Raw genomic sequence first — 57,671 nt, 5'->3', positions numbered from 1 at the left:
ATCACGCGGCGCGGGAAGTAGACGGACGTGCTGCGTTCGAGCGCATCGGCATCGAGCGCGTCGTTCGGCTTCACGTAATGGCTGACGTCGGCAATCGCCACGATCAGGCGGAAGCAGTTGGCGCGGCCGATCTTGACGGGCTCGCAATACACGGCATCGTCGAAATCGCGCGCGTCCTCGCCATCGATGGTAACGAGCGGCACGTCGCGCAGGTCGACACGGTCTTTCAGGTCGGCGGCGCGCACTTCGAAGGGCAGCTTTTCAGCCTGCTTGAGGGCGGCGGCGGAAAAGACGTGCGGCACGTTGAATTTTCGCACGGCAATTTCAATTTCCATGCCGGGATCATCGAGGGCGCCCAGCACTTCGACGATCTTGCCGACCGGCTGCTTGAAGCGCATCGGTTGCTCGGTCAGCTCGACGCTGACGATCTGGCCGGCCTTCGCCTTGCCCACCGAACCGGTCACCAGGATGTCCTGGCCGATGCGCTGGTCTTCCGGCGCCACGACCCAGGTACCGTTTTCCTGGATCAGGCGGCCGATGACGTGGGTATTGGCGCGGTAGGTGACTTCCACGATCGTGCCTTCCGGGCGGCCGCGGCGGTCCGTGCCGACGATGCGGGCCATGACCTTGTCGCCATGCAGTACTTTCTGCATTTCTTTCTCAGGCAGGAACAGGTCGGCGCTGGCGTCGTCGGGAATGACAAAGCCGAAGCCGTCACGGTGGCTGGTAACGCGACCGGCGACAAGCGCGCTCTGGTCGGCCAGGCTGAAAACACCGCTGGCGTCAGACTTGAGCTGGCCGTCGCGCTCCATCGCCTTCAGGCGACGGACCAGGACATCCATGGAATCGGCATGCACTTGCAGCGTTTTCCCGAGAGACTGCGGGTCGAGAGGCGCGTTGACGCTGCGGAATATGCCGAGAATGTCCTCCCGGCTGGGGATGGTGTGGGTATTTTGGCTCAAAAGTATTTCTATAGTTGTTATTGACAGTGATCAAACGGAAGACAAAGACCGATGACATCACCGTCAATATTGACACGGTGATGTCCGGTAGTGTACCGGAGGACGCCTTGGTTTGCCTAACGGACAGCGTAGCGGAAACCGAACAAGTGCCCCGCCGATGAAAAAAAGGAGAAAAGCTGCGCAATGCATTTGACTTCGGCAAATATTGCTCTATAATCTCGGTCTCTTGCAGCGACAAACCTTCACGGGAATGCAGTTGCAGGAAAGCGGTACAGGGTTGATGTGCAGTATGGAGCGAAAGCTCATCTGGCGCAAAACTCTTCAAGCCGTTATAATAGCAGAATTGTTGCGAAGTTATTTTGCGACAAGTAATAGAGCAGCATCAGTGCCCACGTGGCGGAATTGGTAGACGCGCATGGTTCAGGTCCATGTGCCTTCGGGTGTAGGGGTTCGAGTCCCTTCGTGGGCACCATTACCTAATTCGCAAAAAAGCCGCAAACTTTCACGAGTTTGCGGCTTTTTTCATTTCCGCAGCACGGCACCAACCCGCCCGGGCAATTGTCAAAAAAGAACATTTTTGCTCCATTCAATAGTATATTGACATCTCCCCATGTCACGCATCGCGCGTGACTGGCAACAGCATTACGGAGAGAAGTCATGACATGCAGGCCAGGCAAACACCAACGGATTCTTTTCAACAGCTTCATGGCATTAAGCCTCGGCGCTGGCGCCAGCCAGGCGGCGGACTGGGTAAGCACCCGCTCCAGCAGCCCTGAAATCGTCAAACCGGCACCGGAACAAGTGAAATTGCAGGTGCAAAATCCGCCGTCCTTTGCCTGGCCGCGCCATGCCAGCTATCCGGCGCAATATGTCGTGGAGATTTTGCCGGTTGGCGGCACCGCGAGCAGCCACACCGTCTCGCGCAATTTCCTGCTGCCATCGAGCGCACTGCCGCCCGGCGAGTATGAATGGCGCGTCAGCCCGCTTTCCACGTCCCGCGACTGGTCCGACAAGCGTCCGTTTACCATCGACAGCAATTCACGCAATTTTGTCGTTCCCGAATCGTCCGATATGGCGGCGACCGTGCGGGCCCACCCGCGCCCGCGCCAGTTGCCAGCCTCCTTCGCGCAAGCGAGCGCCTGGGATGCCGCCATGGAGAGCAAGCGGCGCCCCTTCCTGAACCGCCTCGTCAGCGAAGTCAATCTGAATACCACGGCCGTGGCCAGCGTCAACGATGGCATGTGGACCACGCCCAACGATGGCGGCCAGTACAACCGCATCGCCAATGCCGCCGGCGCCGTGATCCGGCAAATGGAAGCGGCCGCCTTGCTATTTCGCCTGACACAGGAACGCAGGTATCTGGATGAAGCCATACTGCGCGGCGACCAGCTGGCCGCGCTGAGCCCGGATGGACCCACCAGTTATAAAGCGCAGGACCAGGTGGCGCGCATGATTGCTCTGGTACTTGCCAAGGGGGCCGACTTCCTGTGGCTGGATCTGGATGCGCCCCGCCGCGCGCACTGGCTGTCGGTCGCCGCGCAGCGGCTGACGCCCATTTACGCGGACCTGTCCATCGCCGGCGGACGCCTGGACCAGTCCCCCATGGACTCGCACGGCGTCGAGGCACTGGGCTACCTTGCCGCCGCCTCAACCCTGCTGCTCGACGCCAGGCCGGAAGCGCAAGCCTGGTTCGACTTTGCCGTGCGCTCGTACATGCATATCGTCCACGTCTGGAGCGGCCCGGAAGGCGGCTTTGCCAACGGCTCGGCGTATGGCCAGTACACCACCGATATACAGTTGCAACTATGGCAGCCGCTGGCCGAAGCCACCGGCGTCAACCTGTTCAACAAACCGTGGGCAGCGGGATTTTCCAGCTATTTCATGCAGTTCATCCCACCGAACGCCCCACGCCACGTCTTCGGCGATGTCCACGAAAGCAAGCCGGACCCGGCCCCCCTGAAGGCGTATGTGGCACGGCAAGCCACGCCAGCGGCCGCCTGGTACAGCAGCCAGCCGGGCGCGCAGGAAAATCCCATCACCCTGCTACAGGCGCCCTACCCACTGCCTGCCGACACGGTCGCGCCCGAAGCACCGCCCAACGCCATGCTCTTTCCCAGCATTGGCTGGGCAGCCATGCACAGCGACATGAGCAACGCCGCCCGCACTTCCGTCTACTTCAAATCGAGTCCGTTCGGCGCCTTCAATCACAGCCACGGGGATCAAAACAGCCTGGTCATCAACAGCGGCGGCAAGCCACTGCTGATCGAAGCCGGCTACCAGGACTACTACGCATCGCCGCTGTCGCAAAGCTGGTACCGCCAGTCGCGCGCCCACAACGCCATCACCTTTGATGGCGGGAAAGGCCAATTCATCGCCGGCCACTACGAGATGCGCTACAAAAACGGCAAGATCACGGCATTCATGCACGGCACGGACCTCGACTACGTGGAAGGCGATGCCAGTGCCGCCTACAGCAACGACTTGAGCCTGGCCAAGCGCCAAATATGGTATTCGCGCTCGAACGACGTGGTGGTGGTGCTCGACAAGCTGAACTCCGCAACGGCCCGCACTTTCGAATGGAACATGCATGCGCTCAACACCCTGTACCTGTATCCGAATGGCCGGGCCAGCATAGAAAATGGCACGGCTTCGCTTTGCCTGCAATCATTACGGCCAGACGAGGAACAATTGTCCAGCTTTAGCGCCCCCAATCCTCCCAAGGAGGCAAGCCAGCAGCACGCCGCCTACGTCAAGACCACCCCGGCCATGGCGGCGGAGTTCCTGATCGTGCTCGATATCGGCTGCAAATCGGTGCCAACCTCCCTGCAGACAGTGCCTGGCGGACGCTTGCTGCAGATCGGCACGCAAACCATCACCCTGCCGCAATAAGCGCCAAATGCCTGTTTTTGCTGAAAAAACAGGCAGATTCATCTTGCCTTTCATAGGGAAATGGTTTTTTTCAGGGGAAAAGGGTGTTTCTTGAAGAAAAGTGCAAAATGTTGATTGACCGAATGCACGCCAGCCCTTATGATTTTGTCCTCGCTGCAGAACATGCAGCGACAAGCAGCAAGCAGTAACAATGCCCACGTGGCGGAATTGGTAGACGCGCATGGTTCAGGTCCATGTGCCTTTGGGTGTAGGGGTTCGAGTCCCTTCGTGGGCACCACCAGCAACAAGTTGTCGATTGTTGTGATCCGCAGTAAAGTAGCAGATAGTAGTAACAAGCAGCACAATGCCCACGTGGCGGAATTGGTAGACGCGCATGGTTCAGGTCCATGTGCCTTCGGGTGTAGGGGTTCGAGTCCCTTCGTGGGCACCACCAGCAACGAGTTGTTGTCGTTGTAGTCCGCAGTACAGTAGTAAGATATAGCAACAAGCAGCATCAGTGCCCACGTGGCGGAATTGGTAGACGCGCATGGTTCAGGTCCATGTGCCTTCGGGTGTAGGGGTTCGAGTCCCTTCGTGGGCACCATTACCTAATTCGCAAAAAAGCCGCAAACTTTCACGAGTTTGCGGCTTTTTTCATTTCAAGATGCCGCGCTGCCGCGCGGCCCTTTCCCTTATTTGGCCAGTGCCGCCTTCACGGCGTCAAACAGGCTCGTCGTCGGACGGCCAATCAGCGCGCTCAATTGCTTGCCATTGTCTTCCAGGCCGCCCTTGGCCGCGCCCGCATCGGAGTCGGCCAGCAGGTCGGCAAAGCCTTCCGGCACGCCCACGCCCACCAGCGCCGCCTTGAAGTCCGCCTGCGGCATATCCTTGTACGCAATCGCCTTGCCCGACTGCCGGGCCACTTCGGCAGCGTACTCGGCCAGGGTAAAGCCGTGGTCGCCAGCCAGTTCATAGATGGCTTGCGGCTGGGGCGCCGTCAGCACGGCGGCAGCGGCCGCCGCGTAGTCAAGGCGCGCGGCGGACGAGAAGCGGCCGTTTTGCGCCGCGCCCAGCACGACGCCATGCTCGAGCACGGGCGCCAGGTGTTCCGTATGGTTTTCCAGGTACCAGCCGTTGCGCAGGAAACTGTACGGCAGACCGGATGCGCGGATGGCCGCTTCCGTAATGACGTGCTCGGCGGCCAGGCCCAGCGGCGACGTGTCGGCGCGCAAGACGCTGGTGTAGGCCAGCAAGGCCACGCCGGCCCGCTTGGCTGCATCGATGACATTCTGGTGCTGCTGCGCGCGCTGGCCCACTTCGCTCGACGAAATCAGCAGGATCTTCGTTGCACCCTTGAATGCCGCATCGAGGCTGGCGCCATCGTTGTAATCGGCCTGGCGCACTTGCACGCCCTGGGCGACCAGGCCGGCGGCCTTGGCCGGGTTGCGCACGGCGGCGATGATATTGGCTGCCGGGACGGATGTGAGCAGGCTGGCGATGACGTGCTGGCCCAGATTGCCTGTGGCGCCGGTGATGACGATCATGATTTCTCCTTGGTACGTGGGTGGTAAAACCCTATAATAGGACTATTGCTTACTTATTGTAAGTACGTACCTTTTGGTAAGTATGAATGAAATCTACATTTACAGGTCCAACTATCATGTCCACAGACACTCCTGGCGCCAGCCTGCGCACCGCCCTCGCCCGCCAAAACCAGGGGGCGCACCTGCTGGCGGCGGCCTGCCCGTCGCGCGCCGTGCTCAGCCACCTGACCAGCCGCTGGGCCGTGCTGGTGCTGGTACTGCTGCTGAGCGGCACGCGGCGCTTCAGCGAACTGCGCCGCGAAGTGGGCGGCGTGAGCGAAAAAATGCTGGCGCAAACCCTGGAAGCGCTGGCGGGCGACGGTTTCGTGCTGCGCCAGGCGTATCTGGTGATACCGCCCAAGGTGGAATACAGCCTGACGCCGCTGGGACGCGAGGCGGCCGAGCGCCTGGCCGTGCTGGTCGACTGGATCGAGGATAATTACCCGCGCATCGAACAGGCGCGCGCGGCCCTGGAAGCGGCACCGGCAGCGCAAAAAGCGGCTTGAACAGATTGCTTTTGGTCATCAAGAATTATCGTTTACTCCTACTTGCCTTGATGTAATACTAGGCCCATGAACCGCGTAAGGGCGCGATACCATGAACCAGTTGATTTCCTCCATCACCGACCGGGCCAATGTGCTGCTGGTCAGCAATTCGCCGAATGATGTGCGCGAACTGCTGTATGTGCTGGACCGGCATAACCTGGGCACGGGACTGGCGGGCGATATCGACGAAGGCGTGGAACTGGCGGCCGGCGGCACGGACCTGATCCTGCTCGACGCGGCGCTGGCGGGCACAAATATCGGCGCCACCTGCATGCGCCTGCGCAATGCGGGCGGACGCCACGGCGTGCCCCTGCTGCTGATGTCGGCCACTCCCAGCGCCGAGGAACAGGGCCGCAGCGTGGGCGCCGGCGCCAGCGACTACATCAAGATGCCCTTCAATGCGCGCGACGTGGCGGAAAAAATCCTCATGGAACTGGCGCTGCACAAGGCCGAGGCGCCAGCCGCCCGCCCCTTCGCCGCTCCCGCCACGCCACCGCGCCCCCTGCATCCGCAAACGCTGGAAGTCAATTACCACTCCATCCTGGCCGGTTCGCCCGACGCCGTGCTGCTGTTCGATATCGACAACCGCCTGCTGATCGACGCCAACCACCTGGCCGAAGAACTGTTCGGCATGCCGCTGGCCGAGCTGCTGCAAGGCGGCATGGAGCCCCTGTTCCCCAGGCATCAGAGCGATGGCAGCGCCTCGCCGCAATTGCTGGAAGAAAAGATCCGCGATACCTTGCAAGGCAAGATCGTCGTCTTCCGCGCCAGCTGCTGCCACCGCGACAGCCACCCGATCGCCTGCGAAATCCGCTTGATGCGCCTGTCCGTGCCGGGCCGCCAGCTCGTGCATGCGCGCATCATCGACTTGACCGAACGCAACCTGGCCGAAGCCATGCGCGCGGGCCAGAGCACCCTGCTGGAAATGGTCGCCAAGGGTGCGCCCCTGATCCCCACCCTGAACCAGTTGCTGCTGCTGATCGAAGGCCAGTCGCGCGGCGTGCTCTGCTCCATCATGCTGCTCGACGATGACGGCATCCACATGCACAGCGCGGCCGGTCCCAGCCTGCCGCCCGAATACATGGCCCTGCTCGAAGGCGTGGCCATCGGCCCTGGCGTGGGCTCTTGCGGCACCGCCATGTTCCTGCGCGAACCGGTGGTGGTCACCGACATCATGCGCGATCCGCTGTGGGCGCCCTACCGCGAGCTGGCCGCGCCGTTCGGCCTGCGCGCCTGCTGGTCGCGCCCCATCTTCGGCCAGGATGGCGCCGTGCTCGGCTCGTTCGCCATGTACTACCGCGAAGTGCGCCAGCCCGACGCGCGCGACCTGGAACTGATCGACACGGCGACCGACCTGGCCGGTATCGCCATCGGCCGCATGCGCCACGAACGCGAGCTGCAGCGCCACCGCGCCCACCTGGAAGAGCTGGTGGCCGAACGCACGGCGGCCTTGACGCAGGCCAAGGAACACTCGGAGCAAACGAACCTCGAATTGGCCGCCGCGCTGGAAAACCTGTCCATCACGCAGGAAGAACTGGTGCGCCGCGACAAGCTGGCCGCGCTCGGCGCGCTGGTGGCCGGCATCGCGCATGAACTCAATACGCCGATCGGCAACGGCCTGGTGGTGGCCACCACCATGGCCGAACGCACGCGCGAAATCCAGGCCAGCTTCCTCGACGGCCTGCGCCGCTCCGAACTGGGCGCCTACCTGACCCAGGCCAGCGAGGCGGACGCCATCATGCTGCGCAACCTGCAGCGCGCCGCCGACCTGGTATCGAGCTTCAAGCAGATCGCCGTCGACCGCGCCAGTTCGCAACGCCGCCACTTCCTGCTGCGCCAGTTCGTCGCCGAACTGATGCTGCCCATGTCGACGCCGCTCAAGGCCGCCGGCCTGAGCCTGACGCAGGACGTGCCGGACGGCCTGGCCATGGACAGCTATCCGGGCCCGCTGGGCCAGGTGCTGAGCAACCTGCTGGAAAATTGCCTGCGCCATGCCTTCGAGGGCCGCAGCGGCGGCAACATCGCCATCACGGCGCGCGGCAGCGACGATGGGCAGACGATCACCCTGTCCATCGCCGACACGGGCGTGGGCATCGCCGCCGACGACCTGGCGCACGTCTACGACCCCTTCTTCACCACCAAGCTCGGTTCCGGCGGCTCTGGCCTGGGCCTGCATGTGGCGCACAACATCGTCACGGGCGTGCTGGGCGGCCATATCGACGCCACCAGCAACACCGGTGCCACCAGCGGCACCACCTTCACCCTGCAGCTGCCCGCCACGGCGCCGCAATCGCCCGCTCCCTGAACGGCAGGCGCGCTACAATGCCGGCAGGCTTTTCTTTCGGAGCAACTATGAAATACCTGATCGCCACGGCCCTGCTGGCCGCCTGCGCGTGGGCCTCGGCCGGCCCTGCCCCCTGGTACAAATGGCGCAGCAAGATCGACGGCACCCTGTCGTGCGCCCAGTCGACCCTGGGATTTGGCTGGGAACTGGCCTCGGGACCCTACAAAGATAGCCGTTGCGAAAAACCGGCGCTTGTTAAATAATGGGGTCATGACCACACGGGGCACCGGCTTGAGATCAAGCGATGGCATTGCGGCGTCGAAAGAGTATGGAACGATAAGAACGTATCTATTCAAACCGAGGAGACCACATGTTTACGAATCCCGAACAATTCGCATCGGCCACCAAGGCCCTGTTTGAATTCCAGCTGATGACCTTCAACACCCTCACCTCCAAGGCCGTGCAAGGCGTGGAACAGGTATTGGCGCTGAACATGGCCACCGCCAAGTCCGGCATCGAGGATGGCCTTGCAGCCAGCAAGGAAATCAGCCAGGCCAAGGATCCGAAGGCCGCCATGGCTGCCGCCGCCGCCCAGCTGCAACCGGGCGTGGCCGGCGCAAAAGCGTATAAACAGCAACTCGACGACATCATCAAGGAAATCCACACGGAATTCACCACGGCCGCCGAAGCCCACGTGGCTGAAGCGAAAAGCAATCTGAGCGCCCTGATCTACGACGTCACGAAAAACGTGCCGCCAGGCTCGGAAAACGCTGTCGCCATCGTCAAGGCCGCCATCGACAACGCCTTCCTCGGCTACGAGCAGGTGACCAAGGCCACAAAACAGGCCGTGAAAACCGTGGAAGAGCAGATCGCCAAGGCCAGCGCGCAAGTGGCGCAGGCAACGGAAAAGGCGACGAGCGGCGCCACCGCCGCTGCTGAAAAGGCAGCGCCTGCCGCCAAGCCGAAGGCTGCCAAGAAATAAGTGATGTAGGTCGGATTAGCGCGGCAAGGCCGCGCGTAATCCGACGCATTGTTGGCGCCAATGGGGATGTCGGGTTACGCGCGCAACGCTAACCCGACCTACAACTATCGGGGCCTGACTCCTCAGACCCCGATGGGTATGATCCGGTACACGCAGCGCCTCCCCCCCTCCAGCAGATATTCGCTGCGCTCCACCGTGCAATCGCCCCCCAGTACCCGTTGAAAGATGGCCAGCTCCGAGCGGCAGAAATTCTGGCATGCCGTGGCGGCCGCGCAAATCGGACAATGGTTTTCCACCAGCAAGACACTGCCATCGTCCTGCGGTTCCGCATGGGCCATGTACCCCTCGCCATCGCGCGCCCGCGCCAGGCTGTCCACTCGTTGCGCCAGCGCAAGCTGCGGGTCGACCAGCTTGCCGTAGGCGGCTTCGCTGCTGCGCTCGCGCGCGCCGATCAGTTTATCCAGGCCCTCGTCGCCGAACAGGGTTTTCACCTGCGCTATCAATTCCAGGGTCAGGTCGGCATGGCGATCAGGAAAGCGTGCATGGCCCTCCCGCGTCAGCGTCCAGCGCCGCGACGGGCGCCCCACCTTGTCGGCCACGTCCTCGAAAGCCACCAGGCCACGTTCCAGCGCCGCTTCCAGCTGGCGCCGCGCGCCCATGGACGTGATATCGAGCAAGGCCGCCAGTTGCTGCGCCGTCTGCGGCCCGCGCATCTTCAGCAGGAACAGGATCTGCTCCGACGTATTCATGCTCGCGCTCATGCCACGGCTTGCGTGTCGCCCACGCCGGCCAGCTGGCGGCGCCAGGCCGCCATGCGCCACGCGGCCCAGGCGGCGGACAAGGCGCCCGCGACGAGGATCAGCCGCGTGTCGATCAAGGTCAGCACGGAACCGCTGAGGGCCACGACGATGTTGGCGATGCAAAAGGTGGTGGCCAGCAAGCCCATCACGGCGCCCTGCCCGTGCGCGCTGAAGCGTTCGGCGCACCAGCCCTGGATCACCGTGTTGTACAAGGCATTCGGAATGCCGAACAGCACGATGGCAGCGATGCCCACCCAGATATTACCCAGTGCCAAGATTCCTACGGCCAACGCCACGCCGCACGCATACCAGCTGGCCCGCAGCAGCGGCGCATGGCGGCTGGGCCCGCCCGCCAGCAAGGACGTGACCGTCATCGTGCCGCACAGGCCCACATTCACCCAGGCAATCTCCTGTGCATGGTAATTCGCCGTCTCGACCAGCCACAGCGGATAAAACTCGTAGAAGCTGGCCACGCCGCACGTCAGCGCCAGCTGCACGATGAACAGGGTGCGCAGCTCCTCATGGCGCAGCAGGTTCAGCGAATGGCGGTCGCGCGCCACTTGCCACCACGACGTCGTCAGCAACGACGGCGTTTCGCGCGGCAAGCCCACGGCCACCAGCACGGCGACGAGCATCAGGGCGGCGGCGGCGATCCAGAACGGCACCGTCACGCCCCAATGCAGGGTCGCACCCGCCAGGATCGGGCCCACCAGCCAGCCCAGGTAAAACGCGCCGTTCAGCCATGACATGGCGCGCAGGCGCAGCGGCCCCGTCAACTGATCGGCCAGCATGGCGCGCGCCACGGCACCGTTACCTTCCAGCAAACCCGTGATGAAACGGGCAACGATGAACAGCGGGTAGGACTGGATCACCAGCGCCCAGGCCGTGATGGCGTGGCCGATGGCGGCGCCCACGGCGGTGCGCATCAGCAAGGGACGGCGGCCGTAGCGGTCAGACAGCGGTCCCAGCAAGGCCGAGCCGATCAGCAAGCCCAGCGGGTTGATGGTCAGCGCCAGGCCGAACAGCAATTTCGACGGCAAGCCGAGGAAATTGTTGAAGGCATTCGGCGCCTCGGCCGCAAACAAGGGCGGCAGGATCGGGTATGGCAGCGAGGCGCCGATGGTCGACAGCAGCGCCAGCAGGCAAGCGGCGGAAATTAATATGATGTTTTTCATGCGGGCTCGATGGATATAGTCTGGCAAGAGTACGTGGCCGTACCACATAAGTAAACTAAAATGTTTATTAATTATGTCCATCATGGCTACCATGGCGCCAACCGTGCGCGCCATCGCCTCGACTATCATTGGACCATCACTCACGTTTAACAGGACAAACATGACACTGTCAGAAATAGAACAACAACACGGCTTCACCTATCCTGCACTGTATCGGCAGCTGGAGCGCGACGGCATGCTGGCCGTGGGTGAATATGGCCCCGACTGGTACAAGCTGGTCTATCCCACATTGACGGACCGCCCCACCCTGCTATTGCATGCGGACGATTTCGAATTGCTCAATGTCAAGGCCGTTGCCGCGGAAGTGGAAGCGCTGCTGGATACGGAAGATTACCGGCAGATCGACCCCGCCTTCCAGTTCATCCCGTTCGCGCAAACGGGCGCAGGCGACCACTACTGCTTTTTCGCCTCAAGCGGGCAAGACGGCGAGATGGCCATCGTGCTGCTGTGGCATGATGATAATGAAGCCCAGTACCTGGCGAAAAACCTGCAAGATTTCATGGTTCACATGTTGTTGAACAGCATGGCCGACCAGGATACGTACAACGACGTCAGCGACGAGGCATTCATAGATCAACTGGCAAAAACCCTGGGCACGCATGCGCGCTACCTGACGGCGCGGCAAGCCGACGTGCTGCAGGCGCTGCTGGCCAGGGACATCATCGATTACGACGTAGCACTGCCGAAAGGACGCACGGAAGCGCACCGGGGCTTGCTGACCGATATCGAACTGGCCAGCCTGCGCGCCGAACTGATTCCCTACGAAAAGTTCGACTGCTGTTTTGCCTACAGCACGGCTGACTGAACATAATTCGCTGGGCAAGCGGCGGCTGAAGGTTTAAACTGTATATAAACACAGTAAAACTGATCACCTTGCATCTTGCCCTATGCCATCCCCATGTTGAGAGTCCTGGAAAATCCCCTGTACTATCTGGATAATTTCCAAGATGTGCTGAACTGGATCAGCGCGCGTTACGCCGATCTGCTGAGTCCTGAAGAAACGCAATTCATTGCCGCATTCGGCGCACTGCCGCAGCCGTCGCGCGCCCTGTTCGTGCGCCTCGTCATGCGCAAGGGCTGCCTGTTTCGCGCCAGCAAGCTCAATTACCCGGAAATCGGCGACACGCGCGCCGCCGCCTTGCCCTTGCTGGCCACGGGCTGGGTCGAGGCCGATCCTGCCATTTCTCTCGAAGAACTGTTCGACTTGCTGCTGAAAATGGAAATCGCCCAGGCCTTCGCCCTCGACGCGCCCCTGAAGGCGGCGCGCAAGGCGGAGCAATTGGACGCCTTGCGCGAGCAGCATGGGGAAAATAAACCGTTTTCCGCCTGGCATCCGGCTTCCAGTGACGTGCTGTACCGCATCGGCCTGCAAGCGCTGTGCGACCGCCTGCGCCTGATTTACTTTGGCAACTATCACCAGGACTGGTCGGAATTCGTGCTGTCCGACCTCGGCGTGTATCAATATGAAAAAGTGGAATTCTCGCCGCAGTCGCGGGGTTTTCGCACGCGCCAGGATATCGAGCACTATGAAGTGCTGCACCAGTGCCGCGAACGCTACAACGACAGCGCGCCGGCCGACGAGGTGCTGCAGGAACTGGCTGCGCTGCCATTACCAGAGGACAATACCTGGCTGGCCAGCCGGCGCGACAAGCTGCGCTTCCAGATCGCCCAGCACCTGGAGAAATGCCAGGACTGGCCGGCCGCCTACCGCGCCTACGCCGATTGCCGCTATCCGGGCGCGCGTGGCCGCGCCATCCGCGTGCTGGAGAAAGATGAGCAGCCGCAAGCTGCCTACGAGCGCCTGCAGATCGCCCTGGCCGCGCCGGAAAGCGAAGCGGAACAGCAATTGCTGCTGCGCATGGCCCCCCGTTTGCGGCGCAAGCTGGGCCATGCGAAGCAGGTGGCCAACGCAGCTGCCGCCGTGGAGCGCATCGACCTGCTGCTGCCCTGCCCGGAACAGGCGTGCTACGTGGAAGGAGTGGTGCAGCAACATCTGATGCGGGACGACGCCCCCGTGTATTACGTGGAAAACACCCTGATCAACTCGCTGTTCGGCCTGCTGTGCTGGCCCGCCATCTTCAAACCCATGCCGGGCGCGTTCTTCCACCCGTTTCACAGGGGGCCGGCCGACTTGCATAGCGCCGATTTTTACCAGCGCCGCAGCAACGATTTTGCCGCCTGCCTGGCGCAACTGGACGATGGCAGCTACCACGCCGCCATCCGCGCCACGCTTGCCGCCAAGCACGGCATCGTCTCGCCCTTCGTCAGCTGGAGCATACTGGAAGACGGCTTGCTGGACCTGGCGCTGGCCTGCATCCCGGCCGCACACCTGAAGAAGGCGTTCGAGCGCATCTTGCTCGACATCAAAAGCAACCGCAGCGGTTTTCCCGACCTGATCCAGTTCTGGCCGACCGAACAGCGCTACCGCATGATCGAAGTCAAGGGTCCGGGCGACCGCCTGCAAGACAACCAGCTGCGCTGGATCGCGTATTGCGCCGAGCACGCCATGCCCGTCAGCGTGTGCTACCTGCAATGGCAGGCGGCAGCATGAGCCGCAACACTTACACCATCGCCGTGCGCGCCCTGTGCGAATTCACGGCCAAGGTGGGCGACCTGGACTTGCGCTTCACCCCCTCGCCCACGGCGCAGGAAGGCATGGCGGGCCACGCCACCGTCACGAGCCGGCGCGATGACGATTACCAGCGTGAAATCAGCCTGTCCGGCGACTTCGGTCCCCTGCACGTGCGCGGCCGCGCCGATGGCTACGACCCGGCGCGGCGCCAGCTGGAAGAGATCAAGACCTACCGGGGCGAACTCGACGCGATGCCCGCCAACCACCGCCAGCTGCACTGGGCGCAGGCGCGCATCTACGGCCACCTGCTGTGCCAGCAGCTGAACCTGCCCATGCTGCGCGTGGCGCTCGTGTATTTCGATATCGTGAGCCAGAAGGAAACCGTCATGCACGAGGAATGCACGGCCGAGGCGCTGCGCCTGTTCTTCGAACAGCATTGCGCCCTCTTCCTCGACTGGGCCGAGCAGGAAATGGCGCACCGCGCCAGCCGCGACGCGCAACTCACCAGCATGTCCTTTCCCCATGCGGACTTTCGCCCGGGCCAGCGCCAGCTGGCCGAGGCCATGTACAAGGCCAGCAGCCGTGGCTGCGGCTTGCTGGCGCAGGCGCCAACCGGCATCGGCAAGACGGTGGGCAGCCTGTTCCCCATGCTGAAAGCCACGGCCGCGCATGGCCTGGATAAACTATTTTTTTTGGCCGCCAAGGTCCCGGGCCGGCAAATGGCGCTCGACGCCTGCGCCATCCTGAAAGACAGCGCGCCCCTGCTGCCGCTGCGCGTGCTGGAACTGAGCGCCAAGAGCAGCGCCTGCGAGCATCCTGACAAAGCGTGCCATGGCGAATCGTGTCCGCTGGCCAAGGGTTTTTACGACCGCTTGCCGCTGGCGCGCGAGGTGGCGCTGGCCAGCGGCCTGATCCTCGACAAGGAAGCCGTGCGCGCCATCGCCCTGCAGCAGGGCATTTGCCCGTACTACCTGGGCATGGAATTGGCGCGCTGGAGCGACGTCGTCATCGGCGACTACAATTACTATTTTGACCTCAGCGCCATGCTGTACGGCATGACCCTCGCCCACGACTGGAAAATCAATGTGCTGGTCGACGAGGCGCACAATATGGTGTCGCGCGCGCGCAGCATGTATAGCGCCGAGCTGGCGCAGATCAACCTGAAGATGCTGCGCAAGTTCGCGCCCGAGGCGCTGAAAAAACCGCTGGACCGCCTCTCGCGCCAGTGGACGGCTTTACTGAAAGAACAGGATGGCGATTACCACGTGCATCCCGCCTTGCCCGACAAATTCTTTGGCGCCCTGCAAGGCGTGGCCACGGCCATCGGCGACTACCTGGCCGAGCACGCGGCGGCGCTCGATGAAGACTTGCAACGCTTTTATTTCGACGTGTTGCTGATCAACCGCCTGGCAGAGAGTTTCGGCGAACATTCGCTGTTCGACGTCAGTAAAACGGACACGGGTTCCACTGTCTGCATCCGCAACATCGTGCCGGCACCGTTTCTCAAGGAACGCTTCGCGGCCAGCCACAGCACGGCCCTGTTTTCCGCCACCCTGAGCCCGTGGAATTACTACAGCGACACCCTGGGCATGCCGGCCGACACGGCCTGGGTCGACGTGGAGTCGCCATTCCAGGCAGAACAATTGTCCGTGCGCGTGGCCGACACCATTTCCACGCGCTACCAGCACCGCGCCGCATCCTTGCTGCCCATCGCCCAGCTGATGGCGCGCCAGTACGCGGAAACGCCGGGCAACTACCTGGCCTTCTTCAGCAGTTTTGACTACATGGAAAAGACGGCCGCCCTGTTTGCCCAGCATTACCCGGACGTGCCGATCTGGCAGCAGTCGCGCCGCATGGACGATACTGCCCGCGCGCAATTCCTGGGCCGCTTCGGCCTGGACACGCGCGGCATCGGTTTTGCCGTGCTCGGCGGCGCGTTTGGCGAAGGTATCGATTTGCCCGGCGCGCGCCTGATCGGCGCCTTCATCGCCACCCTCGGTTTGCCGCAGATCAATCCCGTCAACGAGCAGATCCGCCAGCGCATGGGCGACATCTTCGGCGCCGGCTACGACTATACGTACTTGTATCCGGGCATGCAGAAAGTGGTGCAGGCGGCCGGCAGGGTCATCCGCACGCAGTCGGACAAGGGCGTCGTCTACCTGATCGACGACCGCTTTTCGCGCCCGGAAATCCGTCAGCTCTTGCCGACGTGGTGGGATGTGCAGCTAGCCAACCAGTAACTTGAGCTTTTGGTAGCCCGCCTTGCTCACGGGTATCCTCGTATCGTCGCGCAGGATGGCCACATGGCTGTCCTTGGTGGCCGCCTCGATGCGGCGGATACCGTCGATATTGAGCAGGTACGACCTGTGCACGCGCAGGAACTTGGCGGGATCGAGCTGGGTTTCCAGCTCCGACAGCCGCTGGCTTTTCAGGTAGGATTTGCCTTCGGAACGGATGCTGATGTAATCATCCTGCGCCTCGATGTAGTCGATGCGCGCGCTGGCGATCACGTGGACCTTGGCGCCGTCGCGTATCAGCACGCGGTCCAATGGCGCGGCCCGAGTGGCCGCCTCGCGCGCCAGCGTCAGCACGGTCTCGGGCGTGCTGCGGTTGGCGCGCGCATGGGCCAGCGCCTGGTCGAAGCGCTGTTCGCTGAACGGCTTCAGCAGATAGTCCAGGGCATGGCATTCGAACGCCTTCAAGGCGTACTGGTCGTAGGCCGTGACAAAGATCAGCTTTGTCTTCGCGCCGATGAGTTCCGCCACTTCAAAACCATCCAGGCGCGGCATCTGGATGTCGAGAAACACCAGTTCCGGTTCCAGGTCCGCGATGGCCTTGACGGCTTCGAAACCGTTGGCGCACTCGGCCACGATGTCGATATCGTCATGGCGCGCCAGGTATTCGCGCAACACGCTGCGCGCCAGCAATTCATCATCGACGATGGCCACCCGCATTCTTGCCTGCATCATGCTTCCTCCGTGTCGCCGGTCTGCGCCGGCATGGAAATCATCACCTCGAAATGGCCATCGCGCCGGCCCCAGTGCACGCTGGCCTCGTGGCCATACGCGCCGGCCAGGCGCTGGCGCACATTTTCCAGGCCGACGCCATTGCCTCGCTCTGGCCCTTGATCCGCGTCAACCGGGTTGCGCACGGCGATCTGCAACAGGCTGCCCATACGCCTGGCCTCGATGGCGATCAGGCCGCCCTCCGTCAAGCCGCAGATACCATGCTTGACGGCATTTTCCACCAGCGGCTGTATCAGCATGGGGGGCAGCAAACACGCCAGCGCGGCGGCATCGATGGCTTCCGCCACTTGCAGGCGTTCGCCGAAGCGCACTTGCTCGATGGCCAGGAAATGGCGGATCAGCACCAGTTCCTGTTCCACGGTGATGTGCTTGTGCGCTTCCAGGCTCAGGCTCTGGCGAAAGAAGTTGGCCAGCTGCACCGTCATCTGGCGCGCGCCCGCCGCATTGATAGACGTCAAGGCGCTGATGGAGTTCAGGCTGTTGAACAGGAAATGCGGATCGATCTGCGTGCGCAGCATGCGCAATTGCGCTTCCTGCGCCGTCAGTTGCGCTTCCAGTCCCCGCTGCTCGGCCATCCTGGCGCGCACGAATTCGAGCAACAGATAATGCACGGCGGCAGCGAGGCAATACAGCAGCACGCCCAGGCCAAAGAACAGGGCCAGCAGCGATTGCGTCAGGTTCACGCCCAGCCAGCGCAGCTCCAGCAACAGGCTGACGCTGTTCAAAAATTGCAGCAAGGTGGCCCACAGCAAGCCCGCGAACAGGGCCGCCACGCCCATCACGCCGGCGATGGCGAGCGGATGGCGCGCATGCAAGGGGTAGGCGCGGCACAGGTAAAACGCGGAAAAGCCCGAACCGATCGCATACACGAGCGTGGCGGGCACCACCAGCACGACGGCATTGAGCCAGGGCGCGTGGGCCACCCTGGCCAGGATAAAGGCCAGGGCCAGGCCCAGCGCGATGCAGACCAGGAAAACCACCACGGCGCCGCGCCGCTTCGACAGGGGCCCCGACATGCGCGCCTAGTTGCGGATTTCCAGGCCACCCATGATGGCGTAGCCCGTCACGTACAGGCGCTTCGCCTGGTTCGGCGGCACGATGGTCTTTTCTTCGAAACCGCCGAGGATGGGCGTGCCCTGCAGCACGACGCTCCAGTCGGGCGGAATCTTGATGGTGACGCCGCCGCACAGGGCAAATACGTTGAGCACGGCTTCGCCTTCGATCGACGCCTGACGCAAGTCGATCTCGCAGCCGGCCATGATGACATTGATATCGCCGCCCTTGAAGCGCTGCGACGACACGCGCCGCACATAGCCGCCGAGGATGGCCGTCACTTCGATGATGCTGTCATCGTCCGCCTGCCCGCTGGCGCCGGGTGCTGCCGTGTCCTTGTCGAGCGACACGGCGCCATTCCTGGCCTGGCCGAACGAGTCAGGCGCGGCGGTACCGTCCTGCTGCGCAGCAAAGCGACGGCGGCGCTGCCGCTGCTGCGCGCCGGGCAGGGACTTCGACACCACGGCCACACCCAGGCCGATGATCAGCAAGGGCCACAGCAAGTCCCAGTTCATGTAGAAGATGCCCATGTGCTTGAGGGTCCAGGCCACGCCCAGCAGCACCAGCATGCCGCCCACCAGATAGCCGTTCGCGCTGCGGCTTTGCGACAGTTTCAGCAGGCCAAACACGATCAGCGCCGTGGGCCAGAAGCGGAAGGTGTAGCGCACGTTGATGAAACCGAGGTTATCGAGCAGGAACAGCAGCCCCAGGCCGATGACGATGACGCCCAGCACGATCTGCGATGGCGAGTGCAGCGGCGGTTTATTTTTCATGCTCGGACTCCCGGTAGGCAATAAAATGTTTGTTCAACAGCGGCTCCAGCACGAGACCCACGCCCCAGGCGATCAGCAAGGCGGGCCAGCTGTTATAAAAACTCAGGTTCCACAGTTCTTCATACGACACATACCACCAGGCGGCGAAAAAGATCAGCCACAGGCCGCTCAGCACCTGTTTGGCGGACACGGGCGTGAGCAGCTTGTTCAAGCCGAAGACGACCAGTATCACCGGCCAATAATGCCATAGTGAATAATAATCGTGAAGATAGATCACATCGAGCCGGTCCAGCAGGATGATGGCACCGATGGCGATCAGCAGCACGCCCCACAGCAGCTGGGTACGGCGGCAATAAGCTGGTTCAGGTTTCACGGTCACCCCTTGAAGTTGGTTGATCGTAAAGATACGCGGATTTCGGTGATGGGAAAACACCGCTTCGGCGAATGGCGGACAGGTGGCGGTGAATGGCGCAGCGGCGGAAACAACAGGCAAAAAAAAGACCGGCTAGGCCGGCCTTGAAGGGGTTCGCAGTACACACCGCGACCTGGAGTTGCAGTGCACAGCCGCGTGGCACAGGGCGCCAACGCGAACAGAAATCTGGTGCCGATCCTTGAGGCGACCGGCTGACCTGCTGGAAGATCGAACATGCCGCCAACTTCACGGCAGTGCGTCTCAACCAAGCAGAGCCATCATACTCCCGATCGCCATACAGCACCGTTCGCTAGCGCACACTGATGGGGTTTTGCTGAGCTACATCAAACAGCGATGGCGTGCGGCGGATGGAGCATGTCGTTCTTGATCCATGCCAGCACGGACGGGCCCTGCGGCTGCCAGCCCAGCAGCTTGCGCGCCCGCTCGCCGCGCACGCGGCTGTTGGAGCCAAGGCCGTAGGACGCCATCTCATAGCCCCATTCGGCTATCGCCTCGGGCAGCGGCCAATCCTGCGCGGGACCGAAGTCCAGCGCGTGAGCGATGGCTGCCGTCATGTCATGGAAAGCTGCTTCGCCCGACTCGACAAAGTAAAACGTGCCGGCCGGCGACTTTTCCAGCGCCAGCAAATACAGGCTGACGACATCGTCGATATGCACGTTGGACCAGATGTTGCGGCCCGGCCCCACGTGGCGCACGATGCCGCTCTTGCGCGCCTGTTTCAGCAGGCGCGGCAACTGCACGCTGTCGCGCGGCAAGGCGCCGTGGCCGTAGATCAGGGTATTGCACAGCACGCTCGCGCGCACGCCCTGGCTTGTGCTGGCCAGTATCAGGTCATCGATGGCGACGCGGGCCGCCTTGTCTGCCGTCGGCGCCGGCAGCTTGTCTTCGTAATAGATCTGTTCCGTGCCCTCGCCGCCCGACGCGTCGCCCACGATGGACGAGCCGCTTGTATGCAGGAACACTTTGTTCGTGCCGGCCAGCGCTTCGAGGATCGCTTCGACGGCGGCGCGGTGGTCGCTGCTGGCCGCATTGATGACGGCATCGGCCGCCTTCGCCTGCTCGATGAGCAATGCGCGGTCGTTCAAGGTGCCGACGATACCGTGCACGCCGATGCTGGCCAGCTCGGCCACCTGTTCCGGTTTGCGCACGAGGCCCGTCACCTGATGGCCGGCGCGCACGAGGCCCGCCGCGATAGAACTGCCGATAAAACCCGCTGCGCCTGTCAAAAACACTTTCATGCCGTGGACGCCAAACAAAACCTACTGCGCGTCGCGCTTTGCGGCCTGCGATGCTCACCGTGCTCTAGCACGGTTGCGCTTCTTAGCCACAAATCATCGCCGCTCGCTACGGTTTTGTTAGGCGTCGTTCCTCCTTTGTAAGTTCAGATCGATTGTGATCAGTCCGACAAAGTATGCGCCGTTTCCGCCTTCGCAAAAAGCAGCCGCACAGCAAAAGATCTATGACTTCGGCGCAATAATCTTCTGCTTGAGCTGCAGGGCGGCGATGTAGCGGCTCTGATAGGCGGGGTCTTCCGGCGTCAGCAGGGTGAGCCTGTCGCGCGCGCGGGTGGCGGCCACATAGAAGCGGTTTTCCTCTTCCAGCGGATCGGTCTTGCTGCGCGGGAATTCATCGACGGCCAGGTAGGGCAAGATGACGTGGTTGTATTCGAGGCCCTTGATCTGGTCGATGCAGGCGATGACGAGTTTGGCCTTGCCGGTCGAGACCGTCACGGCTTCTTCCATCTCGCCCAGCCAGCCGGCAAAGCCACCCAGCGCCACGCCCGCTTCGCGGCACACGGCAATAAAACCATGCAGGGAACGGGCGACGACCCGCGCCTGGGCCGGGTCGACATAGATGCGGCGCGCCGTCTGTTCCAGCTGCATCAGGCCAAAGATGTGCTGCAGGGCGTCGCCCGCCAGGGCATCGGGGGGCAGCGCGCGCAGGTAATCGACGGCGGCCAGGGTCAGGGCCGCCTTGTCCTGGTTGTGCGACTTGGCCAGCTGGTTCGTCAAGAAGCCTTCCAGCAAGTCGGGATAGTTGGCCACATCGGCCTTGGCTTGCTGGAGCTCACCGCGCGTAAACGGGATTTCCGCGAACGCCACCAGGGCTTCGAGTATCTCGCCGCGGCGCGGGCCGCTCTTGATCGTATGTAAATCCTTGCGGGCGATGGCGACCATGCCGCGCAGCATCAGCACTTCCAGGCTCAGCAGATAGCTGTTCATGTCCACCAGGCCATACGCGATGCCGCTCTGGAACAGCGCCGTTTCCACGCGGATGGCCTGGTCGCGGTCGCGCAGCAAAATGGCCGTCGTGCCCGCATGCGCGTGTTCGAGCGCGGCGATCAGCTGGGCGCTGCAAGCCTGCGGCTGCGTATGCTCGTATTGCAGCACTTCGATGTGCGTGGCGCGCGACAGGGCCGACACGCTGGCCTTGTTTTTCAGCACGCCCACGGCGTGCGCCAATTGCGGGCCGTAGCGGTAGGAGGCCGTCAACGGCAGGCGCTGCAAGGTGGGAAATTCCTGCTCGAAGCGCTGGCGCAGGAAGCGGTGGTCGGCGCCCGACCACGTATAGATGACTTGATCCTTGTCGCCGGCGCCGCAGAAAAACGCATTACCGCGGCGTATCAGCATGGTCAGCAGGCGGAACGACGCTTCGTTCAAATCGTGCAATTCATCGGCCACGATGATCTGGAAGGCCGGCAATTGCTGGCGCAGCGGCTCATCGCCGTCGAGCATGCGCACGAGGTCGTAAGTGGCGTCGAATGGCGCGCGGAACTGGATGTCGCCCGTGTCGGCGCCACGCAAGCCTTCATATTCGCGCAGCCACAGATAATGCGTGCGCGACATGCCCAGCATTTCCAGATTGTCGTCCAGGGAATTGCTCTCGAAGTCAGGATTCTGAAAATCCAGGCGCGCCTTGGTGCGCAACTGCAGTTTCAAGAATTCGGCGATCGCCCCGTTCGTCGTGTTGATTTCCAGCGGGTAGCGGTGAGCGTATTTCTCCGACACGACTTCCAGCGCTTCCCAGGCTACCGGGCGCAACTCTTCATCGCTGCGCATGGATGCCACCTGCATGTTTTCCAGCTGCCGCAGCACCTTGGCGGCAAAGGCATCGAAAGTGTCGACGGTCAGGCGCTTGACGACGCCCAGCGGCACGCCCACTTCCAGCAGGCGCTGGCGCAGGGCCACGCGCGCCGCCTCCGTGAACACGAGGGCCAGCATGCGCTCGGGCGCGCGGCCCCGGTGCAGCGCTTCGGCCAGGCGCAGGGCCAGGGTCGTCGTCTTGGCCGCGCCGGCATTGGCGTCGATCAGCACCACTTTCTTTTGCGCCGTCTGGATGGCGACCTGCTCCGGCGTGGGCGTGATGCGTTTGGGAATGAACTGCGGGGCGTTATCTGTACTCAAGGGTATCCTGAAATGATGTCTGTTCTCGGCGCGCTACCAGGCGCAGGTGCGCAGGCCGGCAAAGATGTCGCCTCGTTCGGGCGCGTGGAAGGCGCGCATGCGGGCCGAATGCAGCCGCGGCGGCGTGGCGAAGGCGGCGCCGCGCAGCACCTGGTGCCGCATGAAATATGGCGCGGAATATTCGCGCCAGGCATCCACCGCAAAGCCCGGATACGGCTCGAACGGCGTCGCCGTCCACTCCCACACCTGGCCCCAATGGAAACGCGGATGGCCGGACAGCGCAGCATACTCCCATTCCGCCTCGGTCGCCAGGCGGCGCCCCGCCCAGGCGCAATACGCCTGCGCCTCATACAGGTTGATGTGGCGCACGGCTTCGTTCGGCGGCAAGGTCGTGCGCTGGCCGAAACGCATGGTGCGCCACTGCGTTGCTTCGCGCAGCCAGTACAGAGGCGACGAGCGCTCCTGCTGCATCAGCCAGGCGCTGCCGGCAGCGCTCCAGAACTGGCGGTTCTGGTAGCCGCCATCGGCGACAAAATCGGCAAACTGGGCGTTGGATACGGCGCAGGCATCGATGGAAAACGGCGCCACGTAGCAACTGTAGGGCGGCGATTCATTGTCGAAGGCAAACCCGGCGCCGCGCGGCGAGCCCAGTTCAATGGTGCCGCCAGGAAAAGCGATCTCGCCCGCACCCGGCGGCAGGGCCGGGCTGGCCGACAGGGATTCCGGTGCTTCCAGGCCCATCCATTGCAAGCCGGCCAGCATTTCCTCGCCACACAAGTCTTCATGCGCCAGCGCCAGCCGGTACGGCGCCAGGGCGCTGTCGACATTGGCTTCGCGCGAGAGTTTATCCAAGACCCTGTCGAGCACCTCGTGGCAATACGTTTTCACGGCGCCCGGGCTGGGCAGTTCCAGCTTCCAGCGCGCGCGATGCTCCACCATGTTGGCGTCGAACAAGTCGTCGCCGCGCGTCAGCAGGGAGTTATAAATGGCGTCGGCCGGATGGCTGGAAGCGGCTTCGCGCAAGATGAACCACTCGGCAAACCAGGCGATGTGCGCGAGTTGCCACAAGGGTGGCGTGAGGCGCGGATGCCGGGGCAAGCCAGCCACCACGTCCAGTCCGGCCGTGACGTAACAATCGAACAGGGAAAGAGTATCCTGGCGCGCAGCCTGCAGCGACTGGGCCAGTTGTTGCGCGCCGGCGTGGCGAAAAGAGGCGTTGATTAAAGTCATGGCCTGATTGTAACGACTTATGCCATCCTTGCACTAGTCGCACGGGTAACGGGGAGGGATGCTTCCCTCCCCCGGCCTACTTGACCAGCAACTCGCCCTGCAGCGGCGTGACGACGGATTTGGGCATGCTGACGATAAAGCTGCTGCCCTTGTCGGCCACGGACTGGATGGCCAAGGTGCCGCCATGGCGCAGCAGCACGTGCTTGACGATGGCCAGGCCCAGGCCCGTGCCCTGGGTTTCGCGCGAACGGCTCTTGTCGACGCGGTAGAAACGTTCCGTCAAACGCGAGATATGTTCCTGGCTGATGCCGATGCCCGTATCTTGCGCGATGAATTGCGGCCCGGCCGGGCCATCCTGCCAGCGCAGGGTGATGGTGCCGCCAGCCGGCGTGTAGCGCACGGCATTCGAAGCCAGGTTGCCAAACGCGCTGTACAGCTCGTCGTAGCTGCCCAGCACATCGGGACCGTTGCATTCCATCGTCACTTCATGCTTGCCCGCCGACAAGCCCTTGGCGTCGCGCAAGACTTGCTGCATGAGCTTTTTGATATCCACGGGCTCGGGGCGCAGCGGGTAATCGACCGATTCCAGGCGCGACAGGGTCAGCATGTCCTCGATCAGATGCTGCATGCGGTGGCCCTGCTCCGTCATCAGCTTGAGGTGGGCGGCGCGCGTGGCGGCGTCCAGGTCCAGCTCGGCGGAAGCGATTTCCAGGAAGCCCACGATGACCGTCAGCGGCGTGCGCAGTTCGTGCGAGGCGTTGGCGATGAAGTCGCGGCGCATCATTTCGATGCGTTCCGTCTCCGTCACATCGTGCGTGACGAGGATCTGGCGGCGGTTTTCAAACGGAATGATCTGCACGATCAGCTTGCGGTTGCGGAAAGTGATCGTCAGCGGCTGGTCGTAGCGGCCCAGGATGATGTAATCCATGAACTCCGGACTGCGGATCAGGTTAGTCACGCGCATGCCCTTGTCGCGCTCGTGCGTGAGGCCCAGATGCTTCTCGGCGGCCGGGTTGCACCATTCGAGGAACAGCACGTCATCCATGATGACGACGCCGTCCGGCAACAGGTGCATGGCCTGGCGGAAACGCGCCAGCCATTCCGTCAGCTCGGCCTGGTTTTTCTCGTCGTCGCGGCGCATGCGGTACAGGCGCGCGAAGATGCTGGTCCAGGCGCCCCAGCCGTCGGGCAGCTTGGCGCTTTGCGGATTGTCCAGCCAATTACTCAGCTGGAACAGATACGACAGCTGCACGAACACCATCATGGCCATCAGCACGAAGGCGATGCCCAGCGCATACGTGGCGCCAAACAGATACCAGACGACGGCTACGCCCAGCAGCGCCAGCACCATGCGCAAGGCGGCTGGTACCCAGAACAGCAATTTCGGATTCATAGAGGCCAGCTTTACTTTTCAGACAACATGTAGCCGACGCTGCGCACCGTCTTGATCAGGCTTTCCGCCTCCTTCAAGGCTTTGCGCAAGCGCAATACGTGGACATCGACCGTGCGTTCCTCGATCACCACATGGTCGCCCCACACCTTGTCGAGCAGCTGGCTGCGCGAAAACACGCGCTCCGGATGGGCCAGCAGGAATTTCAGCAGCTTGTATTCGGCATGGCCGATATCGATCTTCTGTTCATCCATCATCACCGTGCAGCTGACGGGGTCCAGTGCCACGTTGCCGGCGCGCATGGGCGCCTGCGCGTGTTCCGGGCTCTTGCGTCGCAACAGCGCCTTGGCGCGGGCCAGCAGCTCGCGCGGCGAGAACGGCTTGGTGACGTAATCGTCGGCCCCGCTGTTCAAGCCGGCCAGCTTGTCTTCTTCCATGCTCTTGGCGGTGAGCATGATGACGGGGATGGCGGCGAAATTGCGGTCGGCGCGAATGCGCGACAGCAGGCGCAAGCCCGTCTGGTCCGGCAGCATCCAGTCCAGCAGGATCAGATGCGGCGTGCGGTGCTGGATGAATTCCCAGGCATCGGCGACATTTTGTACAGAACAGCAATTCCAGCCGGATTCGCGCAGCGAATAGGTCACCAGTTCAACGATGGCCGGCTCATCTTCAACAATCAATACCGTGGTTTTATCAGATGCCATAAAGCTTACTCAGGGAGCTCCTCGGAAATGGCGGGAGCAGCCACCTTGGTGTGGCGGATGTCCTTGCCTTCAACCACGTAAATCACGTATTCGGCGATGTTTTTCGCATGGTCGCCGATCCGTTCGATGGCCTTGGCCACCCACAGGGTATCGAGCGCCGCCGAAATCGTGCGCGGGTCTTCCATCATAAAGGTGATCAAGTTGCGCATGATAGACCGAAACTCATGGTCGATGATGGCATCTTGTGCAATTAATTGTAAAGCCTGCTTGCCATCGTTGCGCGCGAATGCGTCCAGCGCGTCGTGCAGCATGTCGGTGGCCGTGTTGGCGATGCCGCGCACCATCTCGTAGTGGTTGACGACGCCGTTGCCGCGCTTGTGCAGATTCTTCGCCACGCGGGCGATTTTCGTCGCTTCGTCGCCTACTCGCTCGAGGTCGGTAATCACCTTGATGGTGGCCATGATGGTGCGCAAATCGTTGGCGGCCGGCTGGCGGCGCACGATCAGATGGCTGCAGGCGTCGTCCAGCGACACTTCCAGCTGGTTGACGACGTCGTCTTCGCGCATCACGCGGTCGGCCCGCTCCGGGTTGCCGATGCGAAAGCATGTCATCGCGTCGAGGAACTGGGTTTCAACGATGCCGCCCATCAGGAGCACTTTCGAGCGGATCGCTTCGAGTTCGTTGTCGTATTGCTTGGATGAATGTTCGCCTATCATGCTGTCTCTCCGTATTCAGTTGTCTTGTAGTCGCTATGCGGGATGGATCAGCCGAAGCGGCCCGTAATGTAATCCTGCGTTTCCTTGCGGGCCGGATTCATGAAGATCTGGTCCGTTTCGCCGAATTCCACCAGCTCGCCCAGGTACATATAGGCCGTGTAGTCGGAGCAGCGCGCCGCCTGCTGCATATTGTGCGTCACGATGGCGATCGTGTAATCCTGTTTCAGTTCGCTGATCAGCTCTTCCACTTTCGAGGTCGAAATCGGGTCCAGCGCCGAGGTCGGCTCATCGAGCAGCAAGACGTCCGGTTTCACGGCCACGCCGCGCGCGATGCACAAACGCTGCTGCTGGCCGCCCGACAGCGACAGGCCGCTCTTGCTCAGCTTATCCTTGACTTCGCCCCACAGCGCGGCCTTTTTCAGGGCCCACTCGACGCGCTCGTCCATCTCGCCCTTCGACAGGTCTTCATACAGGCGCACGCCGAAGGCGATGTTGTCGTAGACGGACATGGGGAACGGTGTCGGCTTCTGGAACACCATGCCAACCTTGGCGCGCAGCATGTTGACGTCCTGGTCGGCGTCGAGCACGTTGCGGCCGCGGTACAGGATCGAGCCTTCCGCGCGCTGGCCCGGATACAGGTCGTACATGCGGTTCAGGGTGCGCAGCAGGGTCGACTTGCCGCAACCGGACGGGCCGATGAAAGCCGTGACTTTCTTTTCGTGGATGTCCAGGTTGACGTTATGCAAGCTTTGCGTTTTGCCGTAAAAAAAGTTCAGGCCCGAAATCTCGATGGTCTTTTTCTTTGGCGCCAGGTCTTGTGCTGGATTCATTTGCGTATTCATATGGGTTCGCTTCGCTCGATATCTGTTTAATTAGGGACTTTTTGGCTGAACACGGTGCGCGACAGGATATTCAAGGCCAGCACGCTGAAGGTGATCAGCAGTGCGCCGCCCCATGCCAGCGAACGCCAGTTGTCGTACGGGCTCATCGCAAACGATGCGATGACGGACGGCAAGTTGGCCATCGGCGCATTCATGTTGAAGCTTTGGAACTGGTTATTCAGGGCCGTGAACAGCAGCGGTGCCGTTTCGCCGGCGATGCGGGCCAATGCCAGCAGCACGCCGGTAATGACGCCGGCCTTGACGGCGCGCAAGCGCACCAAGGTAGCGACCTTCCAGCGCGGTGCGCCGAGGGCAAACGCGGCTTCCAGCAGGCTATTCGGCACCAGACGCAGCATATTGTCCGTCGTGCGCACGACCACCGGCACGGCGATCAGGGACAGCGCGATGGCGCCCGCATAGCCGGAAAAGTGTTTGACGTGGGCCACATACAGCGCATACACGAACAGGCCGATGACGATCGATGGCGCCGACAGCATGATGTCCGTCACAAAACGCGTCACTTGCGCCAGCTTGTTTTCTTCGCCGTATTCGGCCAGGTAGATGCCGGCCAGGATGCCGATCGGGGTGCTGACGACGGTGGCCAGGCCCACCATCAGGGCGCTGCCGACGATGGCATTGATCAGGCCGCCGCCTTCGCTGCCGGGAGCCGGCGTCGTTTGCGTGAACAGGTCGACGGACAAGGCGCCGAAACCCTTGATCACCAGGGTGAACAGGATCCACACGAGCACGGCCAGGCCCAGAGCCATGGCGGCCACCGACAGGGCGATGCCGATGCGGTGCATCAGCAGGCGCTTGCGGTAGACAGGGTTCATGGCCGGCTTGGCCGGAACGTCGAGAGTGCTTACTTGGCTCATTTCGTGCCTTCCTTGCGGGACATGCCAGCCAGCATCAGCTTGGCGGCGGATAAGACGATAAAGGTGATGACAAACAGGATCAGGGCCAGCGAGAACAGCGAGGCCACGTGCAGTTCGGATTGCGCTTCGCCGAATTCATTGGCCAGCAAGGAGGTGATGCTGTTACCGGCGGCAAACAGCGACCACGACAGTTTATTCGCGTTGCCGATGACGAAGGTGACGGCCATGGTCTCGCCCAGTGCGCGGCCCAGGCCCAGCATGACGCCGCCGACGACGCCGGTCTTGGTGTATGGCAAGACGATCTTGCGTACGACTTCCCAGCGCGTGCAGCCCAGGCCGTATGCGGATTCCTTCAGCACGGCAGGGACGATCTCGAACACGTCGCGCATCACGGAAGCGATGAAGGGGATGATCATGATGGCCAGCACCAGGCCGGCCGTCAGCAAGCCGATGCCCATCATGGGGCCGCTGAACAGCTGGCCGATGACGGGCACGTTGCCGAGGGTGGCTTTCAGGATAGGCTGGACGTGGTCGGCAAACAGAGGCGCAAACACGAACAGGCCCCAGATGCCGTAGATGATCGATGGCACGCCGGCCAGCAATTCGACAGCCGTGCCCAGCGGGCGGCGCAGCCAGGCCGGGCAAATTTCCGTGAGGAACAGGGCAATGCCGAAGCTGACGGGAAAGGCGATCAGCAAGGCGATAACCGAGGTCACCAGGGTGCCGATGATGGGGATCAGGGCGCCGTACTGGTCATTGACGGGGTCCCATTCCGCGGACACGATGAAATGCAGGCCGAAGGTCTTGAAGGCCGGTATCGATTCCATGATCAGCGAAATGATGATGCCGACCAGGACGATCAGCACCGACAGGGCGAACAGCATCGTCACCTTGTGGAACATGAAATCCTGGAAGCGCTGCTTGCGCATGGTGGAAAGCATTTGCGCGTGACTGATGGAATCGGTCATGGTGCCGCCTGGCATGGGGATCGTGGAGGAGGTAGATTGTGCGCTCATATTGTGCCAGATGTGGGTGGTACTGCCGGTGTCGCTATTTTGAACTCTTGTTTTATTGTTGCTTCTTTAGCCAGGACCGTCTGCAAGGGCTTGCGGGCGGTCCTGGCTAACTCCCTGCCCCGCCGTGCTGCTGGCGGGGACAAGGATGGATATTGCTGTATTCAGACTATCGGATTAGTAGATCGACTTGCCCGATGCGTCTTTCAGGTTGGCTTTCCACGACTCTTGCACCAGTTTCACGACCGATGCCGGCATCGGCACGTAGTCCAGTTCGACGGCAGCTGGGCCGCCGTTCTTGTAGGCCCAGTCGAAGAATTTCAGGACTTCTTTTGCCTTGCCTGCGTCAGCCTGGACTTTGTGCATCAGGATGAACGACACGCCGGTGATAGGCCAGCTGTTCTTGCCAGCCTGGTCGGTCAGGACCACGCCGAAGCCTGGGGTTTGCGTCCAAGGTGCCGAAGCGGCTGCTGCCTTGAAGTTTTCGTCGTCAGGCTGCAGGAAGTTGCCATCCTTGTTTTGCAGCTGGGTGTGCGACATCTTGTTTTTCTTGGCGTAAGCCCACTCGACGTAGCCGATCGAACCCTTGATACGCTGTACGTTGGCGGCGACGCCTTCGTTACCCTTGCCGCCCACGCCCACGGCCCATTTCACAGCCGAGCCAGCGCCGATTTTCGATTTGAATTCCGGGTTGGTTTTCGACAGGAAGTCGGTGAACAGGAACGAGGTGCCCGAACCGTCGGCGCGGTGCACCACGGTGATTTCCGTGTCCGGCAGCTTGACGCCACTGTTCAGCGCGGCGATTTCAGGAGCGCTCCACTTGGTGATCTTGCCCAGGTAGATGTCGCCAACGACTTTACCCGTCATTTTCAGCTGGCCTGGGGTCACGCCGTCCAGGTTGACGATGGTGACCACGCCGCCCATGATGGCCGGGAACTGCATCAGGCCCGCTTCTTCCAGCTCTTCTGCCTTCAAAGGCATGTCCGAGGCGCCGAATTCAACAGTCTTGGCCTTGATTTGCTTGATGCCAGCGCCGGAACCGACGGACTGGTAGTTCAGGCCGTTGCCCGTGTTGGCTTTGTACGTCTCAGCCCATTTGGCGTAGATCGGGTACGGGAAGGTTGCGCCAGCACCTGTCATATCTGCCGCCATGACGGAAGCGGAAGAAAATGCCATCGCTGCCGAAGCACCCACGACGATAAATTTGAACATTTGCTTCATTTGCATATCAAGTCCTCAGGGTTGTTAGGGCTCAAAGTCCCGGTTGAATGCTGCGCAGTCTAGCAAGCGAATATGACAGCTTTATGACATGGGTAAAAATTCCTGAAATAATTGGCTACGCCCGGAGAAATGCCATTTCCGGCGTGAAAAATGACAGCGCGGGCGACGCTTTATGACAGCTTATGTCACGCTTACGTCATATTTCATGATTACACTCACAACGCGTCATACATGATGAAATACGGCTAGAATTAACTATCTGCAAAGACAAAAGAATATGAAACCTGAACTGCACACGGAAGTGACCAAATCGGGCATCCTGCTTGACCGCGAGCTGTCGCAACTGACTTTCAACCGGCGCGTGATGGCCCAGGCGGAAGATCCGAACATTCCGCTGCTCGAGCGCCTGCGCTACCTGTGCATCGTCAGCAGTAACATGGATGAGTTCTTCGAGGTGCGCGTGGCCAGCCTGCTGGCGGCAGGCAGCATCGGCGGTTCGCTGGCGGGCCACCCTGCCCTGGCTGCCAACCTGGAGCGTATCGGCAAGGAATGCCATGCGCTGGTGGAACGCCAGTACGAGATATTAAATAACGACGTCTTGCCGGCCCTGCGCGAAGCGGGCGTGCACTTGCTGCGCGACAGCGACCGCAACGAGGCGCAGCGCGCGTGGGTCAAGCAATACTTCGACCGCGAAGTGCGCCCCCTGCTGACGCCGATCGGCCTCGACCCGGCCCACCCATTCCCGCAAGTGGTCAATAAAAGTCTCAATTTCATCGTCTCGCTGAGCGGCAAGGATGCGTTCGGCCGCGGCACGGCGATCGCCATCGTCAAGGCGCCCCGCGTCTTGCCACGCGTCATCAAGCTGCCGGACGAGATTTCCGGCGATGGCGTGTCTTTCTGTTTATTATCGTCCGTTATCCACGCGCATATCTCGGACCTGTTCGCCGGACGCGAAGTGATCGCCTATTCGCAATTCCGCGTCACGCGCGACAGCGACCTGTGGGTGGACGAGGACGAAGTCAAGAACCTGCGCCAGGCCTTGAAGGGCGAGCTGGTGGGGCGCCAGTTCGGCACCTCCGTGCGCCTGGAAGTGGCGCGCAATTGCCCACCAGAATTGTCGCAATTCCTGCTCGACCAGTTCAGCCTGGATCAAAGCCGTTTGTACCGCGTCAACGGCCCCGTGAACCTGGTGCGCCTGTCGGAAATGATCGACCACGTCAAGCAGCCGGAGCTGCGCTTTCCGCCGTTTTTCCCCGGTCTGGCCCATAAGGCCATCGGCAACGACATCTTTGCCGCCCTGACCAAGCACGACATCCTGCTGCACCACCCCTACCAGTCGTTCCAGACGGTCATCGACTTCATCCGCAGCGCCGCCTACGATCCCTCCGTCGTGGCCATCAAGCAGACGATCTACCGCACGGGCATGAATTCGGACCTGATGGAGTCGCTGATCACGGCGGCGAAGATGGGCAAGGAGGTGACCGTCATCGTGGAATTGATGGCGCGCTTCGACGAAGAAGCCAATATCAACTGGGCCGACAAGCTGGAACAGGCCGGCGCGCAAGTCGTGTACGGCGTCGTGGGACTGAAGACCCATGCCAAGGTGGCGCTCGTCATCCGCCGCGAAGAAGGCTCCTTGCGCTTCTACGCCCACCTGGGCACCGGCAACTACCACCCCACCACCACCAAGCTGTACACGGATTTTGGCTTGCTGACGGCCAACCAAGACCTGGCAGTGGAAGTGAACGAAGTCTTCATCCACCTGACCAGCCTGACCAAGCCACACAACCTGAACCATTTGTGGCTGGCGCCGTTCGGCCTGCAAAGCGAGATCATCAAGGCGATCCGCAACGAGGCGAAGATTGCCCGTTCGGGCCGGCGCGGGCGCATCATCGTGAAAGTCAACGCACTGGTCGACGAATCCGTGATCCGCGCCCTGTATGCGGCCTCGACCGATGGCGTGAAGATCGACCTGATCGTGCGCGGCGCCTGCACCCTGAAGCCGGGCGTGCCTGGCCTGTCGGAAAACATCAAGGTGCGCTCCGTGATCGGCCGCTTCCTCGAACACAGCCGCATCTACTACTTCCGCAACGACCTGGCGCACGATGTCTACCTGGCCAGCGCCGACTGGATGAGCCGCAACCTGTTCCGCCGCGTGGAAGTGGCCTTCCCCGTACTGGACCGGGCGCTGAAGCGGCGCGTGATCGCCGAGGGCCTGAATCCATATTTGAAGGATAATACAAATGCATGGGAACTGGAGCCGACGGGCCACTATGCGCGCCGCAAGCCACGCGGCAAGCAAACGCCGTTCAGCGCCCAGCAATACCTGATGCACACACTGGGCACGCCGGGCGCGGAGGTCGGCGAATAGGCAATTTCAACACAGAGGAGCACAACATGGATCTCATCTTGTGGCGACACGCAGAAGCCGAGCCGGGCGTTCCCGATCTCGAACGCGCCCTGACCGTCAAAGGGCAGAAACAGGCGCGCCGCATGGGCGAATGGCTCGCTTCGCAATTGCCGGAAAACTGCCGCATCCTCGTCAGCCCCGCCCTGCGCACCCTGCAAACGGCCGAAGCGCTGGGCCGCAAGTTCAAGCTGATGCCGGAACTGGCGCCCGGCGCCGAGGCGGAAGATATCCTCAAGGCGGCCAACTGGCCCGGCGGCAAGGAAACCGTGCTCATCGTCGGCCACCAGCCCACCCTGGGCCAGGCGGCCGCCCTGCTGCTGACGGGAGAAGAACAGGAATGGGAACTGCGCAAGGCCAGCGCATGGTGGTTTTCCCAGCGCGAGCCAGGCGACCCCATCAGCGTCTATTTGAAAGCCGTGATGGCGCATGACCTGGTGGTGAAGTAAGGGCGGTGAAACAGGGAAATGCGCAAAAAGTGCGCTGGGACAAATACTGGCAGGAATTACAACTCGGCAGCCTTGTAAAGCGCTGCCGATCTGCTAGAGTTTAATTGCATCAACTACGTGTTGGAGCACTGCTCTGGCACATTGAGCAACCCAGCGGACAGCCGTCCAACGGCGGCTGAAAGACCATGTTAACCTTCCTCGTTTTTCTCTTCATCGCCATCTTCGCCGCCATCATCGGCTTCGTCGCCTTTGAACTGATCGAAGAAATGCGCGGCAGTCACCACAAGCTGATGGACCGCTACCACGAGTAGTGTTCGCGTCGGCAATATCGCATGGCGCCAGCGACGGCCTACAGGCCCGTCCCTCGCGCCATCCTTGTTTTTACGCTCGTACTTTAAACTCCCGTCTTGAACTTCGTATAGATACGCGTCATCAAGCGGCGGATATCGGCCGTGGTCGCTTCCGGCGCGGCCATGCGCTGCTTGTCGGCGTCCGACAGGAAGATGGCCTTGTTTTCACCGATGTCCTTGCGTACATACTTGATGCTGGCCGGATTCGGATTCGCGTAAAACACCTTGTTGCTCAGGCTGGCATGCACTTGCGGGCGCAAAATGTAGTTGATGAACAGGTGGGCATTGGTCGGATGGGGCGCGTCGGCCGGGATGGCCATGGTGTCGAACATCAGGGCGGCCGTCTTCGGCACCAGCACCTGGATCACATTGCCGTTTTTCGCATCGATGGCGCGCTGACGCGCGATATTGATGTCGCCCGACCAGCCCAGCGCCACGCAGACGGAACCGTTGGCCATGTCATTGATATAGCCGGACGAGCTGAACAGGGTCACGTAGGGGCGGATCGCCTGCAGCACCTTGCCCGCTTCCTGATAGTCGGCGGCCGCTTTCGAATAGGCGGGCTTGCCCAGGTATTGCAGGGCGGCCGGCAGCACCTCAGACGGCGAGTCGAGGAAGGACACGCCGCAGGACTTCAGCTTCGCCGCGTATTTCGGGTCGAAGATCAGGTCCCAGGCGTTTTCAGGCATGGGCATGCCGCCCAGCGCGGCCTTGACCTTGTTGACGTTGATGCCCACCGTCGTGTAGCCCCACAGCCAGTCGACCAGGTAATCGTTGTTCGGATCGATCTTTGACAGCTTGGCCTGCAGGTTCGGGTCCAGGTTGCCCAAATTCGTCAGCTTGCTCTTGTCGAGTTTGCGCAGCAAGCCCGCATCGATCTGCAGGCGCGCCCACTGGGCCGTCGGCACGACGATGTCGTAGCCGGACTTGCCCGCCACCAGTTTCGCATTGAGGATTTCGTTATTGTCGAAAACGTCGTAGCGTACCTTGATGCCCGTTTCCTTCTCAAAATTCTTGATCGTATCGTCGCCGATATAGTCCGACCAGTTATAGATGTTCAGGACTTTTTCTTCCTGGGCGTGCGCAGGCAATGCCAGCACGGCTGCCGCCAAGGTCAATCCCACTCCAATGCGCCGCCCTGCTTGCCATGTGTTTGCCATCGTACCGCCTCCGGAATTAGTCAGAAAATAGTGCCGATGATAGCAAGAAGGGCGCGATCAGGTCTAGCCTGATCGCGCCCTTGCTAAGATTCAACCCAAAAGCAAAGACCGGGGTCGGACCCTCAGGGTCCGACCCCAGCCTTTCGCCGCTGGGGTCAACATTACACCTTGTCCAGCCCCACTTGCGCCCCCGTAAACACCAGGTTGCCGTTCTGGGCGTCGATGCGGATCTCGTCTTTCGGGCCAAACTTGCCTTCCAGGATCAGCTTCGACAGCGGATTTTCGATCTGCTGCTGGATCGCCCGCTTCAGCGGACGGGCGCCATATACCGGGTCGTAGCCCGCTTCGGCGATTTGCTGCAAGGCCGCGTCCGTCAAGCTCAGCTGCATGTCCATGCGCGCCAGACGCTCTTCGAGGATCTTCAGCTGGATCTTCGCGATCGCGCCGATGTTTTTCTCGTCGAGGCCGTGGAACACGACGATTTCGTCGATACGGTTGACGAACTCGGGACGGAAGTGCGAGCGTACCTCGGCCATCACGGCCAGCTTCACGACACCGGGATCATCGCTTTCCATGGCCTGGATCTTATGCGAACCCAGGTTCGAGGTCATGATGATGACGGTATTCTTGAAGTCCACCGTGCGGCCCTGGCCATCCGTCATGCGTCCATCGTCGAGCACTTGCAGCAGCACGTTGAAGACGTCGGCATGCGCCTTTTCCACCTCGTCGAGCAGGATCACGCTGTACGGCTTGCGGCGCACGGCTTCCGTCAGGTAGCCGCCCTCGTCGTAGCCCACGTAGCCGGGCGGCGCGCCGATCAAGCGGGCCACGGAATGCTTCTCCATGAACTCGCTCATGTCGATGCGGATCATCGATTCTTCCGTATCGAACAGGAAGGTGGCCAGCGCCTTGCTCAGCTCGGTCTTGCCCACGCCCGTCGGCCCCAGGAACATGAAGGAACCATACGGACGGTTCGGGTCGGAGAGGCCGGCGCGCGAGCGGCGGATGGCGTCAGCCACGGCCGTGATCGCTTCATCCTGGCCCACGACGCGCTCATGCAGCTTCTCTTCGATGTGCAGCAGCTTGTCGCGCTCGCCCTGCATCATGCGCGACACGGGAATGCCCGTCGCGCGCGACACCACTTCGGCGATTTCCTCGGCGCCCACTTCCGTGCGCAGCAGCTTCGGCTGGTCGGGATCCAGTTTCGGGATGCCGCTGTCAGCCTGCTTGAGCTGGGCTTCCAGCTGCGGCAGCTTGCCGTATTGCAGCTCCGACACTTTCTGCCAGTTGCTCTCGCGCGTGGCCTGCTCCATCTGCAGCTTGACTTGCTCGATCTCTTCCTTGATGTGCGTGCTGCCTTGCACCACGGCTTTTTCCGCCTTCAGGATTTCCTCGAAGTCGTTGTATTCGCGCTGCAGCTTGACGATTTCTTCCTCGATCAGGCCCAGGCGGCGCAACGATGCTTCGTCCTTTTCCTTCTTGACGGCTTCGCGCTCGATCTTCAGCTGGATCAAACGGCGTTCCAGCTTGTCCATCACTTCCGGCTTGGAATCGATCTCGATCTTGATCTTCGCCGCCGCTTCATCGATCAGGTCGATCGCCTTGTCGGGCAGGAAGCGGTCCGTGATGTAGCGGTGCGACAGCTCGGCGGCGGCGATGATAGCCGCGTCCGTGATTTCCACCTTGTGATGCAGCGCGTATTTGTCCTGCAAGCCGCGCAGGATGGCGATGGTCGCTTCCACGGTCGGCTCGTCGACGAGCACCTTCTGGAAACGGCGTTCCAGCGCCGCATCCTTCTCGATGTACTTGCGGTACTCGTCGAGGGTGGTCGCGCCCACGCAGTGCAGCTCGCCGCGCGCCAGCGCCGGTTTCAGCATATTGCCGGCGTCCATCGCGCCTTCGGCCTTGCCCGCGCCCACCATGGTGTGCATCTCGTCGATGAAGACGATGGTTTGCCCTTCATCCATGGCCAGTTCCTTCAGCACGGATTTCAGGCGTTCCTCGAATTCGCCGCGGAATTTCGCGCCGGCCAGCAAGGCAGCCATGTCCAGCGACAGTACGCGCTTGCCTTTCAGCGATTCCGGCACTTCGCCATTGACGATGCGCTGCGCCAGGCCTTCGACGATGGCCGTCTTGCCCACGCCCGGCTCACCGATCAGCACGGGATTGTTCTTGCTGCGGCGCTGCAGGATCTGGATGGTGCGGCGGATTTCATCGTCGCGGCCGATGACAGGGTCGAGCTTGCCCTTGCGTGCCCGCTCCGTCAGGTCCAGCGTGTATTTTTTCAGGGCTTCGCGCTGGCCTTCGGCCTCTTGCGAATCGACCTTGTTGCCGCCGCGTACGGCGTCGATGGCCGCTTCCAGGGCCTTGCGGGTCAAGCCGTTTTCGCGCGCCAGCTTGCCGCAGTCGGACTTGTCATCCGTCATGGCCAGCAAGACCATTTCGCTGGACACGAACTGGTCGCCCGCCTTCTGCGATTCCTTGTCGGCCAGATTCAGCAAGGCCACGAATTCGCGGCTGACCTGCACGTCGCCGCCCGTGCCCGATACCTTCGGCAAGCGTTCGATGGACGCGCCCAGGGCCTTGGACAGGCCGCCCACGTTGACACCTGCCCGCTGCAAGAGCGAGCGGGCGCCGCCGTCGTCCTGGTTCAACAGGGCCGTCAGCAGGTGGACTGGTTCGATATAGGGGTTGTCGTTGCCCACGGCCAAGCTTTGCGCATCGGCCAGGGCTTCCTGTAATTTGGTAGTGAGTTTGTCTTGTCGCATGAAAAGCGCTCCCGGTTAATTAGTTGTTAACCAAATTGGGGTGAGGCAGTACTTTTCAAGCATACACAAAGCAGAAAACCGCTGCATTTGGGCAAATGCTAGCGTGCGCGACAGATACGATTCAAATGGTGCTTGCTTTTACCGTCCACTTGTCCAGCGCCGTCTCGTCGCTGTCGCGCGCATCGACCCAGCGCGCCCCTTCGGGCGTGTCTTCCTTCTTCCAGAACGGCGCTTCCGTCTTCAGGTAGTCGATGATGAACTCGCAGGCGGCAAAGGCCTCGCCCCGGTGGGCGGACGAGACCGCCACCAGCACGATCTGCTCCTGCGGCAGCAACGGCCCCACGCGGTGGATCACCAGCGCACCGGACAAGGGCCAGCGGCCGCGCGCCTGCTCGACGATGGCCTCGATGGATTTCTCCGTCATGCCCGGATAGTGCTCGAGCTCCATGGCGGCCACGTCCAGTCCCTCGTTCATGTCGCGCACCGTGCCGACAAAGCCGACGACGGCGCCCACCTTGGGGTTGCCTGCACGCAATTGTGCGATTTCTTGACTCAAGTCAAAATCGGCGTGCTGAACGCGGACACTGGTACTCATTTGGCATGCCCTCCGATACGGCGCAGCAGGGTTTCGATGCGGCTGGCCGTGCGCGCATCGGTGGCGGCGGGAATCGCGCACAGCTGCATCAGCTGCGACACTTGCGTGAGCGGCTTCTGGCCCGATTTCAGCGACGATTGCAGCACTTCCACCTGCATCTTCAGGCGGTCGCGGGCGAATTCGGCGCCGCTGTCGACACCGGCGACGATTTCCAGGCGCAAGACTTCCTCCAGCAAGCGGGCCTCGTTGGCCTGCAATTGCTGCACGTAGGCGGCGGCGCCCTCGCCCAGCGCGGCCTGGGCGGCGGCAAAGCGCTGCTGCAGGCTGCGTTCGTATTGCGTGTCGAGCGGCGGCAAGGCGCTCCAGCGTTCGGTCCAGGCGGCAGCATCGGCGCCGGCATCGACCTCGGCCAGCGTAGCTTCCAGCGCCTGCACCAGGCGCAGCTTGTCGCGCAAGGCGTTGGCCTGCGCCGCACCGGCGCGCTCGGCGATGGCGTCCGCTTGCGCTTGCACGCCAGCCACGGCCGCGTGGTAGCGCTGCTCGATCTTCGCTTCGCTGGCGCGCGGCACGGGACCGGTAGCGTTCCAGGCGGCGCGCGTGTCGCGCAGCAAGTGATTGATGAAGGCCGTGCGGGACTTGTCGTCGCCCTCCGGCACGACGGCCGTTTCCAGCGCGGCGCACAGCGCTTCGCGCGCATGCAGGTGTTCGCGGCGCTCGTGGTCGGCCGCGTGGGCCGTTTCCTTGCGCTTGGCGAAGATATCGTCGCAGGCGGCGCGGAAACGCTGCCACAGCGCCTGTTCCGCGCGGCGTTCCAGCGGAAGGGCTTTTGCCAGTTCCTGCCATTTATCCTGCAAGGCTTTGAGCATGTCGACCGTGTTGCGCTCCGATGGTTTGAGCAAGCCCACTTCGACGATCAACTGTTCGCGGCGCGCCGTCTCGATCTGGCGCTGCGTATCGAGCGGCTTCGACAGGGCATCCAGCGCGGCGCCGAACTCCGTATCCAGGCGTTTCTTTTCCTTGCGGTCGATGGTGCCCAGGCGCGTCCACGCCTGGCGCAGGCGCTGCGAGGCGGAGGCGACGTGTTTCCAGTCGGTACTCTCTTCAGCCGCCAGGGCCGCCGTTTCCGCGATCAGTTCCTGGGCTTTGGCCGCATTGCCGTGGCGCTCTTCGGCCAATTGCTTGAAATGCTGGGCCGCCGGCGCGTACGCGAGGCTGCAGGCCGCGTCAAAACGTTCCCACAGGGATTTCGGAGCCGGGCCGGACAGGGTGTCGAGCGACTTCCAGCGCTCGCGCAGGCTGCCCACTTTCTTGGCCAGCTCTGCCATTGGGAGTTCTTGCGCCGGCAATTCCTCGCCCGCCTTGACCAGCTCCTCGCGCGAGACGTTGCCGCCCCAGCGCGCCCAGTCGGCCAGGCGCTTGAACTCACCGCGTACGTGGGCCAGGCGGTCCGCCTGCGCAGGCGTCAGCCGGCCGTGCTTGCTATCGCGCAAGGTCTTGTCATGCTCGGAAGCCACGTGCAGCAAGCCATCCTGCAGGGCCGCTTCCATGGCGTCGAGTACTTTAAAGAATTGCTCCGTCGCTTCTTTCGACACGGGCGCGTGTTCCTGGCGCGGCTTGCGCGGCGCTGGGTCGGCATGGGCCGCTGCGGCCTCTGGCGCTGCCGCCTGCACGGGCGCCGGCGCGCTGGCCAGCACGGCCGCAAATTGCTGCTGCAAGCTGTCGGACAATGGCGACTCGGGTAGGCGCGGCAGGGCTTGCCACGCGCGCTTCAGGGTATCCACGTCGAGCGCGGCGGCGTCCTGCGCCTGCCATTCGGCCAGCGCGGTCTGGCGCGCATCGAACACGGCCTGGTGCTGCTGCAGCGCTTGCAAGGCGGATTGCGCCTGTTCGCGCGCCTGGCTGAAATCGTTTTCCAGGTGTTTCGGCAAGGAAGCGCGCTCGGGCGATTGCGCATGCTGCGCATGTTCCGCATCCAGGCGGGCCAGCGCCTGCGCCAGGTCGCCGGCGGACTGGCCATTGCTGGCCAGCGCGCGCGCGGCGGCGACGGCATCGATCACGGCGCGCTGCAGTACCACTTGCGCTTCCAGGCGGGCGGCCAGGGCGGCGCGCGCGCCGGCGAAGGCGGTCGCCAGTTCCGGCGTGGCCTTGATGACTTGCCATTGGCGATCCAGCTCGGCGACCTGGTTCGGGCTCAGCTTGTCATCGTTCAACAGGCGCTGGGCCGTGTCGATGCTGGCCTGGGCGCGTTGCGTCTCGGCGGCCTGGTGGCGGATCAGGTCGATGCGACCCTGCATCAGCTTGGCCACGCGGCGGTCCGTGTTGCGCATGGCCTGGTGGACTTTTTCCAGCAGGGGCAAGGCATGGACGTGTTCGGCCGCGATCAATCGGGCATCGGCAAATTCGCTGGACAGGATGAATTCTAAGGCGGCGGCTTCGTCGCCGGCCACGGCATGGGCACGCGCAACCTGTTCGGCGCGGCGCGATGCGCTCTGCGCCGAGGCGGCGGCCTGTTCTGCCACGACAGGATCGGGGACGGCAGTCTTGCTGGCAGAACGCTTGAAGAGAAATTCGAACATGACGGGTTTCGCGTGGATCAAAACCACCATCATAACAAAGCCCGGGGTATTGCATCGGACAGGGCTGAACAAGTTATCAAATGAATAAAGAGAATCTTTTCCCTGGATTTTCTCCTATGGCGGCGCGCCAGCCAGCATCACAAAAACGCCCCTCCGGCGGACGCCCCCCCGGCGGGGTGTGCGCTCGCTACCCGTTCAAGCCTGCGCGCGCAGCGGCGGTGGCGGCACGGCCGGCGCGGACTGTGCGCCATCCGCTGCCGTTTCAGCGCTGTCGCCGGCTGCCGGCAAGGGGGCTGGCAAAGGCGCTGGCAAAACAAAGGGCAGCACTTGCGCCTTGCCACGGCGCGCTTCCTGCGCGCGCGCATCGTGGGCGAGGAACTGATAGGCGATGGCAAACCACGCTTCGCCGACGATGACCTTGCGCGCCAGGGCGAATAGTTCGCGCTCTTCTTTTTCCAGGCGCTGCAGCAAGGCTGCGCAAAAGGCGTCGATGGCCGCGCACAGCTGCTCGGCCTGCAATTCGGAATGGTCGATGGCGGCGCCCGCGCGCTGCTGCACGATATTGATGCTTTCCAGCGCCGCGTGGTTCAAGCCGTTGATTTCATTCAACAAACCATCGGCATGCGGCGCGGCCTGGCGGATGGCGGGGATCAGATACATCTCTACCTTGCGCCAGTAGCTCCCCTGGTACAGCCGGTTCAGCCAGTCGCCCGCGTACTGCAGCTGCGCCAGGCTGAGCTGTCTCTGGTGGCGCAGCTGCACATGCATGCATTTCTGAAAAGCCAACAAACTCATGCGGATGCTGGCCTGCTCCACCGACAGGGAAACCAATATATATGTTGCAGTAAGCATGCACTCACTCCCGAAAACGCGCTGGATATGTCATCCTGGAAGTGAAAGTGTAAAGACTACCGACAGGGACGGGTTTGATCCTGCACAAACCCGCGGCTGGCCAGCCGCGCTTTCTTTTACGGCGCGCGCAGGCCGATATGCAGATTGACGACGCCGGGCTCTTCCGACGGCGTGACTTCGCCGCCAAAGCTTTTCACCAGCCGCTGCATGCCCTTGTTGCGCGCCATCGCCTCGCCCACCAGCGCCTCCGTGCCCCGGCTGCGGAAGTAGTCGACGAGCTTTTCAAACAGGATGTGCCCCAGTCCCTTGCCTTTCAGGGCCGAGCGCACGGCGATGGCGAAATCGGCGTGGATATTGTCCGGGTCGGCCACGGCGCGCACCACGCCCAGGGTTTCCGGCTTGCCGTCCGGTCCCGTGTGCGTGGCGATGAAGGCCATGGCGCGGTCGTAATCGATCTGCGTCAGGCGCGCCAGCTGCGACACGGGCAATTCGCGCATGGACGTGAAAAAGCGCAGGCGCACGTCGTCCGGGTCCAGCGCGTGGAACAGGTCCATGTGCTGCGGCGCGTCCTCGGGGCGGATGGGGCGCAGCAGGATCGGCTGATCCATCCACGTCACCTGCTCTTCCAGCTCCTGCGGATACGGGCGGATGGCCAGGCGGTCGCGCTTCTGGCCCGGCTGCAGGCGGATGCGCGCGTCGAGGGCGATCACGCCATCCGCGTCGGCCACCAGCGGGTTGATGTCGAGTTCGGCCAGCTCGCCGATGTCGGCCACCAGTTCGGCCACCTGGATCAGGGTGTAGCAGATGGCGTCGATGTCGGCCGGCGGCTGGTTGCGGTAGCCGGCCAGCAGTTTCGACACGCGCGTGCGCGCCAGCATGTCGCGCGCCAGCACCATGTTCAGCGGCGGCAGGCCGATGGCGTGGTCGGCCGTCACCTCCACGGCGATGCCGCCCTGCCCCACCAGGATCACGGGGCCGAAGGCGGCGTCCGTGGTGACGCCGACGATCAATTCATGCGATTGCGGCCGGCGCGCCATCTGCTGCACCGTGAAGCCGTCGATCAGCGCGTCGGGGCGCATGCGGCGCACGCGCTTGAGCATGGCGGCGGCGGCCGTGCGCAGGATGTCGGGCGTGTCCAGGTCGAGCGCCACGCCGCCCACGTCGGATTTGTGGGCGATGTCGGGCGAGTGGATTTTCAGCGCGACGGGATAGCCGATGTCGGCCGCCACGGCCAGCGCCTCTTCCACGTCGGCCGCCATGCGCGTGGTGGCGACGGGAATACCGTAGGCGGCCAAAATCTCTTTCGAGCGGCATTCGCCCAGCACCGTCTGCCCGGCCGCCAGCGCGGCGGCGACGATTTCACGCACGCGCGCGCGGCGCGGCGTGGCCGACATGGGCAGCTGCGCCGGCACCTGCATCAGGGTTTCCTGGTTGCGCCGGTACTGCACGATCTGCATGAAGCCATGCACGGCTTTTTCCGGCGTGTCGTAGGTGGGAATGCCGGCCCGGTTGAACACCTGGCGCGCGGGCGCCACGGTGGTGCCGCCCAGCAGGCACGACAGCACCGTGCGCGAGGTGGCCTTGATCAGCGGCGTGACGGCTTCGGCGATGTCGATCGACGAGACCATGGCCGTGGGCGCGTGCAGCAGCAGCAAGGCGTCCGCCTGCGGCTCGTCGAGCAGCGGCTTGATGGCGTCGGCATAGCGCTGCACGGCCGCGTCGCCGGGCAAGCCCACGGGGTTGTCGTGCGACCAGCCGCGTGGCAGCGCCTTTTCCAGCGCGATCACGGTATCGGGCGACAGCTCGGCCAGCTTGCCGCCGCTGCTCACCAGCGCATCGGTGGCCATCACGCCCAGGCCGCCGCCATTGCACAGGATCGCCAGGCGCTCGCCGCGCTGGGAACGGATATGCGTGAGCGTTTCCACGGCGTCGAAGAGCTCTTCGGCCGAATACACGCGCAGCATGCCGGCGCGGCGGATGGCCGCGTCGTACACGGCGTCGGAGCCGGCCAGCGCACCCGTATGCCAGGCCGCCATGGCAGCGCCTTCCGCCTCGCGCCCCGCTTTCAGGACGATGACGGGCTTGCTGCGCGCGGCCGCCCGCGCCGCCGACATGAATTTGCGCGCCGCCTGGATGTCTTCCATGTACAGCAGGATAGCGGCCGTGTCGATGTCGCCGGCCAGGTAGTCGAGCAGATCGCCGAAATCGATATCGTAGCTGGCGCCGAGCGAAATGAACTTGGAAAAGCCCACGCCGTGCGCGTTGGCCCAGTCGAGCACGCCCGACACCAGCGCGCCCGACTGCGACACGAAGGCGATCTTGCCGCTGGTGGCGCCGACATGGGCGAAGCTGGCGTTCAAGCCCAGTTTCGGCACGAGCAGGCCCATGCTGTTGGGGCCCAGGATGCGCAGCAGGTGCGGTTTTGCCGCCTTCAACATGGCCAGGCGCAGCGACTGCTCGCGCACGGGGTCGAGGCCGGACGTCATGACGATGGCCGCGCGCGTGCCCAGCGCGCCCAGTTCGCGGATCAGTGCCGTGATGGTGGCGGGCGGCGTGCAGATGATGGCCAGGTCCGGCGCCTTGGGCAAGTGTGCCAGCCTGCGGTAGCATTTCAGGCCCATCAGCTCGTCGTACTTGGGATTGACGGGCCAAATCTCTCCCTGGTAGCCGCCGCCCAGCAGGTTGTACAGGGCGATGGCGCCCAGCTTGCGCTCGCGCGCCGTGGCGCCGATCAGGGCCACCGAGGCCGGCTTGAACAGCTTGTCGAGATTACGGATACTCATGTTCTGGCCTCATGGATTGCCGGAGCGGCTACGCGCCAGTGTAAGGGATGCGTTGCCAAAAAAATTTGACCTTGCGATGCATTTCACGAAAAATCCGCGCGCCCCTACCAGCGCGAGCGGTGGCTTTCCGTTACCCCGGCCAGCTGCGCCACGATGCGCTTGGGAGACTCCGCGCTGGTGCGCACCCAGCCGCTGAAAGTGCCGATCGGCTGGATGTAGCGGCTGGCGGCGATCCACAGGTTTTTATCCTCGCGCCGCGCGCCTTCCGGCTTGAAGTGCAGGTCCAGCAGATCGTCGTCCGTCCATACATGCCACGGCGCCAGCGGATTGTCGGGATTGAAGTCGAAATGCGCGCGGCCCAGCGGATACAGCTGGCCATCGAGCCACAGTGCGTTTTCATGCGCGCCGAAATAGCCTGCCTGCAGGTTGAAACCCAGGTCCAGGCTGTGCGCCGAGGCCCAGCGCCATTCCGTCTCCCGCGCCAGCAAGCCGTTCGAATAATCGAAGCTGGCCACGCCGTCGTCCAAGCTGTAGCCCATGGCGCCGCAACGCACCGTGCCCCACAAGGGCAAGCCGCCCGACTTTTGCGTGGCGTGCACGCTGCCGCCCTCGCCCACGGGTCCTACGGCCAGCAAGGTGGGCGCCACGGGCGGGCCGAATTCCGCATCGATGCCGAAATGGCCGCAATCGAGCCGCAATCGGTAGCGCTGCTGCGGCTGGGCTTCGATGCTGATTTTTTGCGAGAAAAACCGGAAACGGCTGCTGGCACCCGCATGCGGCGCCACGGACGCGCACAGGCCGGGAATGCCATCCTGCGAAAAACTGGCCACGATCTTGCCCTTGTGGCGGTCGAAGGCATACGCGAAGGCCGTGCTGGTCCAGCCCAGGTCGACGATGGCCACGCCGCAGAACAGCGTGGGCGTGGACAGGGCCACGTAATGCCAGCGCTTGTGGTGGAACAGGCGCCAGAGGGCGCCGCGAGCGTGCGGCGGCGCCAGCGCCACCCAGTCGAAGGCATCCAGCTGTCCCGTGTAGCGGCCAAAACAAGGCACGCCATCCGCGTCGAGCAGGTGGGCAGGCGCCGGCGGCAGCATCATGCGGCCCGCCTTGCGGCAGCGCCGCCGTCGTGCAGGGCCTCGGCCAGCTGCACACCGAAAGCCGCCGGCTGCGCCTGGGCTATCTCGACCTGCGGGCAGGCATGCCAGAGCGCCAGCCGCTGCACGGCGCCAGCCACGTCCTGCACCAGGCGGGAACTGAGGCGCACACCGTCTTCCAGCGCCAGCGACTTGATCTCGAAGCGCCCCTGCGCGCGGTGCGCCTTGGCGTCCAGGCGCCCCACCAGCGCGCCGCGCCGCAAGATCGGCAGGGTGAAGTAGCCATACCGGCGTTTTTCAGCGGGCGTGTAGCATTCGAGCCGGTAGTCAAAGCCGAACAATTCCAGCGCGCGGCGCCGGTCCCACACGACGGGATCGAACGGCGAGAGTATCGTCGTCAGGGTGGGCGCCAGCTTGCCCGCAGCCGCTGCGCGCAACAAGTCCCCATGCTCGGCATGCACGTACACGGCATCAATCCAGCCATCGACCGTGCAGCGCAGCAGCGCGCCCTCGTCCACCAGCGCCTGCAGATCGTGCGCCAGGCTGGCGCGCGCTTGTTTGGTGCGGAAGTAGTCGCTGATCCAGCTGGCCCGCGCCAGGCCCAGCGCCTTCACGCTGGCCAGCAGCAGGCACCGGCGCACCTGCTCTTCGGGCGGCAGCAAGCCGTCGTGCCAGCCCGGCAAAACGCGTTCGGCCAGGTCGTAATAGCGCTGGAAATTGTGGCGCTTGGCGATCATCAGCACGCCCGAGGTAAACAAGACCTCAAGCGAGCGCTTTTCCGGCTTCCAGCTCCACCAGCCGCCCGCCTGGCCATCCGTGCGCTCGAAATCGGCGGAGCGCGCGGCGCCGTTGGCGCGGATATGTTCGAGCACCGAGGCCACGGCCTCGCCCTGCTCGGCCATCCATTTGACGGAGTATTTCCAGCCCATGGCGGCCGGGTCCAGCATGCGGTGGCGGTACAAGCCATAGTCTTCGATGGGCACGAAGCAGGCTTCATGCGCCCAGTATTCGAACAGCGCGCCCTCGGCCAGCAATTGCTCCAGCCACGGCTGCGGATAGTCGCCCAGCCGGCTCCACAACACCAGATACGGGCTGCGCGCCACCACGTGGATGGTGTCGATCTGCAGCACGCCCATCTGCCGCACGGCGGCCAGCACATCGGCCTTGACGGCTTTCCTGCGGCGCGCCTGCAGCAAGCCCTGCGCGGCCAGGTGCAAGGCGCGCGCGGCGGGCAGCGAGAGCGGCGGGAGTATCGGTATGGCGGGCGGAATCGGCAAGGTCAGTTCTTCCTCAAAAAAGGGGGCGCGCAGTCGGCAGGCATTTCAGGAAGATACCGCATTCCCGTCGCGCGCCGCGCATTTCTTGCTGAATTTTATTCATGCCATCACCCATTATTATTCATCTTGCGCACCAGCATAGTGCAAAAAATCCGGGCGACATGAACAGTTGATGACAAGTCCACGAGACCGCTTGACATGCCTCATGCGCTTCTATAACTTAAGAAAATTATTGCCATACGGCAATTAAAACTGCTCCCCCCATCTTTGCCCGCCATGTCCTTCCTTGCCGCCCCCTGGCCGCAAGGCGCTGCCGTGACGGTGGAGCATGCGCAACACCATCGACGGGGATGCGGAGACGTCCATTCTGACCAATCTTGCATAATCAATAAAAACAAGGAAGATAGCATGCACACATCCCTGCTTCGGCCCCGGCAGCACCCGGCCGGCTTTATCCACTTTTCCAGACGGCGCTTGCCGCTGGCCCTGGCCCTGCTGCTGGCCGCGTGCGGCGGCGGTGGCGGCGACAACCCGGCCGCGCCCGCCACGGCGCAGCGGCTGCTGGCGCAAACGTCGGCGGAAACGGCGCTGACGCCCGTCGCCGCCACGGCCAGCTCGGCGGAACGGGGCGACCTGTCGGCCAGCGCCGCCATCGACCGCAACGACAGCACGCGCTGGGGCAGCGGCTTTACGGACAACGAATATCTGACTCTCGATTTCGGCGCCTCGCAGCGCATTACCCGCGTACATATCGCCTGGGAAAACGCGCACGCCAGCGCCTACCTGCTGCAGGTATCGGACGACAATACGCACTGGACCACCATCCAGAACGTCAGCGACAGCAAGGGCGGCATCGAGGACATCACGGGGTTCGACGCGCAAGGCCGCTACCTGCGCATGCAGGGCGTCAAACGCGCGGGCCAATACGGCTACTCCATCTTTGAAATCCAGGCATTTTCGGGTACGCCCGTGCTGCCGCCGGTGACGCCGCCCGTCACCGAGCCGCCCCCGGTCACCATCGATCCGGGCCAGCCCGGCGTGGATATCCGCCCCGTGGCCGCCACTTCCTCGCCCGTGGAAAACAACGGCATGTCGGCCGCCATGGCGATCGACGGCAAGACGGGCACACGCTGGGCCAGCAAGTTCGAGGACGGCGCGTGGATCCAGTTCGACTTCGGCGCGAAGACGCCCGTCGGCTACATGAAACTGCTGTGGGAAAACGCATACGGCAAGCAGTACGCGCTGCAGGTCTCCGACGATGGCCAGAAATGGTCGCAAGTACGCTACGTGACGAATGGCCACGGCGGCACCGAGGAATTCTTCAACCTGGGCATCAATGCCCGCTACATCCGCCTGCAGGGCGTGGCGCGCGCCACGCAGTATGGCTACTCGCTGCTGGAAGTGAGCTTCAAGACGCCGGGCAATGACAACAGCCTGCCGTCAACTGCGACGTCGGCCCTGAAATTCCCCGCCAACGGCACCGGCTGGACACCGCTGCCGGCCGCCGCCCAGCCGCTGGAAAGCCTGCAATTCACCCTGGCAGACGGCACCCTGGTGACGCGCTTCGGCGCGCGCGGCCTGGCGCGCCATGGCCGCGAACGGGGCGAGGAATGGAATGAAATCGGCTACGGCCCGAATGAAACGGTCGATCCCGTCACGGGCCTGCCGCAAGACAAGGGGCCGGGTAATTACCTCACTTTCGTGCCGCAATACTTCAAGAACCGCACCTGGGGCGTGGAAATCATCGACAACAGCAAGGTACGCGGCGTTACCAAGCCCACGCTGATCGTCAACCAGTACACCACCGTCGATTTTCTGTCCGGCGGCGTGGCCTTCTTCCGCGGTTTCGACCGTCCCGGCGTGACGGGCTACGGCTGGATGTCGCCCGGCGAACTGGTGGACCGCAATGTCCCCGTCTGCAAGCCGACGGCCTACCCGGCCAACGACAGGCTGACGAACGCCAACGGCATCAATGGCGCCTGCACACTGCTGATCAAGGAGTACCCGGGCCATGGCGGCCTCGATGCCGGCGGCATGCCGAATGGCACGGACGTCAAGGCGCGCGCGCTGACGGCGGGCGACATCATCGAAGTGTCGCCATCGATGTTTTCCACCACCGCCTCGATGGCGTCGAAAGGCGATGCTGGCGGCATCCGCTACTACTCGTACGAATGGACGTATGTGGTGGGCGCAGGACTGCGGCCCTGGTATGGCGTGCAGCCGCGCCTCAATTCCGTGCCACTGCCGGAGGAAACGCTCTCCGGCGGCCTCGGTTCCGTGTCGTATAACTACTCGGACAACGCCCTGTTCATGTTCCAGCAGCCGCACAACAATATCGGCATGCAGAACATGCAGCGCTTCGTCGAGGGCCGGCGCCTGGTGCATACCAACTTCACCACCGGCGAGCATAACGAAGGCGGCAACGACCGTTACGCGCCCGCCGTCGGCCTGCAGGGACAGCGCTACGGACAGTCGGCCTGCATCGCCTGCCACGTCAACAATGGCCGCAGCCCCGCGCCGATGGCCCTGAACCAGCGCCTCGACACGATGGCCGTGCGCGTCGCCAGCATCAATGCGGCGGGGCAGCAGGTGCCGCACCCGCAATACGGCACGGCGATCCAGATGAATGCCGTCTCGCCTTCCGGCGTGCCGCAAAACTGGGGCAACGGCGTCAGCGTGGGCGGTTTCACGACGAGCAAGACGACCCTGGCCGACGGCACGCAGGTCGAACTGCGCAAGCCGACCCTGGCCTTCGAAGGCCCCGTGCCGCAAGTCGTTTCGCTGCGCGCGGCGCCGCCCATGATCGGCGCGGGCTTGCTGGAAGCCGTGCCGGAAGCCGACATCCTGGCGCGCGCCCGCAGCACGCCGGATGCCGATGGCGTCAAGGGCCTGCCCAACTATGTATATGAACCAGAGACGGGTGCCGTGCGCCTGGGCCGCTTCGGCTGGAAGGCCTCGAAAGCCACCTTGCGCCACCAGGCCGCCGACGCGCTGCTGCTGGACATGGCCGTCACCTCGCCCGTGTACCGCAACCGCGCCTGCATGGCGGGGCCGGTAGCCTGCGCAGCGGGCGGCGCCCAGCCAGGCATCTCGGAAGCGGACCTGCAATCGATCACGCAATACCTGGCCCTGGTGGCCGTGCCGGCCCAGCGCAGCATCGCCAGCGGTTTCCCGAAAGGCGTGGCGCCGATCGAGGAGCTCAAGGTCGACCCGCAGCAGGTTTCCGCCGGCTCGAAGCTGTTCTAGGGCATGCGCTGCGCTGCCTGCCACACGGTGGAAATGAAGACGGGCGCGGGACATTTGTTTGCGGAACTGCGCAACCAGACCATCCGTCCGTACACCGACCTGCTGCTGCACGACATGGGTCCCGAGCTGGCCGATACCTTCACGGAAGGCCAGGCGCAAGGCAGCATGTGGCGCACGGCACCGCTGTGGGGCATAGGCTACACGGAAAAAGTCATGGGCAATGGCGGCGGCAAGGCTGGCTACCTGCATGACGGCCGCGCGCGCAGCCTGACGGAAGCGATCTTGTGGCACGGCGGCGAAGGGACAAAAGCGCGCCAGCGTTTCGAGAACCTGTCGAAGACGGACCGCGACGCGCTGCTGGCTTTCCTGAAGTCGCTGTAAAGTCGGCCTAAACGCCTTGCCCTGGCGGGGCCGTCATGGAAACACGACCGTCACCGCCAGCCCCCTGCCCTGCAAGCCGGCGCCGAGGAGGATGTCCGCGCCATGTCGCTCGGCGATGCGGCGCACGATGGACAGGCCCAGGCCGCTGCCGGGCAGCTGCCCGCCGCCCAGGCGCACAAAACGCTCGAACGCGCGCGCGTGCAGCTCCTCGGCGATGCCCGGACCGGAATCGGCCACGCGCAAATAGCTGCGCCCCGCTTCCACGCCGCAGCTGATGACGACACAGCCGGGCGCCGGCGTATAGCGCAGCGCATTATCGACCAGGTTGCGCAGCAACATCTGCAGGCTGTCCGCATGCAGCGCGCAGGGCGCCGGTGCCATGATCACGCTCAGCGACAGCCGGTACGTCGCGGCCAGCGCCTGCCACTGCGCGGCCTGCTCGGCCAGCAGGTCGGACAGGTCCCCCGCGCGCAAGTCGGCCGCCGCGCCCGAATGCGGGTCGAGCTGCGCCAGCGCCAGCAACTGGTTGACGAGGCGCGTGGCGCGCTCCACGCTGACACCCAGGGCTGCAATGAATTCCTCGCGCTCAGCCTCGCTGCGGGCCCGCTGCAGCACTTGCAGATTGGTCTTGATGGCGGCCAGCGGCGTGCGCAATTCGTGCGCGGCATCGGCCGTGAAGCGCTGCTCGTTGTCGCGGCTTTGCCGCACTCTGCCGAACAGGCGGTTAATTTCCAGCAACAGCGGATGCAGCTCGGTGGGTGCGCCAGCCAGCCTGACGTCGGCCAGGTCATCGGGCGTGCGCGCCGACACTTCATCGGCGGACGCCTGCAGCACGCGAAACACGCGGTGGATGCTCCACCAGATGGCGATGGTGGCCAGCGCCACCAGCAGCAGGCCGAACACGGCGATGCGGTAAAAGAAGCCGCGGCTGATATCGTCGCGGTGGCTGGTCGGCTCGGCCACCAGCAGCTGCAGGGTGCGCTGCGGGTCCCACAACGAAAACAGACGCCAGCGCTGGCCGCCAATGAGGGTCCAGGACAGGCCGTCCGGCGCGCTGCGCGACAGGGCGATATCGGACGCCGCGTCATTACGGTACAGCACGCGCTGCTGCGCGTCGCGCACCTTGAACAGCAAATACTGATGGGGATTCGGATGGCCGCGCAGCGGCACGTCGATGGGCCCCGTCAAGCCGTGTTGGCGCGCATCCTTTTCCACCAGCGACAGCAGCAGGTGGCCCGTCTCGATCAGCGACTGGTCGAACAGTTCCTGGCTTTCGCGGCGCGCTTCCACGTACACGATGGCGGCGCTGCCCACCCACAGGGCCAGGGTCAGGCCCAGCAGCACGCCCAGCAAAGTGCGCCGCAGCGACCAGGTTTTCAGGTCGCCGCCAGCCGTTAAGAATCTCTTAAGAACTTCTGCGCAAGATCCGGAGCGAAATATTTTTTGGGAAGCCATGGCTGCAATTGTAAATGATTCTTATTGCCTCAATGATTCCCATTAGCTTGCACCAGCAAAACCAATAACTCATCCACCATCAGGAGTTTGCATGTCCAACAGCACCCGCAGCGCGCGCCTGCCGCGTCCCACCACCTTGGCCCTGGCCTTGGCCGCCCTGTCCTGCCTGCCGGCTCACGCCCAGACGGGCACGCCTGCCAGCATGCCGGAAGTGGTGGTCTCCGCCTCCGGTTTCGAGCAGGATATCAAGCAGGCGCCGGCCTCGATCACGGTGCTGACGCGCCAGGAGCTGTCGAAGGAGCGCTTCGGCAACCTGACGCAGGCGCTGGAAAGCGTGGAAGGCATCGACGTGGGCGCGGCGGGCGACAAGACGGGCGGCATGAACATCAGCATCCGCGGCATGCCCAGCGACTACACCCTGGTGCTGATCGACGGACGCCGCCAGAACGCGGCCGGCAATGTCACGCCGAACGGCTTCGGCGGCACGCAGACGAGCTTCATGCCGCCGCTGGCCGCCATCGAGCGCATCGAAATCATCCGCGGCCCCATGTCGACCCTGTACGGCTCGGACGCCATGGGCGGCGTGATCAACATCATCACGCGCAAGGTGGGCAAGCAGTGGATGGGCTCCGTCTCGGCCGACTACACCTTGCAGGAAGAGTCGGACTTCGGCGACGTGAAAAGCGGCCGCTTCTACCTGAGCGGCCCCATCGCCACCGACCTGCTGGGCCTGTCCCTGCGCGGCAGCAAGCAGCGCCGCGATGCGGCCGACATCCGCGTCCCCAACGCGGCCGGCGCGCAAGTGCCCGCCAGCATGGGCGCCAACCCCGTGCGCTCGGACATCGAGAACTTTGGCGCGCGCCTGGCCTTCACGCCGAACCGCTACCACACCGTCATCCTCGACGCGGACGCGGGCCGCCAGACCTACGACAATTCGAAGGGCCAGCTCGGCACCAATACCGTACAGGGCGGCTACGGCCCGGAACAGAAATACAAGCGCGACCAGTGGACCCTGTCGCACACGGGCCGCTTCGGCTTCGGCACGCTGGACAGCAGCTACATGGTGAACAAGACGGAAACCCTGGGCCGCACGATTCCGCCGGGCACGCCAGGCGCCGTGACCGGCAGCGCACGCACGCTGGAAGTGGAAAGCCAGGTCTTCGATACCAAATTGGTCATGCCTTTGGGCAAACACATGGCTACCGTCGGCGCGCAATGGTGGAAAGCGGAAATGACGGACGGCGTGGCGCCGAAAAAATTCGAATTCACGCAAAAAGCCCTGTTCGTGGAAGACGAATGGCAGGTGCTGGACAACGTCGCGCTGACCGTCGGCGCCCGCTACGACGATCACAGCATCTTCGGCGGCCAGACCAGCCCCCGCGCCTATGCCGTGTGGAACGCAGCGCCAAGCTGGACCGTCAAGGGCGGCGTCAGCAAGGGCTACAAGACGCCGCGCGTGGAGCAACTGTCGCCAGGCATCAACGGTTTTGGCGGCCAGGGCACGATCCCCCTCGTCGGCAGCCCGGACCTGAAGCCGGAAACGAGCACGACGACGGAAATCGGTGCATATTTCGACAACCTGGCCGGCTGGACCGCCAGCGGCACTTTGTTCAACAATACCTTCAAGGACAAGATCACGACGGGCACGGGCCTCGTCAACTGCGACTACCGCCCTTCGCCGAACCGTCCCGGCTGCGTCAGCTTCGGCAACTGGCCCAACGTGGATGCATTTGGCCAATCGGTCAATGTGGATGAGGCCGTCACGCGCGGCGTCGAGCTGAACACGCGCTTCCCGCTGGGCAAGACCGTGTCGGCCAGCGCCAACTACACGTACACGGAAAGCGAACAGAAGAGCGGCAGCAATGCCGGCAAGCCCCTGAGCGACACGCCCAAGCACGCCGTCAATGCGCGCCTGTCGTGGGATATCTCGCGCGAGTGGAACGGCTGGCTGCGCGCCGAGTACCGCAGCGAGCGCTTCCGCGATCCGGGCACCTCGGCTTCCACGCGCGCCGCCAAGGCCGCGCTGGGCGACTACAAGGGTTACACCATGCTGCACCTGGGCAGCAGCTACCAGCTGAACAAGCGCGTCACCCTGAACGCGGCCGTGTACAACCTGCTCAACAAGGACTTCATCGACTACCAGCCATACCGCGCAGCGGCATTGACCTACGCCAACCGCTATGTCAACAGCCTGGACGGCCGCCGTCTGTGGCTGTCGGCCACCGTCGATTTCTGATGCCGTAACGCGCCATCAGCGTCAACATCGAACGGGCTGCCTCAGGGTAGCCCGTTTTTGTGTCAAGCCGCTTTGGGCTTGTCGATGCAATAACCGATCGCATGCACGGTGCGTATCAAGTCCCGCCCCAGCTTCTTGCGCAGGTGGTGGATATGCACTTGCACGGCATTGCTTTCCACTTCGTCACCCCAGCTGTACAGGTTTTTCTCCAGCTGTTCCCGGCTCAGCACCCGGCCGCCGTGCTCCAGCAGCAGTTGCAGGATGCGAAATTCCTTCACCGTCAAGGTCACGGGCAATCCCCCTTGCGTTACCTGCCGGTCCGCGATATCGAGCACCAGGTCGCCATGCACGAGGTGCTCGCGCAGGCGCCCGGCGGCGCGGCGGCAGGCGCTGCGGATGCGCGCGGCCAGCTCGTCGAGGTCGAACGGTTTCACGATAAAGTCGTCGGCCCCCGCGTCGAGCCCGGCGATGCGCTCGCCCACCTGGTCGCGCGCCGTGACGACAAGCACGGCGCCGCTGTAGCCATTGTCACGCAGCACGCCCAGCGCCTGCATGCCATCCTGCCCCGGCAAGCCCAGGTCGAGCAAAATACAGCCATAGTCGTGCAGGCGCACGGCCGTGTGCGCGTGTTCGGCGCTCGTGACCCAGTCGACGGCATAGCCGCCCTGTTCCAGGCCGATCTGCGTGGCGCGGCCCAGCTGAGGGTCGTCTTCGGTCAGCAAGATGCGCATGGGGGAAGCGGCGCGGCCCGCTCAGTCCTTTTTCTTGATCAAGCCAGCGAGCGCGGCGAACGGATTGTGCGTGGCGGGCGCCACCTCGGCCGACAGCAGGCCGGCGCCACGGTCCGCTTCCAGGTAGCGCGAGTGCTCATTGTCGTGGCAATACAGGCACAGCAGTTCCCAGTTGCTGCCGTCCGGCGGATTGTGGTCGTGGTTATGGTCGCGGTGGTGCACCGTCAACTGTTGCACGTTGGCGCGCGTAAATTCGCGCATGCAGCGGCCGCATACCCACGGATACATCTTCAGCGAGCGCTCGCGGTAGCCGCTCTCGCGCTGGTCGGCGGCGCGGCGCGCTTCGGCCACGATCTTGTCCAGTCTTGCCGCGTCGGGCTTTTTACTCTGCATGACAACTTTCGATATGGGAGGTAGAAGCGCCCATTTTAATGAGGATGGGGTCGCAATTGTACTTTTTCTGCCACGCCGCCGGCCCGTGTCGCCGCCGGCGTGCTTTTTTTAGCGTGCGCGGCACCACAGATACTTGATTTAACGCAAAATAAGGCCAGCGACAGACTACGAACAGACGCTGGGGCAGCAGGCAGCGCGCAGGTCAGCATATTTCCGCTATGATGCGCGCCACGCCGCCCCTCCCCTTTTCCATGACCCTAGCCTGCAAGCGCCCGTGATAGCGATAACAAGACCCCTGCAACGCCTTGCCCGCCGCCTGTACCGTCTCAGCCTGGTGCCCCTGTTCGCGCTCATCTTGCTGCTGGCGCTATGGGCGGCCGTCTTTTACCAGGTTGGCCAGGAGCGGGCCAGCGCCGTGCGCGACGCCGTGGCCGTCAGCCAGTCGCTGGCGCGCACCCTGGCCGACCATACCAGTTTCACCCTGCGCCAGACGGACCACGCCACCCAACTGTTCAAGCTCAAATACGAGGAAACGGACGGCGGCCTGCGCCTGAATGAATTCACGCGCCGCCAGGGCCTGCTCGACAGCGTGCTGCCATCGAAGCTCGAATTGCCGATCGCCCTCATCGACGCGCACGGCAATGTGGTCGACAGCGCTCACGCCTATCTGCCGGAAAACCTGGCCACGCAGACATTTTTCAGGGCGCTGGCCGCGAATGCGTCCGACACGGCCCTGGTCGACACGCCCATGCTCGACGCCGAGAGCAAGCGCTGGACCATCCGCCTGGCGCGCCGCCTGAACGATGCCCAAGGCCGCTTCGCCGGCGCCATCGTCATCCTCGTCGACCCCACGTATTTTGTCGACGACTACGACCGCCTGAACCTCGATGAACAGGGCGCGCTGATGCTGGTGGCGCGCGACAGCGGGCTGACGGTGGGACGCATCGGCGAGCAATTGATCCTCAGCGACCGCATCGACTTCCGCATGCCGGGACCGCCGCAGCACGCCCCCGAAGAACTGCTGATCGAGCCGCCCGTCGACGCGACGTCACGCATCTACAGCTACCACGAGCTGCCGCGCTACCCGTTGCTGGCCGTGGTGGGCGTGAACCGCGCCGTCGCCCTGGCGCGCTTCGAACACCGCCGCCTGGTGTATGTCGGCGCGCTGCTTGCCGCCAGCGTGCTCATTGCCGGCTTTACGACCCTGCTGATGCGCCAGAGCGCGCGCCTGCGCCGCAGCATCCGCCAGGCCAAGGAAACGCAGGCCTTGCTGCGCGCGGCGCACCAGGGCAGCCTCGATGCCGTGCTGCTGCTGAAAGCCTGGCGCCCCGCGCCGGGCAAGCCGGTGGAAGATTTCATCTTCGCCGACATCAACGAGCGGGCCGCCGACATGCTGGGCAAGCCACGCTCCGAACTGCTGGGCCAGCGCGTACTGCAGCAGATGCCGCTGCTGCGCGGCGAGCGTTTTTTCAAGCGCTTCGTGCTGGTGATGGAAACGGGCCAGCCGCTGGAAGATGAATTCGAGCTGCCACTGGCCTCGGGAGGAACGCGCTGGCTGCGCCACCAGGTGGTGCCGATTGCCGACGGCGTGGCCGTCACCTCGCGCGACATCAGCGCGCGCAAGCACGACGAACTGGCGCTGCAGGACAACCGCAGCTTCCTGCAGTCGCTGATCGACCATCTGCCCGTGCTGGTCTACGTGAAAAGCGCGCGCCCGGAAAACTTTGGCAAGATGGAAGTGTGGAACAAGGCCGCAGAGGATATCACCGGCCACCTGGCCGCCGACGTCATCGGCAAGACCGATTGCCAGGCCTTCCCGCCCGACTTCGGCCTGCACGACGCCGAGGACGACCGCGCCATCCTGGCCGAGCGCGGGGTCATCGACCATACGGAAAAACCGCTGCGCCTGGCTGACGGCAGCCTGCGCTACCTGCGCGCCGTCTCCGTGCCCGTGTTCGACGAGCGCCAGCAGATCGAACATATCCTGTGCATCGCCGAAGATATCTCGCAGCGCCGCCAGCAGGAACTGGAACTGCGCCAGAAACAGGCCGAACTGGCCGCCGTCAACGACGCTTCGCCGCTCGGGCTGGTGCGCCTGGACCGCCAGCGCCGCTGCACCTACGTCAACCGCACCTTCGAATCGATCACGGGCTTGCCGCGCGCCGCCGCCCTGGGCGCCGGCTGGACCAGCGCCCTGCACCCGGACGACTATCCGCTGATGCACGTGGCGCTGGAACAGCTCACGCGCAGCCACGCGCCGTTCCAGTCCACCCTGCGCTGCCTGCAGCGCGACGGCAGGCTGGTCTGGGTCTCCGTCAAAATTGCCCCCATCCTCATCGACGGCAGGATCGAAGGCTACGTGGGGACC

At 63.4% G+C, this 57,671-nt stretch carries 44 protein-coding genes and 4 tRNA genes (2 of these 48 only partly in view); 19 read left to right on the top strand and 29 right to left on the bottom strand.

The window, feature by feature from the left end; all coding sequences use genetic code 11:
- Positions 1-962, bottom strand: the start of a protein-coding gene (gene rnr / locus CSQ92_RS02340) for a ribonuclease R (protein WP_099393118.1). 1,588 nt of this gene lie to the left of the window's left edge; 962 of the gene's 2,550 nt are visible here — the first part of the coding sequence; the start codon lies at positions 960-962; the stop codon falls past the left edge of the window.
- A gap of 387 nt (positions 963-1,349) precedes the next feature.
- Here rnr and CSQ92_RS02335 point away from each other — a divergent pair.
- The 5 genes from CSQ92_RS02335 (at position 1,350) to CSQ92_RS02315 (ending at position 4,434) form a co-directional block, all read left to right on the top strand.
- Positions 1,350-1,434: transfer RNA gene (locus tag CSQ92_RS02335), tRNA-Leu, on the top strand.
- Between the two features lie 233 nt (positions 1,435-1,667).
- Positions 1,668-3,851, top strand: coding sequence for a heparinase II/III domain-containing protein (locus CSQ92_RS02330; RefSeq protein WP_099393117.1), 2,184 nt, complete (start codon positions 1,668-1,670; stop codon positions 3,849-3,851).
- A gap of 192 nt (positions 3,852-4,043) precedes the next feature.
- Positions 4,044-4,128 (top strand) — tRNA-Leu (locus tag CSQ92_RS02325).
- Between the two features lie 68 nt (positions 4,129-4,196).
- A tRNA-Leu gene (locus CSQ92_RS02320) sits at positions 4,197-4,281 on the top strand.
- 68 nt (positions 4,282-4,349) lie between these two features.
- A tRNA-Leu gene (locus CSQ92_RS02315) sits at positions 4,350-4,434 on the top strand.
- An 88-nt stretch (positions 4,435-4,522) separates the two neighbouring features.
- On the opposite strand, the gene CSQ92_RS02310 is transcribed toward CSQ92_RS02315, so the two are convergent.
- Positions 4,523-5,374 carry an SDR family oxidoreductase gene (locus CSQ92_RS02310; RefSeq protein WP_099393116.1) on the bottom strand — a complete coding sequence of 284 codons (852 nt, stop codon included), beginning with the start codon at positions 5,372-5,374 and terminating at the stop codon, positions 4,523-4,525.
- 116 nt (positions 5,375-5,490) lie between these two features.
- On the opposite strand from CSQ92_RS02310, the gene CSQ92_RS02305 reads away from it, so the two are divergent.
- The 4 genes from CSQ92_RS02305 (at position 5,491) to phaP (ending at position 9,224) form a co-directional block, all read left to right on the top strand.
- A complete protein-coding gene (locus tag CSQ92_RS02305; RefSeq protein WP_034778174.1) occupies positions 5,491-5,919 on the top strand; it encodes a winged helix-turn-helix transcriptional regulator in 429 nt (142 codons plus the stop codon).
- Positions 5,920-6,010: 91 nt separating this feature from the next.
- Entirely contained in the window at positions 6,011-8,263 is a 2,253-nt protein-coding gene (locus CSQ92_RS02300; protein WP_099393115.1) for an ATP-binding protein, read from the top strand.
- A 47-nt stretch (positions 8,264-8,310) separates the two neighbouring features.
- Positions 8,311-8,505 carry a hypothetical protein gene (locus tag CSQ92_RS02295; protein WP_034778169.1) on the top strand — a complete coding sequence of 65 codons (195 nt, stop codon included), beginning with the start codon at positions 8,311-8,313 and terminating at the stop codon, positions 8,503-8,505.
- 107 nt (positions 8,506-8,612) lie between these two features.
- Positions 8,613-9,224, top strand: a complete 612-nt coding sequence (phaP, locus tag CSQ92_RS02290; RefSeq protein WP_034778166.1) for a TIGR01841 family phasin — start codon at positions 8,613-8,615, stop codon at positions 9,222-9,224.
- A 122-nt stretch (positions 9,225-9,346) separates the two neighbouring features.
- Here phaP and CSQ92_RS02285 read toward each other — a convergent pair whose 3' ends face one another.
- Both CSQ92_RS02285 and CSQ92_RS02280 read right to left on the bottom strand, forming a co-directional pair.
- On the bottom strand, positions 9,347-9,973 hold the full coding sequence (locus CSQ92_RS02285) for a helix-turn-helix transcriptional regulator (protein WP_070254134.1): 627 nt from the start codon (positions 9,971-9,973) through the stop codon (positions 9,347-9,349).
- Positions 9,974-9,981: 8 nt separating this feature from the next.
- Positions 9,982-11,199, bottom strand: a complete 1,218-nt coding sequence (locus CSQ92_RS02280) for an MFS transporter (RefSeq protein WP_034778162.1) — start codon at positions 11,197-11,199, stop codon at positions 9,982-9,984.
- A gap of 160 nt (positions 11,200-11,359) precedes the next feature.
- On the opposite strand from CSQ92_RS02280, the gene CSQ92_RS02275 reads away from it, so the two are divergent.
- The 3 genes from CSQ92_RS02275 to CSQ92_RS02265 all read left to right on the top strand — a co-directional run bounded on the left by CSQ92_RS02275 (position 11,360) and on the right by CSQ92_RS02265 (position 16,071).
- Positions 11,360-12,064 (top strand): SMI1/KNR4 family protein, encoded by a 705-nt coding sequence (locus tag CSQ92_RS02275; RefSeq protein WP_099393114.1) that lies wholly within the window; start codon positions 11,360-11,362, stop codon positions 12,062-12,064.
- Positions 12,065-12,157: 93 nt separating this feature from the next.
- Positions 12,158-13,810 carry a VRR-NUC domain-containing protein gene (locus CSQ92_RS02270; protein WP_099393113.1) on the top strand — a complete coding sequence of 551 codons (1,653 nt, stop codon included), beginning with the start codon at positions 12,158-12,160 and terminating at the stop codon, positions 13,808-13,810.
- On the top strand, positions 13,807-16,071 hold the full coding sequence (locus CSQ92_RS02265; protein ID WP_099394557.1) for an ATP-dependent DNA helicase: 2,265 nt from the start codon (positions 13,807-13,809) through the stop codon (positions 16,069-16,071). The genes CSQ92_RS02270 and CSQ92_RS02265 overlap by 4 nt, the downstream gene beginning before the upstream one ends.
- Here the strand turns inward: CSQ92_RS02265 and CSQ92_RS02260 are convergent.
- From CSQ92_RS02260 to pstS, 14 genes are all read right to left on the bottom strand, one after another.
- Complete coding sequence (locus CSQ92_RS02260; protein WP_092610242.1) at positions 16,057-16,785, bottom strand: LytR/AlgR family response regulator transcription factor; 729 nt, start codon at positions 16,783-16,785, stop codon at positions 16,057-16,059. The genes CSQ92_RS02265 and CSQ92_RS02260 overlap by 15 nt on opposite strands.
- An 11-nt stretch (positions 16,786-16,796) precedes the next feature.
- Positions 16,797-17,873 (bottom strand): sensor histidine kinase, encoded by a 1,077-nt coding sequence (locus tag CSQ92_RS02255; RefSeq protein WP_099387223.1) that lies wholly within the window; start codon positions 17,871-17,873, stop codon positions 16,797-16,799.
- Between the two features lie 6 nt (positions 17,874-17,879).
- Positions 17,880-18,683 (bottom strand): LiaI-LiaF-like domain-containing protein, encoded by an 804-nt coding sequence (locus CSQ92_RS02250; RefSeq protein WP_034778147.1) that lies wholly within the window; start codon positions 18,681-18,683, stop codon positions 17,880-17,882.
- The gene (locus CSQ92_RS02245; RefSeq protein WP_070254145.1) at positions 18,673-19,056 is read right to left on the bottom strand and encodes a LiaF transmembrane domain-containing protein; all 384 of its coding nucleotides are present in this window, start codon (positions 19,054-19,056) and stop codon (positions 18,673-18,675) included. The genes CSQ92_RS02250 and CSQ92_RS02245 overlap by 11 nt, the downstream gene beginning before the upstream one ends.
- A gap of 383 nt (positions 19,057-19,439) precedes the next feature.
- Positions 19,440-20,354, bottom strand: coding sequence for an NAD-dependent epimerase/dehydratase family protein (locus tag CSQ92_RS02240; protein ID WP_099393112.1), 915 nt, complete (start codon positions 20,352-20,354; stop codon positions 19,440-19,442).
- A gap of 219 nt (positions 20,355-20,573) precedes the next feature.
- Positions 20,574-22,520 carry a UvrD-helicase domain-containing protein gene (locus tag CSQ92_RS02235; protein WP_034778136.1) on the bottom strand — a complete coding sequence of 649 codons (1,947 nt, stop codon included), beginning with the start codon at positions 22,518-22,520 and terminating at the stop codon, positions 20,574-20,576.
- A 33-nt stretch (positions 22,521-22,553) separates the two neighbouring features.
- Positions 22,554-23,750, bottom strand: coding sequence for a selenoneine synthase SenA (senA, locus tag CSQ92_RS02230; protein ID WP_257219105.1), 1,197 nt, complete (start codon positions 23,748-23,750; stop codon positions 22,554-22,556).
- A 76-nt stretch (positions 23,751-23,826) separates the two neighbouring features.
- Positions 23,827-25,143, bottom strand: coding sequence for a phosphate regulon sensor histidine kinase PhoR (phoR, locus tag CSQ92_RS02225; protein ID WP_034778134.1), 1,317 nt, complete (start codon positions 25,141-25,143; stop codon positions 23,827-23,829).
- A gap of 11 nt (positions 25,144-25,154) precedes the next feature.
- The gene (locus CSQ92_RS02220) at positions 25,155-25,844 is read right to left on the bottom strand and encodes a response regulator (protein ID WP_034755074.1); all 690 of its coding nucleotides are present in this window, start codon (positions 25,842-25,844) and stop codon (positions 25,155-25,157) included.
- A gap of 5 nt (positions 25,845-25,849) precedes the next feature.
- Positions 25,850-26,560, bottom strand: a complete 711-nt coding sequence (phoU, locus tag CSQ92_RS02215; RefSeq protein ID WP_034778131.1) for a phosphate signaling complex protein PhoU — start codon at positions 26,558-26,560, stop codon at positions 25,850-25,852.
- A gap of 47 nt (positions 26,561-26,607) precedes the next feature.
- Positions 26,608-27,390, bottom strand: a complete 783-nt coding sequence (gene pstB / locus CSQ92_RS02210) for a phosphate ABC transporter ATP-binding protein PstB (RefSeq protein WP_010396817.1) — start codon at positions 27,388-27,390, stop codon at positions 26,608-26,610.
- A gap of 38 nt (positions 27,391-27,428) precedes the next feature.
- Positions 27,429-28,316 (bottom strand): phosphate ABC transporter permease PstA, encoded by an 888-nt coding sequence (pstA, locus tag CSQ92_RS02205; RefSeq protein ID WP_099393111.1) that lies wholly within the window; start codon positions 28,314-28,316, stop codon positions 27,429-27,431.
- Positions 28,313-29,284, bottom strand: a complete 972-nt coding sequence (gene pstC, locus CSQ92_RS02200) for a phosphate ABC transporter permease subunit PstC (RefSeq protein ID WP_225240714.1) — start codon at positions 29,282-29,284, stop codon at positions 28,313-28,315. Before pstC ends, pstA begins: the two co-directional genes overlap by 4 nt.
- 222 nt (positions 29,285-29,506) lie before the next feature.
- Positions 29,507-30,556 (bottom strand): phosphate ABC transporter substrate-binding protein PstS, encoded by a 1,050-nt coding sequence (gene pstS, locus CSQ92_RS02195; protein WP_034778123.1) that lies wholly within the window; start codon positions 30,554-30,556, stop codon positions 29,507-29,509.
- Positions 30,557-30,827: 271 nt separating this feature from the next.
- Here pstS and ppk1 point away from each other — a divergent pair, with 271 nt between their 5' ends.
- From ppk1 to CSQ92_RS29285, 3 genes are all read left to right on the top strand, one after another.
- On the top strand, positions 30,828-32,921 hold the full coding sequence (gene ppk1 / locus CSQ92_RS02190; protein ID WP_034778120.1) for a polyphosphate kinase 1: 2,094 nt from the start codon (positions 30,828-30,830) through the stop codon (positions 32,919-32,921).
- Positions 32,922-32,947: 26 nt separating this feature from the next.
- On the top strand, positions 32,948-33,406 hold the full coding sequence (sixA, locus tag CSQ92_RS02185; protein ID WP_070254143.1) for a phosphohistidine phosphatase SixA: 459 nt from the start codon (positions 32,948-32,950) through the stop codon (positions 33,404-33,406).
- A 185-nt stretch (positions 33,407-33,591) separates the two neighbouring features.
- The gene (locus tag CSQ92_RS29285) at positions 33,592-33,717 is read left to right on the top strand and encodes a hypothetical protein (RefSeq protein ID WP_254926692.1); all 126 of its coding nucleotides are present in this window, start codon (positions 33,592-33,594) and stop codon (positions 33,715-33,717) included.
- 83 nt (positions 33,718-33,800) lie between these two features.
- On the opposite strand, the gene CSQ92_RS02180 is transcribed toward CSQ92_RS29285, so the two are convergent.
- The 8 genes from CSQ92_RS02180 to CSQ92_RS02145 all read right to left on the bottom strand — a co-directional run bounded on the left by CSQ92_RS02180 (position 33,801) and on the right by CSQ92_RS02145 (position 46,861).
- Positions 33,801-34,916, bottom strand: coding sequence for a polyamine ABC transporter substrate-binding protein (locus tag CSQ92_RS02180; protein WP_099393110.1), 1,116 nt, complete (start codon positions 34,914-34,916; stop codon positions 33,801-33,803).
- Positions 34,917-35,077: 161 nt separating this feature from the next.
- Positions 35,078-37,684 carry an ATP-dependent chaperone ClpB gene (gene clpB / locus CSQ92_RS02175; RefSeq protein WP_070254148.1) on the bottom strand — a complete coding sequence of 869 codons (2,607 nt, stop codon included), beginning with the start codon at positions 37,682-37,684 and terminating at the stop codon, positions 35,078-35,080.
- Positions 37,685-37,805: 121 nt separating this feature from the next.
- Positions 37,806-38,279: a molybdopterin synthase catalytic subunit MoaE gene (gene moaE / locus CSQ92_RS02170; protein ID WP_034778112.1), complete on the bottom strand. Its 474-nt coding sequence runs from the start codon at positions 38,277-38,279 to the stop codon at positions 37,806-37,808.
- Entirely contained in the window at positions 38,276-40,855 is a 2,580-nt protein-coding gene (locus CSQ92_RS02165; RefSeq protein ID WP_099394555.1) for a DUF349 domain-containing protein, read from the bottom strand. The genes moaE and CSQ92_RS02165 overlap by 4 nt, the downstream gene beginning before the upstream one ends.
- A gap of 195 nt (positions 40,856-41,050) precedes the next feature.
- Complete coding sequence (locus CSQ92_RS02160) at positions 41,051-41,707, bottom strand: hypothetical protein (protein ID WP_143450263.1); 657 nt, start codon at positions 41,705-41,707, stop codon at positions 41,051-41,053.
- Between the two features lie 116 nt (positions 41,708-41,823).
- Positions 41,824-44,490 (bottom strand): bifunctional acetate--CoA ligase family protein/GNAT family N-acetyltransferase, encoded by a 2,667-nt coding sequence (locus CSQ92_RS02155; protein ID WP_180276912.1) that lies wholly within the window; start codon positions 44,488-44,490, stop codon positions 41,824-41,826.
- Between the two features lie 104 nt (positions 44,491-44,594).
- Positions 44,595-45,587 carry a DUF2804 domain-containing protein gene (locus tag CSQ92_RS02150; protein WP_070280453.1) on the bottom strand — a complete coding sequence of 331 codons (993 nt, stop codon included), beginning with the start codon at positions 45,585-45,587 and terminating at the stop codon, positions 44,595-44,597.
- The gene (locus tag CSQ92_RS02145) at positions 45,584-46,861 is read right to left on the bottom strand and encodes a winged helix-turn-helix domain-containing protein (protein WP_257219104.1); all 1,278 of its coding nucleotides are present in this window, start codon (positions 46,859-46,861) and stop codon (positions 45,584-45,586) included. The genes CSQ92_RS02150 and CSQ92_RS02145 overlap by 4 nt, the downstream gene beginning before the upstream one ends.
- Before the next feature lie 408 nt (positions 46,862-47,269).
- On the opposite strand from CSQ92_RS02145, the gene CSQ92_RS02140 reads away from it, so the two are divergent.
- Both CSQ92_RS02140 and CSQ92_RS29600 read left to right on the top strand, forming a co-directional pair.
- A complete protein-coding gene (locus tag CSQ92_RS02140) occupies positions 47,270-50,107 on the top strand; it encodes a discoidin domain-containing protein (RefSeq protein ID WP_373606013.1) in 2,838 nt (945 codons plus the stop codon).
- Positions 50,108-50,110: 3 nt separating this feature from the next.
- Positions 50,111-50,488, top strand: a complete 378-nt coding sequence (locus CSQ92_RS29600; protein WP_373606012.1) for a di-heme oxidoredictase family protein — start codon at positions 50,111-50,113, stop codon at positions 50,486-50,488.
- 33 nt (positions 50,489-50,521) lie between these two features.
- Here the strand turns inward: CSQ92_RS29600 and CSQ92_RS02135 are convergent, their stop codons facing one another.
- The gene (locus CSQ92_RS02135; protein WP_257219229.1) at positions 50,522-51,832 is read right to left on the bottom strand and encodes a sensor histidine kinase; all 1,311 of its coding nucleotides are present in this window, start codon (positions 51,830-51,832) and stop codon (positions 50,522-50,524) included.
- Between the two features lie 202 nt (positions 51,833-52,034).
- Here CSQ92_RS02135 and CSQ92_RS02130 point away from each other — a divergent pair, with 202 nt between their 5' ends.
- Positions 52,035-54,179: a TonB-dependent receptor domain-containing protein gene (locus tag CSQ92_RS02130; protein ID WP_099393107.1), complete on the top strand. Its 2,145-nt coding sequence runs from the start codon at positions 52,035-52,037 to the stop codon at positions 54,177-54,179.
- A 62-nt stretch (positions 54,180-54,241) separates the two neighbouring features.
- Here CSQ92_RS02130 and CSQ92_RS02125 read toward each other — a convergent pair whose 3' ends face one another.
- On the bottom strand, positions 54,242-54,910 hold the full coding sequence (locus CSQ92_RS02125) for a response regulator (protein ID WP_070254154.1): 669 nt from the start codon (positions 54,908-54,910) through the stop codon (positions 54,242-54,244).
- A 21-nt stretch (positions 54,911-54,931) separates the two neighbouring features.
- On the bottom strand, positions 54,932-55,303 hold the full coding sequence (locus CSQ92_RS02120) for a YajD family HNH nuclease (RefSeq protein ID WP_099393106.1): 372 nt from the start codon (positions 55,301-55,303) through the stop codon (positions 54,932-54,934).
- A gap of 274 nt (positions 55,304-55,577) precedes the next feature.
- Here CSQ92_RS02120 and CSQ92_RS02115 point away from each other — a divergent pair, with 274 nt between their 5' ends.
- Positions 55,578-57,671, top strand: partial view of a PAS domain-containing protein gene (locus CSQ92_RS02115; protein WP_257219103.1) — the 5' portion only. Its footprint extends 927 nt past the window's final position; only the first 2,094 of its 3,021 coding nucleotides appear in the window; it begins with the start codon at positions 55,578-55,580; its stop codon lies off the right edge, out of view.

Origin of the sequence: Janthinobacterium sp. BJB446, from assembly GCF_002735655.1 — a bacterium.
GTDB classification, from domain to species: domain Bacteria; phylum Pseudomonadota; class Gammaproteobacteria; order Burkholderiales; family Burkholderiaceae_D; genus Janthinobacterium; species Janthinobacterium lividum.
Note: the sequence above shows the minus strand (reverse complement) of the source record. Positions and strands in the feature narration are given on the sequence as shown.

Bases quoted from the DNA above. Each gene is read 5' to 3' on its own strand.
- CSQ92_RS29285 (WP_254926692.1), top strand. From the start codon at position 33,592: ATGTTAACCTTCCTCGTTTTTCTCTTCATCGCCATCTTCGCCGCCATC.
- pstC (WP_225240714.1), bottom strand. From the start codon at position 29,284: ATGACCGATTCCATCAGTCACGCGCAAATGCTTTCCACCATGCGCAAG.
- CSQ92_RS02300 (WP_099393115.1), top strand. From the start codon at position 6,011: ATGAACCAGTTGATTTCCTCCATCACCGACCGGGCCAATGTGCTGCTG.
- CSQ92_RS02160 (WP_143450263.1), bottom strand. From the start codon at position 41,707: ATGCTTACTGCAACATATATATTGGTTTCCCTGTCGGTGGAGCAGGCC.
- CSQ92_RS02125 (WP_070254154.1), bottom strand. From the start codon at position 54,910: ATGCGCATCTTGCTGACCGAAGACGACCCTCAGCTGGGCCGCGCCACG.
- ppk1 (WP_034778120.1), top strand. From the start codon at position 30,828: ATGAAACCTGAACTGCACACGGAAGTGACCAAATCGGGCATCCTGCTT.
- CSQ92_RS02220 (WP_034755074.1), bottom strand. From the start codon at position 25,844: ATGGCATCTGATAAAACCACGGTATTGATTGTTGAAGATGAGCCGGCC.
- CSQ92_RS02260 (WP_092610242.1), bottom strand. From the start codon at position 16,785: ATGCGGGTGGCCATCGTCGATGATGAATTGCTGGCGCGCAGCGTGTTG.
- CSQ92_RS02270 (WP_099393113.1), top strand. From the start codon at position 12,158: ATGTTGAGAGTCCTGGAAAATCCCCTGTACTATCTGGATAATTTCCAA.
- CSQ92_RS02165 (WP_099394555.1), bottom strand. From the start codon at position 40,855: ATGTTCGAATTTCTCTTCAAGCGTTCTGCCAGCAAGACTGCCGTCCCC.
- CSQ92_RS02150 (WP_070280453.1), bottom strand. From the start codon at position 45,587: ATGATGCTGCCGCCGGCGCCTGCCCACCTGCTCGACGCGGATGGCGTG.
- CSQ92_RS02155 (WP_180276912.1), bottom strand. From the start codon at position 44,490: ATGAGTATCCGTAATCTCGACAAGCTGTTCAAGCCGGCCTCGGTGGCC.
- pstS (WP_034778123.1), bottom strand. From the start codon at position 30,556: ATGCAAATGAAGCAAATGTTCAAATTTATCGTCGTGGGTGCTTCGGCA.
- phaP (WP_034778166.1), top strand. From the start codon at position 8,613: ATGTTTACGAATCCCGAACAATTCGCATCGGCCACCAAGGCCCTGTTT.
- senA (WP_257219105.1), bottom strand. From the start codon at position 23,750: ATGACTTTAATCAACGCCTCTTTTCGCCACGCCGGCGCGCAACAACTG.
- CSQ92_RS02255 (WP_099387223.1), bottom strand. From the start codon at position 17,873: ATGTCGGGGCCCCTGTCGAAGCGGCGCGGCGCCGTGGTGGTTTTCCTG.
- CSQ92_RS02140 (WP_373606013.1), top strand. From the start codon at position 47,270: ATGCACACATCCCTGCTTCGGCCCCGGCAGCACCCGGCCGGCTTTATC.
- CSQ92_RS02130 (WP_099393107.1), top strand. From the start codon at position 52,035: ATGTCCAACAGCACCCGCAGCGCGCGCCTGCCGCGTCCCACCACCTTG.
- sixA (WP_070254143.1), top strand. From the start codon at position 32,948: ATGGATCTCATCTTGTGGCGACACGCAGAAGCCGAGCCGGGCGTTCCC.
- CSQ92_RS02305 (WP_034778174.1), top strand. From the start codon at position 5,491: ATGTCCACAGACACTCCTGGCGCCAGCCTGCGCACCGCCCTCGCCCGC.
- CSQ92_RS02120 (WP_099393106.1), bottom strand. From the start codon at position 55,303: ATGCAGAGTAAAAAGCCCGACGCGGCAAGACTGGACAAGATCGTGGCC.
- phoU (WP_034778131.1), bottom strand. From the start codon at position 26,560: ATGATAGGCGAACATTCATCCAAGCAATACGACAACGAACTCGAAGCG.
- CSQ92_RS02295 (WP_034778169.1), top strand. From the start codon at position 8,311: ATGAAATACCTGATCGCCACGGCCCTGCTGGCCGCCTGCGCGTGGGCC.
- clpB (WP_070254148.1), bottom strand. From the start codon at position 37,684: ATGCGACAAGACAAACTCACTACCAAATTACAGGAAGCCCTGGCCGAT.
- CSQ92_RS02240 (WP_099393112.1), bottom strand. From the start codon at position 20,354: ATGAAAGTGTTTTTGACAGGCGCAGCGGGTTTTATCGGCAGTTCTATC.
- pstB (WP_010396817.1), bottom strand. From the start codon at position 27,390: ATGAATCCAGCACAAGACCTGGCGCCAAAGAAAAAGACCATCGAGATT.
- CSQ92_RS02330 (WP_099393117.1), top strand. From the start codon at position 1,668: ATGGCATTAAGCCTCGGCGCTGGCGCCAGCCAGGCGGCGGACTGGGTA.
- CSQ92_RS02275 (WP_099393114.1), top strand. From the start codon at position 11,360: ATGACACTGTCAGAAATAGAACAACAACACGGCTTCACCTATCCTGCA.
- CSQ92_RS02265 (WP_099394557.1), top strand. From the start codon at position 13,807: ATGAGCCGCAACACTTACACCATCGCCGTGCGCGCCCTGTGCGAATTC.
- CSQ92_RS29600 (WP_373606012.1), top strand. From the start codon at position 50,111: ATGCGCTGCGCTGCCTGCCACACGGTGGAAATGAAGACGGGCGCGGGA.
- pstA (WP_099393111.1), bottom strand. From the start codon at position 28,316: ATGAGCCAAGTAAGCACTCTCGACGTTCCGGCCAAGCCGGCCATGAAC.
- CSQ92_RS02180 (WP_099393110.1), bottom strand. From the start codon at position 34,916: ATGGCAAACACATGGCAAGCAGGGCGGCGCATTGGAGTGGGATTGACC.
- CSQ92_RS02250 (WP_034778147.1), bottom strand. From the start codon at position 18,683: ATGAAAAATAAACCGCCGCTGCACTCGCCATCGCAGATCGTGCTGGGC.
- moaE (WP_034778112.1), bottom strand. From the start codon at position 38,279: ATGAGTACCAGTGTCCGCGTTCAGCACGCCGATTTTGACTTGAGTCAA.
- CSQ92_RS02280 (WP_034778162.1), bottom strand. From the start codon at position 11,199: ATGAAAAACATCATATTAATTTCCGCCGCTTGCCTGCTGGCGCTGCTG.
- phoR (WP_034778134.1), bottom strand. From the start codon at position 25,143: ATGAATCCGAAATTGCTGTTCTGGGTACCAGCCGCCTTGCGCATGGTG.
- CSQ92_RS02310 (WP_099393116.1), bottom strand. From the start codon at position 5,374: ATGATCGTCATCACCGGCGCCACAGGCAATCTGGGCCAGCACGTCATC.
- CSQ92_RS02285 (WP_070254134.1), bottom strand. From the start codon at position 9,973: ATGAATACGTCGGAGCAGATCCTGTTCCTGCTGAAGATGCGCGGGCCG.